Annotated in this window: 43 protein-coding genes and 5 tRNA genes (1 of these 48 running past the window's edge); 36 read left to right on the plus strand and 12 right to left on the minus strand. The window is 66.0% G+C overall.

The window, feature by feature from the left end:
* Positions 1–2,290, plus strand: the 3' portion of a protein-coding gene (locus OC373_RS11120; protein WP_261997700.1) for a DUF1631 domain-containing protein. It extends 32 nt beyond the left edge of the window; only the last 2,290 of its 2,322 coding nucleotides appear in the window; its start codon lies beyond the left edge, outside the window; the stop codon is at positions 2,288–2,290.
* Positions 2,291–2,362: 72 nt separating this feature from the next.
* Positions 2,363–3,445: an NAD(P) transhydrogenase subunit alpha gene (locus OC373_RS11125; RefSeq protein ID WP_261997701.1), complete on the plus strand. Its 1,083-nt coding sequence runs from the start codon at positions 2,363–2,365 to the stop codon at positions 3,443–3,445.
* A gap of 72 nt (positions 3,446–3,517) precedes the next feature.
* Here OC373_RS11125 and OC373_RS11130 read toward each other — a convergent pair whose 3' ends face one another.
* From OC373_RS11130 to OC373_RS11140, 3 genes are read right to left on the minus strand one after another with little or no spacing between them, the layout of a single operon-like run.
* Complete coding sequence (locus OC373_RS11130; protein ID WP_261997702.1) at positions 3,518–3,946, minus strand: DUF3106 domain-containing protein; 429 nt, start codon at positions 3,944–3,946, stop codon at positions 3,518–3,520.
* Positions 3,946–4,257, minus strand: a complete 312-nt coding sequence (locus tag OC373_RS11135) for a hypothetical protein (RefSeq protein ID WP_261997752.1) — start codon at positions 4,255–4,257, stop codon at positions 3,946–3,948. The genes OC373_RS11130 and OC373_RS11135 overlap by 1 nt, the downstream gene beginning before the upstream one ends.
* A 20-nt stretch (positions 4,258–4,277) precedes the next feature.
* Positions 4,278–4,853, minus strand: coding sequence for an RNA polymerase sigma factor (locus OC373_RS11140; RefSeq protein WP_261997703.1), 576 nt, complete (start codon positions 4,851–4,853; stop codon positions 4,278–4,280).
* A gap of 130 nt (positions 4,854–4,983) precedes the next feature.
* Here OC373_RS11140 and OC373_RS11145 point away from each other — a divergent pair, with 130 nt between their 5' ends.
* Both OC373_RS11145 and OC373_RS11150 read left to right on the plus strand, forming a co-directional pair.
* Positions 4,984–5,292: an NAD(P) transhydrogenase subunit alpha gene (locus OC373_RS11145; RefSeq protein ID WP_019182396.1), complete on the plus strand. Its 309-nt coding sequence runs from the start codon at positions 4,984–4,986 to the stop codon at positions 5,290–5,292.
* Entirely contained in the window at positions 5,289–6,740 is a 1,452-nt protein-coding gene (locus OC373_RS11150) for an NAD(P)(+) transhydrogenase (Re/Si-specific) subunit beta (RefSeq protein ID WP_070426674.1), read from the plus strand. Before OC373_RS11145 ends, OC373_RS11150 begins: the two co-directional genes overlap by 4 nt.
* 148 nt (positions 6,741–6,888) lie before the next feature.
* Here the strand turns inward: OC373_RS11150 and OC373_RS11155 are convergent, their stop codons facing one another.
* A complete protein-coding gene (locus OC373_RS11155) occupies positions 6,889–7,308 on the minus strand; it encodes a hypothetical protein (RefSeq protein WP_070426675.1) in 420 nt (139 codons plus the stop codon).
* 118 nt (positions 7,309–7,426) lie between these two features.
* Between OC373_RS11155 and sufT the strand changes: the two genes are divergently transcribed.
* The 3 genes from sufT (at position 7,427) to OC373_RS11170 (ending at position 11,455) form a co-directional block, all read left to right on the plus strand.
* Positions 7,427–7,978 carry a putative Fe-S cluster assembly protein SufT gene (sufT, locus tag OC373_RS11160; protein ID WP_019182393.1) on the plus strand — a complete coding sequence of 184 codons (552 nt, stop codon included), beginning with the start codon at positions 7,427–7,429 and terminating at the stop codon, positions 7,976–7,978.
* A 57-nt stretch (positions 7,979–8,035) separates the two neighbouring features.
* Positions 8,036–9,133 carry a branched-chain amino acid aminotransferase gene (locus tag OC373_RS11165; protein ID WP_019182392.1) on the plus strand — a complete coding sequence of 366 codons (1,098 nt, stop codon included), beginning with the start codon at positions 8,036–8,038 and terminating at the stop codon, positions 9,131–9,133.
* A 576-nt stretch (positions 9,134–9,709) separates the two neighbouring features.
* Positions 9,710–11,455 (plus strand): S8 family peptidase, encoded by a 1,746-nt coding sequence (locus tag OC373_RS11170; RefSeq protein ID WP_261997704.1) that lies wholly within the window; start codon positions 9,710–9,712, stop codon positions 11,453–11,455.
* Positions 11,456–11,531: 76 nt separating this feature from the next.
* Here OC373_RS11170 and OC373_RS11175 read toward each other — a convergent pair whose 3' ends face one another.
* From OC373_RS11175 to wrbA, 3 genes are all read right to left on the minus strand, one after another.
* The gene (locus tag OC373_RS11175; protein ID WP_026070231.1) at positions 11,532–12,017 is read right to left on the minus strand and encodes an asparaginase domain-containing protein; all 486 of its coding nucleotides are present in this window, start codon (positions 12,015–12,017) and stop codon (positions 11,532–11,534) included.
* A gap of 103 nt (positions 12,018–12,120) precedes the next feature.
* Positions 12,121–12,468, minus strand: a complete 348-nt coding sequence (locus tag OC373_RS11180) for a DUF2069 domain-containing protein (protein ID WP_261997705.1) — start codon at positions 12,466–12,468, stop codon at positions 12,121–12,123.
* Positions 12,465–13,055: an NAD(P)H:quinone oxidoreductase gene (gene wrbA, locus OC373_RS11185; protein WP_019186096.1), complete on the minus strand. Its 591-nt coding sequence runs from the start codon at positions 13,053–13,055 to the stop codon at positions 12,465–12,467. The genes OC373_RS11180 and wrbA overlap by 4 nt, the downstream gene beginning before the upstream one ends.
* A 132-nt stretch (positions 13,056–13,187) precedes the next feature.
* Here wrbA and OC373_RS11190 point away from each other — a divergent pair, with 132 nt between their 5' ends.
* Entirely contained in the window at positions 13,188–14,462 is a 1,275-nt protein-coding gene (locus tag OC373_RS11190) for a YihY family inner membrane protein (RefSeq protein ID WP_019186097.1), read from the plus strand.
* On the plus strand, positions 14,459–15,022 hold the full coding sequence (locus OC373_RS11195; protein ID WP_261997706.1) for a TlpA disulfide reductase family protein: 564 nt from the start codon (positions 14,459–14,461) through the stop codon (positions 15,020–15,022). The genes OC373_RS11190 and OC373_RS11195 overlap by 4 nt, the downstream gene beginning before the upstream one ends.
* Before the next feature lie 86 nt (positions 15,023–15,108).
* Here OC373_RS11195 and ppk2 read toward each other — a convergent pair whose 3' ends face one another.
* The 4 genes from ppk2 to hemA are packed head-to-tail and all read right to left on the minus strand — an operon-like array spanning position 15,109 to position 20,035.
* On the minus strand, positions 15,109–15,888 hold the full coding sequence (gene ppk2, locus OC373_RS11200; protein WP_070426678.1) for a polyphosphate kinase 2: 780 nt from the start codon (positions 15,886–15,888) through the stop codon (positions 15,109–15,111).
* Positions 15,889–15,938: 50 nt separating this feature from the next.
* The gene (locus OC373_RS11205) at positions 15,939–17,648 is read right to left on the minus strand and encodes a tetratricopeptide repeat protein (protein WP_261997707.1); all 1,710 of its coding nucleotides are present in this window, start codon (positions 17,646–17,648) and stop codon (positions 15,939–15,941) included.
* A 25-nt stretch (positions 17,649–17,673) separates the two neighbouring features.
* On the minus strand, positions 17,674–18,759 hold the full coding sequence (gene prfA / locus OC373_RS11210; RefSeq protein WP_019186101.1) for a peptide chain release factor 1: 1,086 nt from the start codon (positions 18,757–18,759) through the stop codon (positions 17,674–17,676).
* The gene (hemA, locus tag OC373_RS11215) at positions 18,737–20,035 is read right to left on the minus strand and encodes a glutamyl-tRNA reductase (protein WP_019186102.1); all 1,299 of its coding nucleotides are present in this window, start codon (positions 20,033–20,035) and stop codon (positions 18,737–18,739) included. Before hemA ends, prfA begins: the two co-directional genes overlap by 23 nt.
* Positions 20,036–20,100: 65 nt before the next feature.
* Between hemA and OC373_RS11220 the strand changes: the two genes are divergently transcribed.
* The 8 genes from OC373_RS11220 (at position 20,101) to ychF (ending at position 27,018) form a co-directional block, all read left to right on the plus strand.
* Positions 20,101–21,789 (plus strand): tetratricopeptide repeat protein, encoded by a 1,689-nt coding sequence (locus OC373_RS11220; protein ID WP_261997708.1) that lies wholly within the window; start codon positions 20,101–20,103, stop codon positions 21,787–21,789.
* A complete protein-coding gene (lolB, locus tag OC373_RS11225; RefSeq protein ID WP_070426682.1) occupies positions 21,786–22,445 on the plus strand; it encodes a lipoprotein insertase outer membrane protein LolB in 660 nt (219 codons plus the stop codon). The genes OC373_RS11220 and lolB overlap by 4 nt, the downstream gene beginning before the upstream one ends.
* Positions 22,442–23,311: a 4-(cytidine 5'-diphospho)-2-C-methyl-D-erythritol kinase gene (gene ispE / locus OC373_RS11230; protein ID WP_261997709.1), complete on the plus strand. Its 870-nt coding sequence runs from the start codon at positions 22,442–22,444 to the stop codon at positions 23,309–23,311. The genes lolB and ispE overlap by 4 nt, the downstream gene beginning before the upstream one ends.
* A 9-nt stretch (positions 23,312–23,320) precedes the next feature.
* Positions 23,321–23,397 (plus strand) — tRNA-Gln (locus tag OC373_RS11235).
* Positions 23,398–23,533: 136 nt separating this feature from the next.
* Positions 23,534–24,493: a ribose-phosphate diphosphokinase gene (locus OC373_RS11240; RefSeq protein ID WP_026070235.1), complete on the plus strand. Its 960-nt coding sequence runs from the start codon at positions 23,534–23,536 to the stop codon at positions 24,491–24,493.
* A gap of 106 nt (positions 24,494–24,599) precedes the next feature.
* A complete protein-coding gene (locus OC373_RS11245; protein ID WP_070426684.1) occupies positions 24,600–25,214 on the plus strand; it encodes a 50S ribosomal protein L25/general stress protein Ctc in 615 nt (204 codons plus the stop codon).
* A gap of 80 nt (positions 25,215–25,294) precedes the next feature.
* The gene (gene pth, locus OC373_RS11250) at positions 25,295–25,873 is read left to right on the plus strand and encodes an aminoacyl-tRNA hydrolase (protein WP_019186108.1); all 579 of its coding nucleotides are present in this window, start codon (positions 25,295–25,297) and stop codon (positions 25,871–25,873) included.
* 53 nt (positions 25,874–25,926) lie between these two features.
* Positions 25,927–27,018, plus strand: coding sequence for a redox-regulated ATPase YchF (gene ychF / locus OC373_RS11255; RefSeq protein ID WP_019186109.1), 1,092 nt, complete (start codon positions 25,927–25,929; stop codon positions 27,016–27,018).
* Positions 27,019–27,507: 489 nt separating this feature from the next.
* Here ychF and OC373_RS11260 read toward each other — a convergent pair whose 3' ends face one another.
* Positions 27,508–30,255, minus strand: coding sequence for a TonB-dependent receptor (locus OC373_RS11260; RefSeq protein WP_261997710.1), 2,748 nt, complete (start codon positions 30,253–30,255; stop codon positions 27,508–27,510).
* Between the two features lie 228 nt (positions 30,256–30,483).
* On the opposite strand from OC373_RS11260, the gene OC373_RS11265 reads away from it, so the two are divergent.
* From OC373_RS11265 to tuf (OC373_RS11355), 19 genes are all read left to right on the plus strand, one after another.
* Positions 30,484–31,440, plus strand: a complete 957-nt coding sequence (locus OC373_RS11265) for a cyanophycinase (RefSeq protein WP_261997753.1) — start codon at positions 30,484–30,486, stop codon at positions 31,438–31,440.
* 109 nt (positions 31,441–31,549) lie between these two features.
* On the plus strand, positions 31,550–32,560 hold the full coding sequence (locus OC373_RS11270; protein ID WP_261997711.1) for an isoaspartyl peptidase/L-asparaginase: 1,011 nt from the start codon (positions 31,550–31,552) through the stop codon (positions 32,558–32,560).
* Between the two features lie 138 nt (positions 32,561–32,698).
* Positions 32,699–32,784 (plus strand) — tRNA-Tyr (locus tag OC373_RS11275).
* 28 nt (positions 32,785–32,812) lie between these two features.
* A tRNA-Gly gene (locus tag OC373_RS11280) sits at positions 32,813–32,886 on the plus strand.
* Between the two features lie 47 nt (positions 32,887–32,933).
* Positions 32,934–33,009 (plus strand) — tRNA-Thr (locus OC373_RS11285).
* A gap of 41 nt (positions 33,010–33,050) precedes the next feature.
* The gene (gene tuf / locus OC373_RS11290; RefSeq protein WP_019186113.1) at positions 33,051–34,241 is read left to right on the plus strand and encodes an elongation factor Tu; all 1,191 of its coding nucleotides are present in this window, start codon (positions 33,051–33,053) and stop codon (positions 34,239–34,241) included.
* Positions 34,242–34,343: 102 nt separating this feature from the next.
* A tRNA-Trp gene (locus OC373_RS11295) sits at positions 34,344–34,419 on the plus strand.
* 44 nt (positions 34,420–34,463) lie between these two features.
* The gene (gene secE, locus OC373_RS11300; RefSeq protein WP_019186114.1) at positions 34,464–34,871 is read left to right on the plus strand and encodes a preprotein translocase subunit SecE; all 408 of its coding nucleotides are present in this window, start codon (positions 34,464–34,466) and stop codon (positions 34,869–34,871) included.
* Positions 34,872–34,881: 10 nt separating this feature from the next.
* Positions 34,882–35,442, plus strand: coding sequence for a transcription termination/antitermination protein NusG (gene nusG, locus OC373_RS11305; protein WP_019186115.1), 561 nt, complete (start codon positions 34,882–34,884; stop codon positions 35,440–35,442).
* A gap of 243 nt (positions 35,443–35,685) precedes the next feature.
* Complete coding sequence (gene rplK / locus OC373_RS11310; RefSeq protein WP_019186116.1) at positions 35,686–36,114, plus strand: 50S ribosomal protein L11; 429 nt, start codon at positions 35,686–35,688, stop codon at positions 36,112–36,114.
* A 4-nt stretch (positions 36,115–36,118) separates the two neighbouring features.
* Entirely contained in the window at positions 36,119–36,817 is a 699-nt protein-coding gene (rplA, locus tag OC373_RS11315; protein WP_019186117.1) for a 50S ribosomal protein L1, read from the plus strand.
* Between the two features lie 387 nt (positions 36,818–37,204).
* A complete protein-coding gene (rplJ, locus tag OC373_RS11320) occupies positions 37,205–37,738 on the plus strand; it encodes a 50S ribosomal protein L10 (protein WP_019186118.1) in 534 nt (177 codons plus the stop codon).
* Between the two features lie 62 nt (positions 37,739–37,800).
* On the plus strand, positions 37,801–38,169 hold the full coding sequence (gene rplL / locus OC373_RS11325; protein WP_019186119.1) for a 50S ribosomal protein L7/L12: 369 nt from the start codon (positions 37,801–37,803) through the stop codon (positions 38,167–38,169).
* Between the two features lie 296 nt (positions 38,170–38,465).
* Positions 38,466–42,620 (plus strand): DNA-directed RNA polymerase subunit beta, encoded by a 4,155-nt coding sequence (gene rpoB, locus OC373_RS11330; protein ID WP_019186120.1) that lies wholly within the window; start codon positions 38,466–38,468, stop codon positions 42,618–42,620.
* Between the two features lie 89 nt (positions 42,621–42,709).
* Complete coding sequence (gene rpoC / locus OC373_RS11335) at positions 42,710–46,957, plus strand: DNA-directed RNA polymerase subunit beta' (protein ID WP_070426688.1); 4,248 nt, start codon at positions 42,710–42,712, stop codon at positions 46,955–46,957.
* A gap of 346 nt (positions 46,958–47,303) precedes the next feature.
* Positions 47,304–47,678 carry a 30S ribosomal protein S12 gene (gene rpsL / locus OC373_RS11340; protein ID WP_017356008.1) on the plus strand — a complete coding sequence of 125 codons (375 nt, stop codon included), beginning with the start codon at positions 47,304–47,306 and terminating at the stop codon, positions 47,676–47,678.
* Positions 47,679–47,690: 12 nt separating this feature from the next.
* The gene (gene rpsG, locus OC373_RS11345) at positions 47,691–48,158 is read left to right on the plus strand and encodes a 30S ribosomal protein S7 (protein WP_019186122.1); all 468 of its coding nucleotides are present in this window, start codon (positions 47,691–47,693) and stop codon (positions 48,156–48,158) included.
* Positions 48,159–48,294: 136 nt separating this feature from the next.
* Entirely contained in the window at positions 48,295–50,436 is a 2,142-nt protein-coding gene (fusA, locus tag OC373_RS11350; protein ID WP_019186123.1) for an elongation factor G, read from the plus strand.
* A gap of 53 nt (positions 50,437–50,489) precedes the next feature.
* Positions 50,490–51,680: an elongation factor Tu gene (gene tuf / locus OC373_RS11355; protein WP_019186113.1), complete on the plus strand. Its 1,191-nt coding sequence runs from the start codon at positions 50,490–50,492 to the stop codon at positions 51,678–51,680.

Consider the following 51,680-nt stretch of genomic DNA (forward strand, 5'->3'; position numbering starts at 1 on the left):
GGGCCGTGACCCGGCCTTGTTGAAGATGGCCCGCGAGGCCGTGCTGCCAGGGCTGGTCGAGTCGTTCTCGACGGTGCTGGCGCGCTTTGACGATGTGTTGTTCGATCGTGCCGGTGACGCCGGCGCCTCGCAGTTGCTGTTCCTGGATGGCATGCGCGAGCTGCGCCGCCGCCGGGACGACATCGTGGCCGGCTTCAGCACCCACCTGGCCCAGGCCTGGGAAGCGCTGGAGCGGGGTGAACCGCTGTCGGCCGAGGCCACCCTGGCCGGGCAGGTCGAGGACGGGCTGAGCCTGGTGCCCGAGCATGTCCTGGAATCCCGCTTGGCGGTGCGCAACTTCGCCACCGTGCTGCTGCGTGACTTCAAGCCGGTGCTGTCGCGGCTGGACCGCCGCCTCGGCCTGATCGCCGGCGCGCTGGAGCTGCAGGCCGATACCAACCCGATCAGTCCCGAGCATCTGGGCGTTGCCATCCATGAGGCCTTCGCCGACTGTGAACTGGCCCCGGAAGTGCGCCTGGTGTTGATCAAGCTGTGCGAGCGCGATCTGCATCAGCCGATCGGCAAGCGTTACGAGTACCTGGATGAACAACTGGCCGCTGCGGGCGTGATGCCGCAGATGGCCGCGCGCCGGCCGGCGCCGCGTGCACCCTCGCCGCCGCCGCGCGACGAGCGCGATGCATTTGATGGGTTCCAGGCCGAGGCCGGGATGGGATCGGCGGGCGAAGAAAGCCAGGCACCGGCCTGGGCGCGTCGCTTCGCCGACCGCTGGGCCGAGAGCCGGGGCCGCCTCCAGGGCGGCGGACAGGCCGGGTACGAAGGGCCGGGTGAGGGCGGTGACAGCCTCGGCGGCAACCAGGGCATGCTGCTTGATGCCCTGCACGAACTGCTGCAGCAGACCCGCCATGTGCGCGAGGACGCCACCTCGGCGGCCAGCGTCGCGGTGGGCCAGCAGCGCCCGTTGAGCCAGCGCGAGATGATGTCGGTGCTGTCGCTGCTGCAGGCCACGCCGAGCGCGACCCTGCGTGCGGCGATCGGCGAAGACGGCGAATCGCTGGCGCAGCGCCTGAAAAGTGAAGTGCTGTCCGGTGCGACCCGGCTGGGGGTCGACCCCGCGCAGGCCCGGCTGGACCCGCAGGACGAGGACGCGATCGATCTGGTCGGCATGCTGTTCGATGTAATGCTCGACGAGCGCGACCTGGAAGGCCGCTCGCGCGAGCTGATCGGCCGTCTGGTGGTGCCCTTCGTCAAGGTCGCCATGCTCGATCGCCGCATGTTCGTGCAGAAGACCCACCCGGCGCGCAAGCTGCTCAACTCGCTGGCCGAAGCCTGCGAGGGCAATACCGGCGAGAGCCAGGCCGAGCGCGTGCTGATGGGCAAGGTCGAAGAAATCATCGAGCGGCTGGTGGCCGAGTTCAATGAGAACCTGGCGATCTTCCTGACCCTTGAAGAAGAATTCCGCGAGTTCCTGACCCAGCATCGTCGCCGGATCGAGATCGCCGAGCGCCGGGCCGCCGAGACCCAGCGCGGCCAGGAAAAGCTGGAGATGGCGCGCCAGCGCGCCACTACCGAACTGGACCGCCGTATTGGTGATACCACGTTGCCGCAGGCCATCGGCGAGTTCCTGCGCCAGCCCTGGCAGCACCACCTGACCCTGACCGTGCTGCGCGAAGGCGAAGACGGGGCGTCGGTCGGTGAGGCGCTGAGCCTGGCCGATGGCATGCTGCAGGAAGTGGCCGAGGCCCGCCGCCATATCGTCGGCAAGCCGTGGCTGCAGGCCTGGCATCCCGCGCTGCGCAAGGTGTTCGCCAGCGTGGGGGTGCACGCCGATGCAGCCACCAGTGCCATCGACGCGCTGCACGACACCCTGCAGGGCATCGCCGAATCGCGCCCGGAGCTTGAGCGCGCGCTGCCCGAACTGCCGCAGGTCGCGCTGCCCTCGCCACCGGCCCAGGAATCGCCATCGGTGGAGCTGGGCAGCAGGGTGGATGTCAGCGATTTCGACAATGCCGATGCCGACCGCTTCCGCGGCCTGGAGATCGGCAGCTGGCTGGATTTCGTCGACAAGGACGGCAAGGTCCAGGCCGGCAAGCTGTCCTGGGTGAGCCCGATTTCCCAGCGCCTGCTGTTCGTCAACCGGCGCGGGGTGCGTTTCTGCGTCGCCTCGCCGGAAGAACTTGCCGTGATGGTGCGCTTGGGTCGCCTGCGGGCGCATATCGACGATGGCGCCTTCGACAGTGCCATGCAGGGCGTGATCGATCGGCTGGATACCAGGAACGCCACCGTGCATTGAGCCCGGAGGGCTACCTTGGCCTGACGATCAGGTTACGATCAGCCCACAATCCGCTGATCGTCGGGGACAGGCATGGCTGTCGAGGTGTTGGTGGTAAAGGAGCACGCGCCGGGGGAACGGCGCGTGGCGATGACGCCGGAAACGGCGCGCAAGCTGATCGCGCTCGGCGCAGGCGTGTCATTCGAACCGGGTGCCGGGTTGGCGGCCGGCTTCCCCGATGCGCTGTATCAGGAGGTGGGCGCGCAGCCCGCCGATGACACCCGCCTGGCCCAGGCCGACCTCGTGCTGTGCGTGCAGCCACCCGCCAATGACCGCCTTGCCCGGTTGAAACCGGGCGCCAGCCTGATCGGGATGCTGCATCCGCAGGCCGATGCCGAGCGCGCCGGGCTGATCCAGTCGCGCGGCCTGCAGGCGTTTCCGCTGGAGCGCTTGCCGCGTACCACGCGGGCCCAGTCCATGGACGTGCTCAGTTCGCAGGCCGGCATGGCGGGCTACAAAGCCACCCTGATCGCGGCGCAGCGCGCGCCGCGCTTCTTCCCGATGCTGACCACCGCTGCGGGCACGATCCGCCCCTCGAAGGTACTGGTGGTCGGCGCCGGCGTGGCCGGCCTGCAGGCCATCGCGACCGCCCGCCGTCTCGGCGCGCAGGTGGAAGGTTTCGATGTGCGTCCGGAAACCCGCGAGCAGATCGAATCGCTGGGCGGCAAATTCCTTGACCTGGGTGTGAGCGCGGTCGGCGAAGGTGGTTACGCGCGGCCGCTGACCGATGAGGAACGTGCCGAGCAGCAGCGCCGCCTGGGCGAGCACCTGCGCACGGTGGACGTGGTGATCTGTACCGCCGCCGTGCCCGGCCGGCCCGCGCCGAAAATCGTCAGCACCGCGATGGCGCGTGGCATGAAACCAGGCAGCGTGATCGTCGATCTGGCCGCGGAAACCGGCGGCAACTGCGAAGCCACCCAACCGGGCGAGGTGGTGGACCTGGACGGCGTGCTCATCGACGGCCCGCTCAACCTGGCCAGCCAGGGCGCGGTGCATGCCAGCGAGATGTACGCCCGCAACGTCTACAACTTCGTCGCGCTGTTCCTGAAAGACGGCGCCGTCACCTTCGACTGGGACGACGAACTGCTCGCGAAAACCCGCTGGGTCGCCGCCTGAAAAAACGGGGACGGGGGTAGTTGATAACTACCCCGTCCCCGTTGTTGGTCGTTGCTTCAGTGCTTCGGCGCTTCAGCGCTTGGACGGCGGCGCAGCAGGGGCGGGGTTGGCCTTCAGCCACGCCTTGCGTTCGTCCGGCGTCATCCGCGCCCAGCGGTCGCGCAGCTCCTGCCGTTGCGCCGGGCTCATGCTGCGCATCTGACCGAACAATGCGCGCGCCTGCTCGCGCTGCTCCGGCGTCATGTTCTCGAAACGGTGGCGGCCGCGGTGCGCCTGCGCGCGCTGCTCCGGGGTCATGGTCAGCCAGCGCTGGCCGTGCTGCAGCATGCGCTCGCGCTGCGGGGCAGGCGCGTCGTTCCAGCGGTCACGCACGGGCGCGATCAACGCCTCGCGCTGCTGCGGGCTGAGCGCGTCCCAGTCCGGCAGCGGGGCGGTCTGCGCCCAGCCCGACGCACTCAAGGTCAGCCATACCAGCCCCAGGGACAGTCGCAGTTTCATCATCACTCCATTGCCAGGTCGGTGCCGCCCAGCCACAAATACAGATCGGGATTCTCGTCGAGGACATCGCTGCTGTCATCGGTGGCGCTCGCCATCACCGGTGCCGGCGGGGCGCTCGATTCGCCCAGGAGGAAACTGTAGCCCAAGGCGAGGGCGACCACCGCCGAACAGGCCGTCGCCATCCACCACGACGGCGCATGCCGCTTGGCCGGTGAGGCCGCATGGCGCGCGTTGCGCAGCCGCGCCAGCGTGGTCGGCGAGAGCGTATCCAGCGCCTGCGCATGCAGCTGCCGCAGGGCGGCATCGTCAGGCATCGAAGGGGGCAGGGGGCGGTTCACAGGGCGATCTCCAGAGACTGCTGCAGCGCCTGGCGGGCGCGCGAAAGATGGGTTTTGACCGCGCCTTCGCTGCAGCCCATGGCCTTGGCCGTGGTGGCGCCATCCAGGTCCTGCAGCACGCGCAGGGTGAAGGCCTCACGCTGGCGCGCGGGCAGCTCCCGCAGCGCCTGCACCAGCTGCGCGTACTGGTCGCGCTGCTCATGGGCCTGGGCCGGACCGGGGGCGCTGTCGGCCCAGTCGATATCGTGGTCGCCGCCGGCCTCGTCGCTGCTGCGCCAGAACTTCAGGCGGAAGCCACGGCGGCGCTGCAGGTCGACCACGCGGCGGCGCAGGATGCTCCAGAACAACGGCGCCCATTCGGCGGCGGGTTTGTCGCGATAGCCGAGCATCTTCAACATGCTGTCCTGCACCGCATCCAGCGCGTCCTCGCGCTGGCGCAGGCCCGCTTCGGCGAAGCGGAACGCGCGCGGGCCGATGCCGGCCAGGAAGGCGTCCAGCGACACCGGCAGCGCCACCTCGGGCGTGGCGGGCAGGTCGGCATCCGTCGACGGTAGGGGAGAGCTCACCAGCACAGGGTAGCGTTCCGGCAGGGGGATACCGTGAGAACGCCCCGGGGCGGGCCCGGTTGACCGGCCTGCCCGATTGGTTCAGCGCATGGTTATGATGCAGGGGACGGGATGACCGCCTGGGAGAGTGACTGCAATGAGCGACGGGTTCGTGGCGTTGTATATCTTCATGCTGGCCGCCATTGCCGGCCACGTGATCATTTCGCGGGTGCCGGTGATCCTGCATACCCCCCTGATGTCCGGGTCCAACTTCATCCACGGCATCGTGCTGATCGGCGCGATGGTGGTGCTGGGGCACGCGCAGACGCCGCTGGAGAAGATCATCGGGTTCATCGCGGTGGTCCTGGGCGCCGGCAACGCAGCCGGCGGCTACGTGGTGACCGAACGCATGCTGGACATGTTCAAGCCCAGCGCCAAGCGCGACGCCGGGGAGAAGGCGCCTTGAACGTGACCACCGCGCAGCTGCTGCAATGGCTGGTCCAGGTGAGCTACCTGGTCGCCGCGACCCTGTTCCTGCTTGGCCTGCAGCGCATGGCCTCGCCGATGACCGCGCGCAGCGGCATCCGCTGGGCCGGGCTGGGCATGCTGATCGCCACGGTAGCCACGTTCTTCCTGCCCGAGCTGCACAACATTCCGCTGATCCTGGCGGCGGTGGCGATCGGCACCGGCGTGGCCTGGTGGTCGGCCAAGCGCGTGGCGATCACCGACATGCCGCAGATGGTGGCCCTCTACAACGGCATGGGCGGCGGTTCGGCGGCAGCGATCGGTGCGGTTGAACTGCTGCGTTTCTCCTTCCTGGCCAACCGCGATACCACCCATTGGAGCGAGCAGGCGCTGGCCGACCTGGCCGCGCGCCAGCCGTCGGCGACGGTGCTGGCGCTGGCCGTGATCGGCTCGGCGATCGGTGCGGTGTCGCTGTCCGGCTCGATCATCGCCTGGGCCAAGCTCGACGGGCGGTTGGACCGCCGCGTCACCTTCCCGGGGCAGCAGGTGTTCAACCTGCTGGTCGCGCTGGCGATGGTGGTGCTGGGCATCTGGGCGGCGGTCACGCTGAGCCCGGTGGCGATCATCAGCTTCTTCGTGGTCGCACTCGCACTGGGCGTGCTGATGACGCTGCCGATCGGCGGCGCCGACATGCCGGTGGTTATCTCGCTGTACAACGCGTTTACCGGCCTGGCGGTGGCGTTCGAAGGCTATGTGCTCGGCAACGAGGCGCTCATCATCGCCGGCATGATGGTCGGCGCGGCCGGCATCCTGCTGACGCGGTTGATGGCCAAGGCGATGAACCGGCCGATCAGCGGCGTGCTGTTCTCCAATTTCGGGGGCGGCGGCGTGGCGCAGGAAATCAGCGGCGCGCAGAAGCCGATCGAGGCCAGCGATGTCGCCGCGATGCTGGCCTTCGCCGAGCGCGTGGTGATCGTGCCCGGCTACGGCATGGCCGTGGCCCAGGCCCAGCACAAGGTGTGGGAACTGGCGCAGCGCCTGATCGATCGCGGCATCAAGGTGAAGTTCGCGATCCACCCGGTCGCCGGGCGCATGCCGGGGCACATGAACGTGCTGCTGGCCGAAGCGGGCGTGCCCTACGACCTGATCGCCGACATGGACGACATCAACCCCGAGTTCCCGAACACCGACGTGGTGCTGGTGATCGGCGCCAACGACGTGGTCAACCCGGTCGCGCGCACGGATCCGGCCAGCCCGATCTACGGCATGCCGATCCTGGACGTGGTCAACGCCCGCAACGTGGTGGTGATCAAGCGCGGCAAGGGCACCGGCTTTGCCGGCATCGAGAATGCGCTGTTCTATGCCGACAACGCCCGGATGCTGTACGGCGATGGCGCCGGTGCGGCGAGCGCGCTGGTCAGCGAACTGAAGGCCCTCGACGGCGGGTAAACGTCATCGCATGCGCGCTGACGCCCCACGTTCTGCTGCGCAAAACGCGGGCCCGGTCTCATCAGCACCCAGACCCCCGCGCCTTCGGCGCCGCCCCCTGACTCAGGGGGCTCTCTTTCAGCTGCATTCCGACAGCGTGCAGGGTGCCTTACTTGGCCACCCACCAACCCACGACCAGCGCCACGCCCAGCCACAGCCATTCCACCGCGCCGTTGGCCAGGCCGCTCAGGGTCCACGCCAGATAGGGCCCCATGCGCAACGCTGATTCCCACGGGGTGAGCCCCATCGAGCCGCCCAGGTAGGCCGAAGCGATCCCCCAGTTGGCCGCCAGCGCCACCAGCACGGTGGCCAGCACGGTCAGCACCACCCGGGGGGCACCGGCGCGCAGGGTGCCCAGGCGCAGCATGAACGCGATCTCCAGCGCGGCTACAACCGCCATCCAGCTGGCCTGGCGGCCGGTGAGCAGGGCGATGAACAACCAGGCCAGCGTGGCCGTGACAACACCAAGCAGAAACAGCGGGGGCCAGAGCCAGTGGCGGCTCCGGACAGGCACGGACGTGGGCGACATGCAATCTTCCTGTAAGTCCCCACAGGATACCGGCTTGCGGGGTGACCGGCGCGTGGGCGGCCACTGGGCTAAAATGGTCGCCTTGCGGGAATTGGCCGCGACCCCCATATCGATCCACATGTATTCCCGTAGCAGTGAACCTGTCCACTTCGAACGCGACTGCGAGGCCGTCATGGTCCCGCAGGGCGAAACGGTCACGCTGCCCGCTGGCAGCTATGGCTATATCACCCAGGCCCTGGGTGGCAGCTATACCGTCTTTGTCGAAGGCAATCTGTTCCGCATCGCCGGCAAGGATGGCGATGCCATCGGCAAGGAAGCGCCCCCGGCGCTGGAACTGCCCGCCGATGCCTCCGACGAGGAGGTCGAAAAACTGGTGTGGCAGCAGCTGCGCACCTGCTTCGATCCGGAGATCCCCTTCAACATCGTCGATCTGGGGCTGGTCTATGAAGTGGACCTCAAGCACCTGGACGACGGCCAGCGCGAGGTCGACATCAAGATGACCCTCACTGCGCCCGGCTGCGGCATGGGCGAGATCCTCGTCGATGACGTGCGCAGCAAGCTGGAAATGATCCCGACGGTGGCCGAGGCCGACGTCGAGCTGGTGTTCGACCCGCCGTGGGGCCGTCACATGATGTCCGAGGCCGCCCGGCTCGAAACCGGCATGCTGTAACCGCCCATCGCCAGCCGGCGTCACGGCGTTCCCCGTAACCAGAACAGGAAATATCCGGTGTCCCAGTCTTCCGTGAGCTTCAACACCACCCGTTCCGCCCAGCCGCGCAGCAGCGAGGAGCGTGAGCGCATCCTGGCCGCCCCCGGTTTTGGTCTGCACTTCACCGATCACATGGTGGAAGTGCGTTGGGACAAGGACACCGGCTGGCACGATGCCGTGGTGCGCCCGTACGGTCCGCTGCAGCTGGACCCGGCCGCCGCGGTGCTCCATTACGGCCAGGAAATCTTCGAAGGCATCAAGGCCTACCGCCACGCCGACGGCTCGATCTGGACCTTCCGCCCGGAGGCCAACGGCCGCCGTCTGCAGCGTTCGGCCCAGCGCCTGGCGCTGCCGGAACTGCCGGTGGAGATCTTCGTCGAATCGCTCAAGCAGCTGATCGCCGTGGACGCGTCGTGGGTGCCCTCGGCCGACGAATCCAGCCTGTACTTCCGTCCCTTCATGATCGGCGATGAAGCCTTCCTCGGCGTGCGCGGCGCGCACAAGGCCGGCTACTACGTCATCGCCAGCCCGGCCGGCCCGTACTTCGCCAAGGGCGTGGCGCCGGTCGCGATCTGGCTGTCCACCGAGTACGCGCGCGCAGGCAAGGGCGGCACCGGCGCGGCCAAGTGCGGTGGCAACTACGCCGCCTCGCTGCTGCCGCAGCAGAAGGCGCAGGCACAGGGCTGCTCGCAGGTCCTGTTCCTGGACCCGGTCGAAGGCAAGTACCTGGAAGAACTGGGCGGCATGAACGTGTTCCTGGTCTACAAGGACGGCACCCTGGTGACCCCGGCGCTGTCGGGCAGCATCCTGGAAGGCATCACCCGTGAAAGCATCCTGCAGCTGGCCCGCGACCGCGGCATGAAGGTCGAAGAGCGCAAGGTCACCCTGGAGGAGTGGAAGGATGGCGTGACCTCCGGCGAGATCGTGGAAGCGTTCGCCTGCGGTACCGCTGCGGTGGTCACCCCGATCGGCCAGCTCAAGGGCGAAGGCTTCTCGGTGGGTGACATCAACGCCCCGGCCGGCGAAGTGACGATGTCGCTGCGCAAGGAACTGACCGACATCCAGTACGGCCGCCTGCCGGACCGTCACGGCTGGCTGGTCCGCCTGGACGCCTGAGTCCTCGGGGTCTGAGCGCAAGCATCGAAAACCCGCCTGGCGACAGGCGGGTTTTTTGTTGCCCGTTCGCCACCGCGCCGGTGGTGCTCCCCCCAAGAGAGGCCGCGCAGCGTTCGACATCGGTAGTGCCGGCCGCTGGCCGGCTATGCAGCATTCCGCGGAGCCGGCCGGCGGCCGGCACTACGGGCTGGTCGGGGCCGGCCAGCGGCCGGCACTACTGTCCTGCGGTGGCAGTGGCGTAAGTGATTGATGCGCAAGTGTTGTCCCGGATTTGTCGGCCGCGACAGCCATTTCAGACAATCCGTGGCGCAATCGGCCCACCCGAAAGGCCGATTGCGCCTTCACTTTCACAAACCCTCGACCCGGAAAGTCTCAGATCCGACATTTCATGTCACTGAAGTGCAGCTGAAACATTGTTGATCGACCAGTCAGCCACTAGCGTCGCGATGGGCGGTTTGATTCAGGGGAACCGATCCACTCACCGGGCCGATCCGCGCCATCGATTGCAGCAGCGCCCGGATCGGACCTGGATTCTCAGCCGCGACGACGGCATTCACTGTCTGAAAGGGAAATCCGATGTCTCATGTCTCGCAACACCGTTTGCGTCAGCGTGCATTGGTTGTATTGGGCGCGTCCGTTCTGTCGACCCTGCTGCTGGCCACCCCGGCCTTCGCTGGCGATGTGCAGTTGAGCGGCCTGTCCTCGGCGCCGACCCATCAGCGCTTCATCGTGAAGTACAAGGACGGCAGCACCGAGGTCGCCACCCCGACTGCACTGGCCAGCTCGCTCAAGGCCGCCGCGGCGGCGGTACCGGCCGCCCAGGGCCGCGCGCTGGGGCTGCAGAAGCTGCGCCAGCTGGCGATCGGCCCGACCGTGGTCAAGGCCGACCGGCCGCTGGACCGTGCCGAAGCCGAGCTCCTGATGCGCCGCCTGGCCGCCGATCCGAGCGTGGAATACGTCGAGGTCGATCAGCTGATGCAGGCCACCCTGGTGCCCAATGACACCCGGTTCTCCGAACAGTGGGGCTTTGGCACCAGCAATGCCTCGATCAACGTACGCCCGGCCTGGGACAAGGCCACCGGCGCCGGCGTGGTGGTGGCGGTGATCGACACCGGCATCACCAACCACCCCGATCTGAACGCCAACCTCCTGCCCGGCTACGACTTCATCAGCGACGCGGCGATGGCACGCGACGGCGGTGGCCGCGACAACAACCCCAACGACGAAGGCGACTGGTACGCCGCCAACGAATGCGGCTCGGGCATTCCGGCCTCCAATTCGAGCTGGCACGGGACCCACGTGGCCGGCACCGTCGCGGCGGTGACCAACAACAGCACCGGCGTGGCGGGCACGGCCTTCAATGCCAAGGTCGTGCCGGTGCGCGTGCTCGGCAAGTGCGGCGGCTACACCTCCGACATCGCCGACGCCATCGTCTGGGCCTCTGGCGGCACCGTCAGCGGCGTCCCGGCCAACGCCAACCCGGCCGAAGTGATCAACATGTCCCTCGGCGGCGGTGGCAGCTGCTCCACCACCTACCAGACCGCGATCAACGGCGCCGTCTCGCGCGGCACCACGGTGGTCGTGGCGGCCGGCAACAGCAACACCAACGTCTCTTCCTCGGTACCGGCCAACTGCGCCAACGTCATCGCGGTGGCCGCGACCACCTCGGCCGGCGCCCGCGCCAGCTTCTCCAACTACGGAACCGGCATCGACATCTCCGCGCCGGGGCAGGGCATCCTCTCCACCCTCAACAGCGGCACCACGGTACCGGGCAGTGCGTCCTACGCCTCCTACAACGGCACCTCGATGGCGGCACCGCACGTGGCCGGCGTGGTCGCGCTGATCCAGTCCGTCGCGCCCACCACGCTGAGCCCGGCCGCCATCGAAAGCCTGCTCAAGAGCACCGCACGGCCGTTGCCGGGCGCCTGCTCCGGCGGTTGCGGCGCGGGGATCGTGGACGCCGATGCGGCGGTGACCGCCGCGCTCAACGGCACCGGCCCGGGCCCGGGTACCGGCACCGTGCTGCAGAACAATGTGCCGGTCACGGGCCTGGGCGCTGCCAGCGGTGCCTCGCTGGCCTACACCGTGGCCGTGCCCTCGGGCAGCAGCCAGTTGAAGGTCACCATCGCCGGCGGCAGTGGCGATGCCGATCTGTATGTCCGCAACGGCAGCGCGCCGACCGATACCGTCTACACCTGCCGCCCGTACCTGAGCGGCAACAACGAGACCTGCGCGATCCCGTCGCCGGCGGCCGGCACCTGGCATGTGCGGGTGAAGGCCTACTCGACCTTCTCCGGGGTCACCCTGACCGCGCAGTACTGATCGCTTTCCCATCGCACCAACGCAGAACGCCCCGGCATGCCGGGGCGTTCGTTCGATCAACACGCTGCGCCAAGGATTACGCCGCTTCGAACCGGTTCGCGGCGACGTTCTTGCGCACCTGCTCCGGATTCCAGATCCGGCCGTTCATCGCGATGTACACACCGCTCGGCAGCGACTGCACCGCACCGATCGCGCAGCCGATGTTGAACTCCGCATCCGAACCGCGGAACCGTGCCGGGCTCAGCGCGCCGGTCATGACGATGGTCTTGTCGGTGATCGACTTCAGCACCTGGCCCGTCTGCACCATCGAGTCGGTGCCGTGGGTCACCAGCACATGCCGGGTCGGCTGCGCTGCGATCGTCGCCCGGATCAGCTCGCGGTCCTCGTCGGTGATGTGCAGCGAATCCTTGCGCAGGATCGGAATCACGTTGAAACGGAAGGTCACGCCCAGCTCGCGCAGGATCATCCCGATCTGCGGATCACCGATCTGATAGTCCGACTTGTCGTCGAAGTAGATCTTGTCGATCGTGCCACCGGTGGTGATGATCAGTAGTTCTTCCATTGCAAGCATCCTGGGTACCAGACAGAAGGGCACGGAACCGCCGCGCCGACCGGTAGATGATACGGCTGACGCCCGCCCGATGCAGGCTTGCGACGCCACACGGTCAGCCGGTTGTGGTCTTCCGCCCGAAGCGCCGCCGCAGCCCCGGCGTGCTCGCCACCCCGATCACCGCCAGCGCCAGCGCCAGCTCGAGCCACCCCCACAACGCGACCTCCGGGTGGCTCCAGGCGCTCATCACCCCGTGGCTGAACCAGAACAGCGCCAGCACCCCGGCCCAGAACATCGCCTTGCCCCGCCGCACCAGCACGCCCAGCGCCAGCAGCAGCGGCGGCAGGGTGAAGACCAGCTGGCTGGCCAGCCAATGCTTGTCCTGCGCGAACCAGACCGCGAACAGCACCGCCAACGCGACCAGCAGCAGGGCCAGCACGATCTCCTGCGCTCGGGTGCTCACGCCAGCCGCCGTGCGATATCGGCCACCCGCCGCCCCAGCGCCCGCGCCAGGATGCTTTCATCCTCGCTGGGCACTGGGTTGTCGTCCGCCCCGGCCACATGGCTGGCGCCATACGGCGTGCCCCCGGTCGTGGTGTGGCTCAGTGCCGGCTCGGTGAAGGGGATGCCCACGATCAGGCAGCCGTGGTGCAGCAGCGGTACCTGCATCGACAGCAGGGTCGACTCCTGACCACCGTGCAGCGAGGCCGTGGAGGTGAACACCCCGGCTGGTTTGCCGGCCAGGGTGCCGTTGACCCATTCCGCACCCAGTCCGTCCAGGAAGTGCTTCACCGGCGCGGCCATGTTGCCGAACCGGGTCGGGCTGCCCAGCAGCAGCCCCGTGCACTCGGCCAGATCGGCCACGCTCACATACGGCGCACCGTCTTCGGGCACCGGGGGCAGGGCCGTCTGTGTCACCGCGGCCACCGGCGGCACCGTGCGCAGCCGCGCGCTCATGCCCGGCACCTCGCCGATGCCGCGCGCAATCTGGCGGGCAAGCCGTGCCACTGAACCGCCACGGCTGTAATACAGCACCAGGATCTCCGCCATTTCGCTTTCATCTCGTTGCGTCCGATGGAGGCAGTATGGCAACGCAGCCCGCTCAGGGCGAGGTCCGTGGCGGGCCGGCCGCGGTGAGCAGGCGTGCATGCCGCACACCCGTCATCGGGTACCCTTGCGCCGATGGAACCTCTCGATACGATCAACCTGTGGATCGAACGCGTCCGGGACCGCGCGCGCACGATCAGCTTCGGCCGCTTCCTGTGGCGCCGTTTCCTTGATGACCGTCTGTTCCAGGCGGCCGCCTCGCTGGCCTACACCACGGTGTTCGCGCTGGTGCCGCTGGCCATCGTGGTGTTCGGGGTGCTCTCCGCGTTCCCGGTGTTCGACCGCTGGAGCGACACCCTCAGCGACTACGTGTTCTCCAACTTCGTGCCCAACGCCGCGCGCGCCGCCGAAGGCTACCTGCGCCAGTTCTCGGCCAGCGCCGGGCAGCTCACTGCCGCCGGCTTCATCGCGCTGGTGGTGTCGCTGCTGATCACCCTCAACAGCGTGGAGGAAACCTTCAACCAGATCTGGCGGGTGAGTTCGACCCGGCCGAAGCTGACCCGCTTCCTGGTCTACTGGACCGTGCTCACCCTCGGCGCCATGCTGGCGGCGGCGTCGCTGGCGGTCTCGGCGCGGGTGTTCGCGTTGCCGCTGTTTGGCACCAGCGAAGGCCGCTGGCTGGCCAACGTGTCACTGACCGTCGCCCCGATCCTGATCGAATTCCTCTGCATCATGCTGGTCTACCGCGTGGTGCCGCACCACACGGTCAAATGGCGGCATGCCATTCCCGGCGCGATCCTGGCCGCGATCATGCTCGAGCTGGTGAAGTGGGGCATGGGCGCCTACCTGGGCAGCTTCCAGTCCTACCAGAAGCTCTACGGCACGGTCGCCTTCGTGCCGATCCTGCTGCTGTGGATCTACCTGTGCTGGGTCTCGGTGCTGCTCGGCGCCTCGCTGGCCTCCTCGATCGCCGCGTTCCGCTACCAGCCGGCCGACCTGCGCCTGCCAGTGGGCTACGAGATCTACGGCCTGCTGCGGCTGATCGGCCGCTTCCACCAGGCGCGCGCCGATGGCCGCAGCCTGGATGACGACGAGATCCTGCGGCTGGAGCCGATGCTGACCGATTCGCTGCTGCATACCCTGCTGTGCGATCTGGAAGCGATCCGCGTAGTCCGCCGCGACGAGCAGGGCGAGTGGCTGCTGGCGCGCGACCTGGACAAACTCACCCTGGCCGACCTGTACGAGACCACGCAGATGCGGATCCCGATCAAGGAAGCCTACCTGCCGTATCGCGACGACAGCCTGGGCACGGCCTCGGTGGCCGCACTGGACACGCTGCGCCTGCCGCTGCGCGAACTGCTCAAACGCCGCGTCAGCGATATCTATTCGACCCCCGGAGACAAACCATGACCGCCAAGCCCCTGCTGCTGGCCCTGGGCCTGCTGACGCTGGCCGCCTGCAACAAGCCCGCTGCACAGAGCGAGGCCACTGCGCCCGCCGCCCCGGCCCCGATCGATGAACCGGCTGTGCCGCCGTCCGACGCGGTGCCAGCCACCGAGCGCAGGACCGTCGAACAGCCCACGCTCAAGGCCAAGGCGCTGGATGGCACCGACTACGATCTGGCCGCGCACCGTGGCAAGTGGGTGGTGGTGAACTTCTGGGCGACCTGGTGCGCGCCGTGCCGCAAGGAAATGCCCGAGCTCTCGGCGCTGCACGCGATGCGCAATGAGATTGAAGTGGTCGGGCTGGCCTTCGAGGACATCGAGCCGGCCGAGATGAAGGCCTTCCTGGAGAAGCGGCCGGTCACCTACCCGATCGTGATCGTGGACACCTACAACCCGCCGGAAGACTTCGCGATCCCGCGCGGCCTGCCGATGACCTACCTGATCGCACCGGACGGCAAGGTCGCCAAGGAATTCCTCGGCCCGGTCACCGCGCATGACATCGAGGCGCGGATCAAGGAAGGCTGAGCCTGACGGGCGTGCCGGTGGATGGTCGGCACGCCTTTGCCCCGTTGCGCGCGGTAGACCCAAAAGCATCCACGCATGGCGTGGATCTACGTGGTGACGAAGGGTTCGATTGGCTTAAGCACCTCGAAGTGCTCCTTGTGCAGCTTGCCCTTCAACGGTGGCAGCGCCAGCACCGGTTCGTCCACGCGGGTATCGGGCAGGCGGTCGAGCAGGTTGCGGATCAGACCCAGCCGCCCGCGCTTCTGGTCATTGAAGTCCACCAGCGTCCACGGCGCATCGTCGTTGTGGGTGGCGCGCAGCATCGCTTCGCGGCTCTCGGTGTAGGCGCTGTACTTGCTGCGCGATTCCAGGTCCACCGGTGAGAGCTTCCAGCCCTTGAGCGGATCGAGGTGGCGTTCGGCGAAACGCTTTTCCTGCTGCGCCTGGTCCACGCTGAGCCAGTATTTGAACAGCACGATGCCGTCATCGATCAGCAGCTTTTCGAACACCGGCGCCTGCGCCAGGAAGCTGCGGTACTGCGCCTCGGTGCAATAGCCCATCACGTGCTCGACCCCGGCACGGTTGTACCAGCTGCGGTCCATCAGCACGATCTCACCGGCCGCCGGCAGGTGCGAGACGTAGCGTTGGAAATACCATTGCGTGCTCTCGCGGTCGGTCGGCTTGGGCAGCGCGACCACCTTGCACTGGCGCGGATTGAGATGCTCGGCGATGGCCTGGATCGCGCCGCCCTTGCCGGCGGTGTCGCGGCCTTCGAACAGCACCAGCACGCGCTGCCCGGTGTGCTGCACCCAGCGCGCCATTGCCGCCAGTTCCAGTTGCATCGGTTCCAGCAGGGCCTGGTAGTCCTTGCGCTTGAGCTTGCCCATCAGCGTGCCTCGGTCATCCACAGGAGGCCCGAGCCTAGCGCAGCCGATGCTCAGGCGATGTGTGGGCCCTGCCAACCACGCTCGCGTGCGAGCGCCTCGACCACCGCACTGAAATCGCGCGCGAAGTCGGCCATGTCGAACAGCCCGCTGTCCTCACGACGCTGGGCCAGCGTGGCGCGCGCGGCCTGCAGCGCGGCCGGGTCATTGCCCAGGCGCACTGCGGTGGCCACGAACGCGGCATCATCGGCGACGTTGAAATCGTGCATGCCCAGGTGATGATTCAGGCTGCCGGCCACGCGCGAGGCGAACGTCGTGCCGGGGCAGGTCAGTACCGGGCAGCCGGCCCACAGCGCATCCGAAGCGGTGGTGTGGGCGTTGTAGGGATGGGTGTCCAGGAACAGGTCGGCGTGCTGATAGCGCGCCAGGTAGTGCGGGTGGGGCAGGCGCGGCATGAACACCAGCCGCGCCGGATCCAGCTGCGCCTGGCGTGCCGCGCTGCGCAGCCGCGCGTCGGCATTGCCCGGGCCGGAGAGCAGCCACAGCACGCTGCCCGGTATGCCCTGCAGCACCGCCAACAGCCGCTGCATGCTGCGCGGGTTGAGCTTGTAGCTGTTGTTGAAGCAGCACAGCACCATGCCCTGCGCCGGCAGGCCGCAGTCCTCGCGCGACGGTGCCGGTTCCAGCACGCGGGTGTTGTCCGAGGGCTGGAACGCGCGCGGCAGGCGCCGCACGTTCTCACTGAAGGCCGGCGCCAGCGCGTCGGGCAGCACGAAGGCATCGGCCAGCACATGATCGATCCACGGCGCGCCGGAGGTGCCCGGGTAGGCGAGCCAGTTGACCTGCACGGGCGCCGGCCGCATCGCCAGCACCTGCGGCGTTCCGCCACCGCCCCAGCCGCGCAGATCGAACAGCACATCGATGCCCGCCTCGCGGATGCGTCGGGCGATGTGCTGATGCGGCTGCGCGCTGACATCGTGCAACGTGTTTGCCGCCTGCTGCAGGCGCTGGCGGATGGGGCTGCCGTCGTCCCCGGTGAGCGCGAACAGATGCAGCTCCAGCATGCCCTGCGCGCGCAGCTGTTCGAACAGCGCCACGGTCAACAGGCCGGTGGGATGTGCGCCGAAGCCGTTGGAAAGAAAGCCGACCCGCAACCTGCCCGCGTGGCGCACCCCGGAAGGCGGCAACCGCGCGATTCCCTCGGCCAGCGCCGCCGCACGCTGCCGCGCACAGGCAAGCTGCTCGGCGGCGCTGCTGTCTTCGCTGAGGAAGGCGAACGGCTCGACCACGGCCTGGCCCTGGGCGACGGCCTGGCGCACCCGCGCCGACAGCCGATCCAGGTCGCGCCAGTCGCACAGGCGGCGTTGCCAGTTGAGCAGCTGCGCGGTGATGTAGGGCTCGCTGGGCAGCAGACGGTGCGCATGGCGATACGCATCGGCGGCCGCTTCGGGCTGACCGGCGTCTTCCAGTGCGTGGCCAAGCCACAGCGTGATCCCGGGGTGCTGCGGCGCGCGATCGGCGGCCTGGCGCAGCAGGGTGGCCGCCTCATTATGGCGACCCTGCATCCAACGTGCGCGACCGAGCCGGGCCAGTGCCTCGGGATGGTCGCCGCGCAGCTGCAGCGCGCGCGCTGCAGCCTGCTCGCCGGCACGCACGTCGCCGGCCTCCAGCTCGGCGTCGGCCAGCATCACCCAGGCAATGAAATCCGTCGGTTGGCGCTGGACGGCCTGACGCAGCTGCAGACGCTGCGGATCGGCACTCATCGTGGCCGCTCCGCGGCGGGCATGCTCAGCTGCCTTCCGCGAGCCGGGCCAGCTCGTCGGCCTGGTGTTCGTGGGTCAGGCGGCTGACCAGTGCATCCAGATCGCCGGTCAGGATGTTGGGCAGGTCGTACAGGGTCAGCCCTTCCACGCGGTGGTCGGTGATCCGGCCCTGCGGAAAGCTGTAGGTCCGGATGCGCTGGCTGCGGTCGCCACTGCCGACCTGCAGCCGGCGGCTTTCGGCCTGGGCGGCGGCCTGCTTGCTGCGTTCGGTGTCCAGCAGCTGCGCTTTCAGGCGCTTCATCGCCTTGTCGCGGTTGGCGTGCTGGCTGCGCTCGGTCTGGCATTCCACCACCACGCCGGTCGGCAGGTGGGTGATACGGATCGCCGATTCGGTCTTGTTGACGTGCTGGCCGCCGGCGCCGGAGGAGCGGTAGGTGTCCACGCGCAGGTCGGCCGGGTTGATCACCACGTCCTCCACGTCGTCTGCCTCCGGGATGATCGCCACGGTCGCCGCGGAGGTATGGATGCGCCCCTGCGACTCGGTCGCCGGCACGCGCTGCACGCGGTGCGTGCCCGATTCGAACTTCAGCCGCGAGAATGCCCCCCGGCCGACCACGCGCGCCACGACTTCCTTGTAGCCGCCATGTTCGCCGGGGTTGTCCGATTCGATCTCGACCTTCCAGCCCTGGCGCTCGGCGTAGCGGGCGTACATGCGGAACAGATCGCCGGCGAAGATCGCCGCCTCGTCACCGCCGGTACCGGCGCGCACTTCCAGGAACAGGTTGCCGTCGTCGCGCGGATCGCGCGGGACCAGCAGCAGGGCCAGTTCCTCGTCCAGCTGCTGCAGGCGCTGCTGGGCGGCCGTGATTTCCTCGTCGGCCAGCTCGCGCAGGTCCGGGTCTTCGCGCATCGCTTCGGCGGCGGCGAGATCGGCCTTGGCACGGGCTTCGTCGGCCAGCGCGTTGGCGACCGGCTCCAGCTGCGAAAACTCGCGCGAGAGCGTGCGGAAGCGGTCGTTGTCGCCGACCACGGCCGGGTCGGACAACAGGCGTTCCAGTTCTTCGCGGCGCTCGGCCAGCGCTTCCAGCTTACGGCGCAGGGTCGGCGTCATCATTCCTCGCTACATCGGTACGCACGGCAGGGTGCTGGTAACCCGGCTTGGCCGGGAACAGGCGCTCGGCGGCGCGGGTGAGTTCAGTATCGCCGCTGAGCGCGGCCGCGCGCAGGGCGGCGGTCGGCGGGTGCAGCAGGCGGTTGGTCAGGCCGTGCGCGAGCAGTTCGAGCACTTCCTCGGGTGATTTGCCATGGGCCAGCTGCTGGCGGGCTTTCTCCAGCATCTCCACGCGGGTCGCTTCGCCGTAGGCGCGCAGCTGCCGCAGCGGGGCCTGGTGCACGCTGGCCTGCAGGGTTTCCACGAACCGGGCGACCTGCAGCTCGATGATCGCTTCGGCCTCGGCCGCGGCTTCCCGGCGGCTGCGGCGGTTGTCTTCGACCGCCCGCTCCAGATCGTCCACGGTGTACAGGAAGGCATCGGCCAGTTCACCCACGCCGGCCTCGATATCGCGGGGCACGGCCAGATCGAACAGCAGCATCGGCTTGTGCTTGCGCGTCTTCAACGCGGCAGCGACGTGCGCACGGGTGATCACCGGCTCGCGCGCGGCGGTGGCCGAGAACACCACGTCGGCCTCGCCCAGGTGGCGGTCCAGTTCGCTCAATGGCAGGGCGACGCCGCCATGCCGGCTGGCCAGCTCCTGCGCATGGGCGAGGGTACGGTTGGCGATCAGCAGCCGGCGCACGCGCCCTTCGCTGAGATGGCGTGCGGCCAGTTCGATGGTCTCGCCGGCGCCGACCAGCAGCACGGTGGAATCTTCCAGCCGTGCGAACGAGTTCTGCGCCAACCGCACCGCGGTGGAGGCCACCGAGACCGGGTTGGCACCGACGCGGGTATCGGTGCGGGCGCGCTTGGCCACCGAGAAGGTCTGCTGGAACAGCCGGTCCAGGCGCTGGCCGAGCAGGCCGTGGTCGCGGGCGAGCGCCCAGGCGTCCTTCACCTGGCCCAGGATCTGCGGCTCGCCCAGCACCATGGAATCCAGCCCGGTGGCCACCCGGAACAGATGGCGCACCGCATCGGCGTCGGCGTGCTGATAAAGGTACCCATGCAAGGTGCCGGCGTGCGACTCCAGCCACTGCGCCAGTGCATCACCGGATTCGGCCACCGCATACAGCTCGGTGCGGTTGCAGGTGGAGAGCAGGACCGCCTCGGCCACCTGCGGGGTATCGCGCAGCGACGCCAATGCCTGGGGCAGGGCGTCGCCGCCAAAGGACGCGCGTTCGCGCAGTTCCACCGGCGCGGTCTGGTGATTCAGTCCGAGCACCCACAGGGTCATTGTTCAGTTGCTTGCGATAAGCTGCTGGCCATTCAAGTCGTCATTTTAAGGCTCAGATGCCCCCGATGCCCGCATTGATTCGCATCTCCAGCGTTCTGCTGCTGTCTTTGTTCACCGCCAACGCCCTGGCCGCCCCCCCGGCAGCCCCGGCCAAAGGCAAGAACAGCACGGCCGAGGCGGTCCCCCTGGCCCCGGTCATGGCGGGCGAATTCGCCCTGCAGGCAGGCAAACTGGGCGACGCCGCGCGCTGGTACCTGGAGGCGGCCGAGGCCAGTGAAGGCGATGCCGGCCTGGCCGAGCGCGCCTCCCGGATCGCCATGCTGGCCAACGATGACAAGCGCGCCGCCCGCGCGCTGGCCCTGTGGGAGCAGCGTGCGCCGCGCTCACTGGCCATGCGCAGCAGCACCGCCGCGCTGGACATGCGCCAGAACAAGGTGAAGGCCGCCCGCACCGAACTGCAGGCCCTGCTCAAGGATCCCGACCCGACTGCCTGGAAGTTCGCGATCGGCGCCCTGATCAGCGGCGGCAGCGATCCCAGGGTGCCGGCCCAGGTGCTGGGCGAGCTGGTCGATGCCAATGCGATCCCCGACCGCCTGGAGGTCTGGCAGGAGTTCGGCCGGCTGGCGATGCGCATGGAGCAGCCCGAGCTGGCCCGGCGCATGGTCGACGAGGTGGTCAAGCGCTTCCCCGATGAACCACGCGTGGCCCTGCTGCATGCCAGCCAGCTCAACCAGGCCGGCAAGACCGATGAGGCCCTGGCCCTGCTGAAGGGCGTGGAGCCCAGGACCACCCAGGACCCGGAGCTGCGCAATGCGGTCGCGATCTCCTACGACCTGATGGGCCAGCCCGCCGCCGCCGAGCGCGTGCTGGCAGTCGGCCCGCAGGATGTGCAGACCTACGGCATGCGTGCGTCGCTGCTGGCCAAGCAGAAGGACGACCCGGGCCTGCTGGCCCTGTATACCGACATCTCCCGGCAGGCGACCAAGCCGGACCCGGCCCAACGCCTGCTGCTGGGCAAGATCGCCGAGTACCTCAAGCGCTACGAGGAAGCGGTCAACTGGTACCACAGCGTGCCCGGTGGCCCGGAGCGCGATGAGTCGCGGCTGCGGGCGGCCAATGCGCAGAACGAGCTGGGCCGCACCGACAAGGCGCTGGCCGAAGTGCACGCGATCCAGACCGATGCCACCGTCGATGACGATGCCCGCCGCGATGCCTATCTGCTCGAGGCCGAGCTGCGCCAGCGCGGCAACGACGATGCCGGTGAACTGGACGCGCTGGCCCGTGGCCTGGCCGCGTATCCGGACGAGAACGCGCTGCTGTATGCCCGCGCCCTGGCCTGGGAGCGTCGCGACGACATCCCGCGCGCCGAGGCCGACCTGCGCAAGGTGCTGGTCACCGATCCGGAGAACATCGCCGCGCTCAACGCGCTCGGCTATACCTTGGCCGACCGCACGCAGCGTTATCAGGAAGCCTTGGAACTGATTGACCGCGCGCGCGTGGCCGAGCCGGACAACGCCGCCATCGTCGACAGTTACGGCTGGGTGCTGTATCGCCTGGGCCGCAACGAAGAAGCACTGGTGCAGCTGCGCCGCGCCTGGACGCTGGCCAAGGATGCGGAGATCGCCGCGCATGTGGGCGAAGTGCTGTGGGTGTTGAACAAGAAGGACGAGGCGCGCCATTTCTTTGAAGAGGCGCGCAAACTCGACCCGGACAACCGCGCCCTGCAGCGCGTGATCGAGAAATACGGCGTATGAATCTGCTGTCCCTGAAAGCCGCGTTTGCCGCGGCCGCGGCGTTGTCGCTCTCCGCCTGTGTATCGCTGGACGAGCGCAAGGCGCCCTCCGCCCCGACCGTGGTCACCACTGTTTCGCCCGCTGCGCAGCAGGCCGAGGCCGAGCGCGTCGCCGCCGTGCGCGCCTCGCCGGCCTGGTCGTTCCAGGGCCGGGTGGCGATCAGCAAGGGCAAGAACGGTGGCAACGGCCGCATCGACTGGCAGCAGCAGGCCCAGGGGTACGTGGTCGAACTCAGTGCCCCGGTCACCCGGCAGAGCTGGAAGCTGACCGGCGACAGCCAGCACCAGGGCGGGCGCCTGGAAGGTCTGGAGGGCGGCACGCGCGAAGGCGAAGACGCCCAGCAGGTTCTGCTGGAGGCCACCGGCTGGGATATCCCGGTCAACCAGCTGCCCGAGTGGGTGCGCGGCCTGGTGGCCGACGCCGCGCCGGCGGGGCTGATCGAGCGCGACGGCGAAGGTCGTCCGCGCCGTGTGCGGCAGCTCGGGTGGGAGATCCAGTATCTGGACTGGTACCCGGCCGACGCCGGTCGTCCGGTGCTGCCGCGGCGCATCGAAGCGGTCAATGGCGACGCCAAGGTCCGTCTGGTGGTCGACAGCTGGGTGCTGGCCAGCCCATGAGTACGTTGGATGCGCGCGAGGGTTGGTCGAACTGGCCAGCCCCGGCCAAGCTGAACCTGTTCCTGCACATCACCGGCCGCCGCCCGGACGGTTACCACGCGCTGCAGACCGTGTTCCGCCTGCTCGACTGGGGTGACCGGATCCGGCTGCGGGTCCGCGAAGACGGCCGGATCCGCCGCGAAGGCACCTCGGTGGCGGGGGTGGCCGAAGCCGATGATCTCGCCGTGCGGGCGGCGCTGTTGTTGCAACGTGTCGCGAACGTCGCCCAAGGTGCTGATATCGGCATCGAAAAGCATGTTCCTGCCGGCGGTGGTTTCGGGGGAGGGTCGTCCGATGCCGCCACCGTCCTGGTCGCCTTGAACCGTCTCTGGAACGCCGGCCTGGACGTGGATGCGCTGGCCGCGCTGGGTCTCCAGCTGGGCGCGGACGTGCCGGTCTTCGTGCGCGGGCACAACGCCTGGGCCGAAGGCGTGGGCGAACTGCTCACCCCCATCGCGCTGCCGCCGGCCTGGTTCGTGCTGGTCCACCCGGGCGTTCACGTGCCGACTCCCGCACTTTTCGCATCACCGGATTTGACGCGGGATGCCCCAGTGGCGAAAATAGCGGACTTCGCTTCCGGGTCTTTGCTCGGGAATGCGTTCGAGCCGGTCCTGCGCCGCCGCGAGCCTGCCGTAGAGGCAGCGCTTGCAGCGTTGAGCAGTATCGGCCGGGCACGACTCACCGGGTCGGGAAGCGGTTGTTTCGTCGAATTCGCCACGCGCGCTGCTGCAGAGCAGGGCCTGGCGCAATTGCCGAAGGAACTGCAGGCATGGGTGGCTGCGGGCATGGAGCGCTCGCCACTGCTTGATGTACTCGAGCGTTACTGATTTTGATGCAGGGGCGTCGCCAAGAGGCCCAAGGCACCAGGTTTTGATCCTGGCATTCGGAGGTTCGAATCCTCCCGCCCCTGCCACTAGCGGATATCTGCCGCGACTCCATGCGCATGTCTGCGCGGGCGCGGTGCATACGCCGCGGTGTTGTCACCGCAGACACCTCCGGGTGCCAGCGGCCCAGTTCTCCGCCAATCGCTCCCGCCCGAGACCGTCATGATGCAAGAACACCCCAACCTGCTGGTATTTTCCGGCAACGCCAACAAGCGCCTTGCGCAGAGCATCTGCAAGGAACTGGGGGTGCGGCCTGGCAAGGCGTTGGTGTCGCGCTTCTCCGATGGTGAAGTGCAGGTCGAGATCGAGGAAAACGTCCGCAAGCAGGACGTGTTCGTGATCCAGCCGACCTGCGCGCCCAGCGCAGAGAACCTGATGGAACTGCTGGTCCTGATCGATGCGCTCAAGCGCGCCTCGGTCAACAGTGTCACCGCCGTGGTGCCGTATTTCGGCTACTCGCGCCAGGATCGCCGCATGCGTTCCTCGCGCGTGCCGATCACCGCCAAGGTGGCGGCAAAGATGTTCAGCGCTGTCGGGGCTGACCGGGTACTGACGGTGGATCTGCATGCCGACCAGATCCAGGGCTTCTTCGACATGCCGGTGGACAATGTGTACGCCTCGCCGCTGCTGCTCGCCGATATCTGGCGCGCCTACGGCACGGAGAACCTGATCGTGGTGTCCCCGGACGTCGGTGGTGTGGTGCGTGCGCGCGCCGTCGCCAAGCGCCTGGATGATGCTGATCTGGCGATCATCGACAAGCGCCGGCCGCGCGCCAACGTCTCCACCGTGATGAACATCATCGGTGACGTCGAAGGCAAGACCTGCGTGATGGTCGATGACATCGTCGATACCGCCGGCACCCTGTGCGCGGCTGCCGCGGCGCTGAAGGCGCGTGGCGCCCTCAAGGTTGCCGCGTACTGCACCCACGCCGTGCTCTCGGGCCCGGCAGTGGACAACATCAACAACTCCCAGCTCGATGAGCTGGTGGTGACCGACACCATCCCGCTGCGTGAAGAGGCGCGGGTGTGCAGCAAGATCCGCCAGCTCAGCGTGGCGGAAATGCTGGCCGAGACGATGCGCCGCATCGCCTTCGGTGAGTCGGTCAGCTCGCTGTACGTGGATTGATTTTTTCCGCCCGCCGGCAACGGTGGGTGGTTTCCCGGGGGCATCTGGTCGCGGATGTCTCCTCACCGCTTCGCCGCAGGGCGAGGCATCAACTGGTAGTAAAACAATGTCCAAGACTCATGAAATCAAGGTCACCGCTCGTGACGTGCAGGGCAAGGGTGCGAGCCGCCGCCTGCGTCACGCCGGCGTGATCCCGGCCGTCGTGTACGGCGGCGACGTCGCTCCGATCAACATCAACCTGGACCACAACCAGATCTGGCTGGCGCAGCAGAACGAGTGGTTCTACTCGTCCATCCTGGACCTGAACCTGGACGGCCAGGTCACCAAGGTGCTGCTGCGTGACATGCAGCGCCACCCGTTCAAGCAGCTGATCATCCACCTGGATTTCCTGCGCGTGAACGAGAACGAAGCACTGACCGCCAGCGTGCCGCTGCACTTCATCAATGAAGACACCTCGGCTGCCGGCAAGGCTGCCGACGTCGTGGTCACCCACGAACTGAAGGAAGTGACCATCACCTGCCTGCCGAAGGACCTGCCGGAATCGATCGACGTCGACCTGGCCGACCTGAAGGCCGGTGACGTGATCTACCTGTCGGACATCAAGCTGCCGAAGGGCGTCGAGATCCCGGCCCTGGCCCAGGGCAAGGACCATGACGACGCGATCGTCACCGCCAAGCTCGGCAAGGAAGAAGCTGCCGACGAAGCGCCGGCTGCAGAGTAAGTGATTGCGGCGCCTGTCCTTCGGGGCAGGCGCCGTTTCTGTATGTACCGGCACAGGGCGGGTACCGACGAAGAAGAGTGATGACAGGATTGCGATTGATCGTTGGCCTGGGCAACCCCGGACCCGAGCACGCCCAGACCCGGCACAATGCCGGGTTTCGTTTCATTGACGCCCTGGTGGAACAGGCCGGCGCGCGCTGGAGCGTGGACAGCAAGTTGTTCGGCGAGACCGCCAAGGTCGACATCGCCGGCCAGCCGGTGTGGCTGCTCAAGCCCGCCACCTTCATGAACCTCAGTGGCAAATCGGTCACCGCCGCGCAGCGCTTCTGGAAGATCGAACCGGAACAAACCCTGCTGGCGCACGACGAGCTGGACCTGCCGCCCGGCGTGGCGCGGCTCAAGTTCGATGGCGGCCACGGCGGCCAGAATGGCCTGCGCGACACCATCCGCCTGCTCGGCCATGGCAGATTCCATCGCCTGCGCATCGGCATCGGCCATCCCGGCCACAAGGACCGCGTGGTCCCGTGGGTACTGGGCCGTGCCGGCAAAGACGATGATGTGCTGATCGGTCGTGCCATCGAAGATGCGATCGACGTGCTGCCGCTGGCGGTATCCGGCGATTACAGTGAGGCGATGAAGCGCCTCCACACCCCGAAATAACCACGGTGTACCGACCATCGGTCGGTACCTACCACCCCCAGAGGTTGTCAAAGATGGGTATCAAATGCGGCATCGTCGGTCTGCCCAATGTCGGCAAATCGACCCTGTTCAATGCGCTGACCAAGGCGGGCATCGCGGCGGCCAACTTCCCGTTCTGCACGATCGAACCGAACGTCGGCATCGTGCCGGTGCCCGATCCCCGTCTGAACGAGCTGGCCGCGATCATCAACCCGCAGAAGGTCATCCCGACCGCAGTGGAGTTCGTGGACATCGCCGGCCTCGTCGCCGGCGCGGCCAGCGGTGAAGGCCTGGGCAACAAGTTCCTGGCCCACATCCGCGAAGTCGATGCGATCACCCATGTGGTGCGCTGCTTCGAGAACGCCGACGTCATCCACGTCAACAACAAGGTCGACCCGCTTTCGGACATCGACACCATCGATACCGAACTGGCCCTGGCCGATCTGGACAGCGTCGAGAAGGCACTGAACCGCGCCGAGCGCGCCGCCAAGGGCGGCGACAAGGATGCGGCCGCCCGCAAGCCGGTGCTGGCCAAGCTGCAGGCCGCACTGGCCGATGGCAAGGCAGGCCGCACCGCCGGCCTGGACGAGGAAGAGAAGGCGCTGGTCCGTGACCTGTTCCTGCTGACCCTCAAGCCGGTGATGTACATCGCCAACGTGCTGGAAGACGGCTTCGAGAACAACCCGCACCTGGATGCCGTGCGCGCCCGTGCCGCCGAAGAAGGTGCGCAGGTGGTGCCGGTGTCGGCGGCGATCGAAGAAGAGCTGTCGCAACTGGATGACGAAGACCGCGATACCTTCCTGGCCGATCTCGGCCTGACCGAGCCGGGTCTGAACCGCGTGATCAACGCGGCCTACAGCCTGCTCGGCCTGCAGACCTACTTCACTGCCGGTGTGAAGGAAGTCCGCGCATGGACCGTACGCAAGGGCGCCACCGCCCCGCAGGCCGCTGCCGTGATCCACACCGACTTCGAGAAGGGCTTCATCCGCGCCGAAACCATCGCGTATGACGACTTCATCAAGTACAAGGGCGAAGCCGGTGCCAAGGAAGCCGGTCGCCTGCGCCTGGAAGGCAAGGAATACCGCGTCCAGGAAGGCGACATCCTGCACTTCCGCTTCAACGTCTGAGTCGCTCGCACGTTGATGCCCGCAACGCCCCGCCCCGCGCGGGGCGTTTGCGTTTCCGGCGCGCGTGATCCGCGCCTCTGGACGGGCTGGACAAAAAATGACCAGGCTTTGAAACGCTTGCCTGGTATGCCTCCGGCTCACTTGTCCACAACAAACTCCCACGCCTCTCCACGTACCGTGTGGAAAACCCCTGGGCGCTAGTGCCAGCCGCTGGCCGGCACCCCGTCAGACCCGCCCGCAAGCGATGTGGACAATTTCTGACCACCACTGAAAACCGTTGCAGTGCATCGCTCACCCGGGGTTTTCCACAGCAAACCCCCATCGCTTTCCACGGTGTGTGTGGAAAACCGCGATCCGCGGCTGGATAAAATATCGCCACGCCCTGAAGGCGTTGCGCGGCATGGCTCGCATGCACTTGTCCACACCAAACCCCCATGGGTTTCCACGGGGTGTGTGGAGAACACGAAGGGCGTCCCGCAGAAACCGGGCTTACAGCGCCGTACCACCAAACTTGTGCGTGTACTGCAGGTTGATCGTGCGGCCCACCGTGTCGAACCAGGAGACGTCGTAGTACGGGTACGGCGTATAGGTCGCGTCCTTCGGCGGCATCTTGTTGGCGATGTTGACCACCGACAGCGACAGGCGCGAATGATCATCGAAGCGGTACTGCAGCGACACGTTGTAACGGTACGTGGCACCGATCCAGGGGCTGTCGCCGCTGTCCGGATCGAAGCTCTGGTCGTAGCTGTCGTAAGTCGGCAGCCTGCCCAGGCGCGAGCCGTACAGCGTGGCCGACCACGCCGCGTTCTCCCAGGTCACGCTCGCACTGGTCTTGGTGCGCGGGATATCGAAACCGCTGTTGACCGCGAACTGGTCTTCGACCACATCGCCCGCGAACTGCTGGAAATCGTGCGTCTTCACCCAGGTGTGGTTGCCGCTGAAGATGAAGTCGCCGATCCCGGTGCCCAGGCGGTAGCGCAGGCCCACATCGATGCCGCGCGTGGTTTCGCGCGCGATGTTGATCGGGCTCACATGCACGCCGTAGAGGCGGCCATCGCTGGTGCGGGTGACCCGGCTGATCGCATCCACGCAGGTCGGCGACGCCGCGTCCGCGTCGCCCAGGCGGCAGGCCGCCTCGTCGCGCAGGATGGTGCTCACATCCATGTCCTGCACCTGGTTGCGCATGTCGATGTCGAACCAGTCCACCGACAAGTCCAGCCCCACCGCCGGCGACCACACAACGCCGGCACTCCACGAGGTGCTGGTTTCCGGATCCAGCCTGCGGTTGCCCTCGCGGGTGCGGATCAGGTTCTTTTCGTAGTCCGAGCAGTCATCGCCACCGTCCACCGCGCAGGTGTAATAGTCGTTGGCACTGGTTTCGTCGTTGCCCGGGCCGGCATACACGTAATGCAGGTCCGGCGCGCGGAAGGCGGTGCCGTAGGAGCCGCGCACCAGCAGGGTCTCGATCGGGCGCCATTCCAGGCCACCGCTCCAGGTCGCCTTGCCGATGGTGTTGCCCGAGTAGCGGTACTGGTCGAAGCGGCCGGCCACGCTGAGGTTGAACGTGTCGTGCAGCGGCAGGCGCAGCTCGGTCGCGGTCGCCCAGCGGTTGCGGCTGCCGTGGCCGTCCGAGTCCTTCCAGCTGTAGTAGTAGTACTGCGTCGCCAGCGGGTCCGGATTCAGCGCGTAGGACTGGTTGCCGAACTCGGCCGTCGCCGCGAAGCCGGCCTTGCCGCCCGGCAGCTCGAACAGCTCGCCGTTGGTCAGGGTCAGCGCGGCGGTATCGGTGCGCGACTTCGGCGTATAGGTGGTGCGCGCGGCGATCGAGTCGTACTCGCTGCGGCTCAGCGGCCGGTACAGGCGCGCCGGGTCGGCGTTGAACACCGGGAACACGTTGTCATCGTCATCGGTGTACTCGCCCAGCTGCTCGCCCAGGAACAGGGCATTGGCCCTGGCGGCGATGATCTGCGGCCAGCGGATGCGGGACTGGTACTGCGAGTGGCTCAACGAGGCCTCGTATTCCCAGTCCGCGCCGAGCGCGCCCTTGAAGCCCGTGGTCACGCTGAAGGTCTTCTGCGTGCTGCGCACCATGCCGTTGTTGAGCCCGCCCATTTCTTCCGGGGAGAACTGGCGCTGCCAGAACTCCACCTGGTCGGTGGCCTGGTTGTAGAAGTAGCCGTCCTCGTTGCCATCGGCAGCCATGCGGCCCCACTGGGTCACATCGCGCATCAGCGCCAGGTCGTGGTAGCCCATCTGCACATCGGCGAACCATTCGGCGCCATTGTCGAAGGCATAGCGCAGCGAGGCGTAGCCGTTGGCGCCGCGGCGCTTGCTGAGGATCGTGCCGTAGCCGATCGACCGGTCGCTGCCGCAGTAGAAGCCGTAGCGCGCACGCTCGGCGTACCGGGTGCTGCCGTTGTTCTGGCCGGCCAGCGCATCGCAGGTGGCCTGGCCCGGATCAAGGTAGTCGTCGTTGTAGTCGGTGCGCAGGTAGGCGCGGCGCGCGGCGCGGGCGCTCTCGGTGGGCGCGTCGAGGGTGGAATCCTGCTGGCTGCGCTCATACGCCCACAACGGCGTCTGCGACTGCAGTTCCAGGCTGTAGACCGCGCTGAAACGGCCCGCATCGAAACCGCTGGCGATGCTCATGTCGAAGGACTCACCGCCACCTTCGCTGGTGGTGCCCATGCGCATGTCCACCGTGGTGCCATCGACCTGCTTCTTCAGGATGAAGTTGACCACCCCGGCGATCGCGTCCGAGCCGTAGATCGCCGAGGCGCTGCCGGTCAGCACTTCGATGCGCTCGATCATCCCGATCGGGATGTTGGAGACATCGGTGAAGTTGCTGCGGCCCTGGAACGGCATCGGGAAATCGGCGATGCGGCGGCCGTTGACCAGCACCAGCGTGTGGTTGGGGCCGAGGCCGCGCAGGTCGACCTGCTGCGCGCCGGGCGAGAAATCAGCGCCGCTGGAGGACTGCTGGCTCTGGGTCTCACCGCCGTTCTGGGTCATCGACCGCAGCACGTCGGGCACGCTGGTGAAGCCGCTGGCCTGGATCTGCTCGGCGGTGATGACGGTCACGGGCGCCGGCCCTTCTACCTGCGCGCGTGGAATGCGCGAGCCGGTGACCTGCACCGTATCCAGTTGCTGCACCCCGGGGGCGGGCGTCTGGGCACCCGCGGTCGCGGCCACACCCATCAACGCCAGCTGGATCGACCACGCCATCGCCTGTTTACGCATGAGAATTCTCGAGAAGAAAGTGTCGGCCTCGAGGGAGGCCTGTCCCCCATTCACATTTCGCGAATGGACGGCGCGCATTTAACGCCTTTTTTACGGGGTTGACCACTGCCAGTTTCTCTGGCAAAGAGTGGAAGCGCTTACACCCTCGTTTCATTCAGGGAGGTCAACGTGCACAAGGGTTTCCGGCCGCTCCACGCCTTCCTGTCGCTGCTGCTGGCAGCGCTCTCGATGCCCGGCCACGCGCAGGGGGTGCGCAGCCTGCAGGAGCCGGGCTATCGCTATTACGAGATAGGTGCGGTGGGCGCGCGCCGGGCAGCCCGCACCGAGCCGGCGATGATGCTGATGGGCGGCGGCGAGTGGGTGCCCGCCGCCTTCCAATGGTGGCTGGGGCGCGCCGGCCATGGCCGGGTGGTGATCCTGCGCGCCTCCGGCGCCGATGAGTTGCAGAACCGCCTGTACCGGGACGTCGGCGGGGCGGTCTCGGTCCAGACCCTGGTGTTCAACAGCCGGCGTGCAGCCGATGACCCCGCGGTGCTGGGCGTGATCGCCGCCGCCGATGCGATCTTCATCGCCGGCGGCGACCAGTCGCGCTATATCCGTTTCTGGAAAGGCACGGCGGTGAACGAGGCACTCAACGCACATGTACGTGCTGGCCGGCCGATCGCCGGCACCAGCGCCGGGCTCGCCATACTGGGCGGCTACAGCTATGGCGCGCTGGATGGTGGCAGCGTCACCTCCCGTCGTGCCCTGCGCGACCCCATGGGCAGCGCGGTGACCCTGGACAGTGATTTCCTGGCCATGCCGTACCTGGCCAACGTGGTCACCGATACCCATTTCGGCAAGCGCGACCGGCTCGGGCGCCTGATCGTGTTCGTGGCCCGGGCGGCACAGCGCAGCGGGCAGCAGGACATGGTCGGCCTGGGCGTGGATGAGGACACCGCGCTGTGCGTGGAGGCGGACGGCACCGGCCAGGTGTTCAGTCGGGACGGCGGCTACGCCTGGCTGGTGATGCCGCAGCGCGCCGCCGATCGCCTGCGCGGCGGCAGCCCGCTGGAGTTCCGCGCCATTCCGGTGACCGGGGTGGGGGAGGGCAGCCGCCTGCATCTGGATGGCTTCCGGGTGGACGATGCCGCCTTCCGGATGACGGCCGATATCCGGGAAGGCCGCCTGCAGTTGCACCCGTAGATCCACGCACGCCAGGGGCTGTGCGGGCGCTGTCGCGTGCGGGTCACGCGCGCGGGTGATCCGTGGCGCATGCCATGATGCAGGCACCTCCGATCCGAGTGCGTTGCCCATGTCCCGTCCACGCGCATTGCTGCTGTCCCTGTGTCTGCTGAGCCCGTTTGTCCATGCCGCCGAACCGGTGCTGGTCATCCATGGCGGCGCCGGCGTGGAGCGCACGGATCTCTCGCCGGCCGAGGAAAAGGCGGCGCGCGCGGCCCTGCAGCACGCCCTGGTGAAGGGGCATGCCGCCCTGGCCGCCGGGAAGCCGGCACTGGAGGCCGTGACCGCGGCGATCACCGTGCTCGAGGACGACCCCACCTTCAATGCAGGAAGGGGCGCGGTGTTCACCCACGATGGCCGCAACGAACTGGATGCCTCGCTGATGGATGGCGCCACCCTCAAGGCCGGCGCGGTGGCCGGCGTGCAGCGCGTGCGCAACCCGATCCTGCTGGCCGAGGCCGTGATGCAGCATTCCCCGCACGTGATGATGGTCGGGCAGGGCGCCGAAGCCTTCGCCACGGGCCAGGGCATTACCCTGGTGGACCCGTCGTACTTCCGCACCGACAAGCGCTGGCAGCAGCTGCAGAAGGCCCTCAAGGAAGAAGCCAGCGGCCAGGCCCATGCGGATCTGGAAACGGCGCGCCACTTCGGCACGGTGGGTGCGGTCGCACTCGACAAGGACGGCAGGCTCGCTGCAGGAACCTCCACCGGTGGCATGACGAACAAGCGCTACGGGCGTGTCGGCGATTCGCCGATCATCGGTGCCGGCACCTATGCCGATGCCGGTTGTGCGGTATCGGGCACGGGCTGGGGCGAGTACTACATCCGCACTGCGGCCGCGCACGATATCTGCGCGCGCATGCGCTACCTCAAGCAGGGCCCGGAGGAGGCGGGACGCGCGGTGATCAACGAGCGCATTCCCGCGCTCGGGGGCGATGGCGGTGCGATCGTGCTCGCGGCCGACGGCCGCGTGGCGACACCGTTCAACACGCAGGGCATGTATCGCGGCTGGATCGGCGCCGATGGCGTGCCGCATGTGGCGATCTTCGCCAGCGAAACCCTGCCGTTACCGGGCCAATAGCCTGTCCCGGCAAGGCAATTCGAAATTCGTGTGAAAAAATTCAAAAAGGTTGTTGACAGAACCCCCGTTTATCCCCAAAATTCACGGCTCTTCCACCCCACACCGAAAACGCTTCGGCGCCACGGGACAGGGTGGTAAGGAGGGATACCCAAGCGGCCAACGGGGGCAGACTGTAAATCTGCTGGCTTACGCCTTCGGTGGTTCGAATCCACCTCCCTCCACCAGTTTCATGTTGTGGCAAGAGCTTCCGATGCGGGAGTAGTTCAATGGTAGAACCTCAGCCTTCCAAGCTGATGGTGCGGGTTCGATCCCCGTCTCCCGCTCCATTGAATGAATTTGAATATATTCAAATTCGTGCCATAATACAAAACTCGCTCACGTAGCTCAGTCGGTAGAGCACCTCCTTGGTAAGGAGGAGGTCGAAGGTTCGATTCCTTTCGTGAGCACCATCTAAGTGCTACCAATTCAGACGATTTCGAGATAAGCAGCCATGGCCAAGGGTAAGTTCGAGCGCACCAAGCCGCACGTCAATGTCGGCACCATCGGTCACGTTGACCACGGCAAGACCACGCTGACCGCCGCACTGACCAAGATCGGTGCCGAGCGCTTTGGCGGTGAGTTCAAGGACTACTCCGCGATCGACGCCGCGCCGGAAGAAAAGGCACGTGGCATCACGATCTCGACCGCGCACGTCGAATACGAATCCACCGTTCGTCACTACGCCCACGTCGATTGCCCGGGCCATGCTGACTACGTCAAGAACATGATCACCGGTGCTGCCCAGATGGACGGCGCGATCCTGGTCTGCTCCGCTGCTGACGGCCCGATGCCGCAGACCCGCGAGCACATCCTGCTGTCGCGTCAGGTCGGCGTGCCGTACATCGTCGTCTTCCTGAACAAGGCAGACATGGTCGATGACGCCGAGCTGCTGGAACTGGTCGAAATGGAAGTCCGCGAGCTGCTGAGCAAGTACGACTTCCCGGGCGACGACACCCCGATCATCTCGGGTTCGGCCCGCCTGGCGCTGGAAGGCGACCAGAGCGAGATCGGCGTGCCGGCCGTGATCAAGCTGGTCGAAGCTCTCGACAGCTGGATCCCGACCCCGGAGCGTGACGTCGACAAGCCCTTCCTGATGCCGGTGGAAGACGTGTTCTCGATCTCGGGCCGCGGCACCGTGGTGACCGGTCGTATCGAGCGCGGCGTGATCAAGGTCGGCGAAGAAATCGAAATCGTCGGTATCCGTCCGGTCCAGAAGACCACCGTGACCGGCGTGGAAATGTTCCGCAAGCTGCTGGACCAGGGTCAGGCAGGTGACAACGCCGGTCTGCTGCTGCGCGGCACCAAGCGTGACGACGTCGAGCGTGGCCAGGTTCTGGCCAAGCCGGGTTCGATCAAGCCGCACACCAAGTTCGACGCCGAAGTCTACGTCCTGTCCAAGGACGAAGGCGGCCGCCACACCCCGTTCTTCAAGGGCTACCGTCCGCAGTTCTACTTCCGTACCACCGACATCACCGGCGCTTGCGAACTGCCGGAAGGTGTGGAAATGGTGATGCCGGGCGACAACGTGAAGATGGTTGTCACCCTGATCAACCCGGTGGCCATGGACGAAGGCCTGCGCTTCGCCATCCGTGAAGGCGGTCGTACCGTCGGCGCCGGCGTGGTCTCCAAGATCCTCGAGTAACAGCGTTATACCGGCGGTTGCATTGCGCTGCCGGTCTCGCGAGTGGCGGGCCGGGAACCTCGGTCCGCCTTCGCCGTCTTAGGGAAGGCAAGTTTTTTCAGTACGCCAGTAGCTCAATTGGCAGAGCAGCGGTCTCCAAAACCGCAGGTTGGGGGTTCGAGTCCCTCCTGGCGTGCCACTTCTCCCTTCCAGCGGCTATGCCGCCACAGCAGCCAGAGCCGGATGAACAGCAAGATCGAGCATTCCAAAGACAACGCCTCCACTGGAGGTGACATCGTCAAGTACGCCGCCGCAGCGATCCTCGTGCTGGCGGGTCTTTTTGCTTGGTATTGGTTCGGTGCTCCTGAGCACGCCTCACAGAGTGCATGGGCCGGTCCGCTTCGCGGCCTGGCCGTTGTCGTTGGCCTGGTGGCCGGCCTCGGCGTGTTCCTGCTGACCGGCAAGGGTCGCGACACGCGGGAATTCCTTTCCGAATCGCGTTTCGAACTGCGCAAGGTGGTCTGGCCGACGCGCCAGGAAGCCATTCGCATGACCTGGGTGGTGATCGTCGTGGTGATCATCCTCAGCCTGCTGCTGGGCGGATTTGACTTCGTGATTCAGAAATTGACCCAGTGGTTCCTGGGTCGATAAGGAGAAACCAGTGAAGCGTTGGTACGTCGTTCACGCCTATTCGGGCTTCGAAAAGTCGGTGGCGCAGGCTCTGCGCGATCGCATCGTGCGTGACGAGATGCAGGAGCGCTTCGGTGACGTCCTGGTCCCGACCGAGGAAGTGGTTGAAATGCGCGCCGGCCAGAAGCGCCGTTCCGAGCGCAAGTTCTTCCCGGGTTACGTGCTGGTCCAGATCGAGACCCACGAAGAAAACGGCATTCCGCGCATCGACAACGAAAGCTGGCACCTTGTGAAGGATACGTCCAAGGTGATGGGCTTCATCGGCGGCACCGCCGACCGTCCGTTGCCGATCCGTGACGAGGAGGCTGCCGCCATCCTGGACCGCGTTCAGGAAGGTGTCGAAAAGCCGCGTCCGAAGGTGCTGTTCGAGCCGGGCCAGATGGTCCGCGTCACCGAAGGCCCGTTCAACGATTTCAACGGCGTGGTCGAGGAAGTCAACTACGAGAAGAGCCGTCTGCGCGTCTCGGTGCTGATCTTCGGTCGTGCCACCCCGGTCGAGCTCGAGTTCGGCCAGGTCGAAAAGGCCGTCTGAGCCTGAGGGCAGTGGGTTCCGGGCGGCCGCCCGGAGCCTGAACAGCCCGGTACCCTCTGCCATGCGGCAGGGGAAGAAAAAACCTGATATAGTGCGCGGCTTCCTGCCAGGAAGCTGGCAAAAAGCAAGGGCCGCCGCAAGGTGGCCTTCTGCGTGAATTCAAAACGCGATGCCGGGACGCGTGATTCCCGGTCCGATGGGGAGCCTGTTGTCGCAAGGCGCTAGCACCCGGAGAGCATACTCATGGCAAAGAAAGTTGTCGGTTATATCAAGCTGCAGGTGAAGGCCGGTCAGGCCAACCCCTCGCCGCCGGTCGGTCCTGCGCTGGGTCAGCGTGGCCTGAACATCATGGAATTCTGCAAGGCCTTCAATGCCGCCACGCAGAAGCTGGAGCCGGGTCTGCCGGTGCCGGTCATCATCACGGCCTACTCGGACCGTACCTTCACCTTCATCACCAAGAGCACCCCGGCTGCCGTGCTGCTCAAGAAGGCTGCAGGCATCTCGTCGGGCTCCAAGCGTCCGAACACCGAGAAGGTGGGCAAGGTGACCCGCAAGCAGCTCGAAGAGATCGCCAAGACCAAGGAAGCAGACCTGACGGCTGCCGATCTGGATGCCGCGGTGCGCACCATCGCCGGTTCTGCCCGTTCCATGGGCCTCGTGGTAGAGGGTTAAGAAGATGGCACAGACCAAGCGTGAGAAGGCCATCAAGGCCGCCGTCGTCCCGGGCAAGGCATATGCCTTCGAGGACGCCATCAAGATCCTGAAGACCGCTACCAAGGCCAAGTTCGTCGAGTCCTTCGACGTTGCTGTGCGCCTGGGCGTGGACGCCAAGAAGTCCGACCAGCAGGTGCGCGGTTCCACCGTGCTGCCGGCCGGTACCGGCAAGAGCGTGCGCGTTGCCGTCTTCGCTCCGGCCGGTGCCAAGGCTGACGAAGCCCTGGCCGCTGGCGCCGAAGCCGTTGGTATGGACGATCTGGCCGAGAAGATGCAGGCCGGCGATCTGAACTACGACGTCGTCATCGCGACCCCGGATGCCATGCGCGTCGTGGGTAAGCTGGGCACCGTGCTCGGCCCGCGCGGCCTGATGCCGAACCCGAAGGTCGGCACCGTCTCGGCCAACCCGGGCGAAGCCGTCAAGAATGCCAAGTCGGGTCAGGTGCGTTACCGCACCGACAAGGCCGGCATCATCCATTGCACCATCGGCAAGGCCGACTTCGCCGAAGACGCGCTGAAGTCGAACCTGCAGGCGCTGCTGATGGACCTGATCAAGGCCAAGCCGGCCACCTCGAAGGGCACCTACCTGCAGAAGGTTTCGGTCAGCTCGACGATGGGCCCGGGCGTCACTGTCGACCAGTCGTCGCTGTCGCTGAAGTAATCGTTTCAAGCGGGTACCGGGCTCCGGTCCGGTATCCGCGATATTTGAAGGCAATCCGAGTGGGGTCCGCCCCGCGGAGATAGCCGTCAAAGACCGCAGGCGCGGTCAGTACATACCGGCGACGGGCAGGGATGCTCGCATTGGCAGGGAGTCGCCGCCGGCGCAGTACCGAACGCTTAATCGATTCCCCCGGGAATCACCCTGCGTAGATGGTGCCCTTCTGGAGTTTTTCTGGTTTACGCACGTCTGGGTTCTCCCAGGTTGGCCATCCAGGTCTAGAACGGCCCACCCTTGGAACATCACCTGATGTTCCCGGCGTCCAGGACGGATGCCGCCCAGGACCGCACACGGCAGGAGCCGTAAGCGGAGTTCAATTGGAGGAGTGCAATGGCTCTCAATCTGTCCCAGAAGCAAGAAGTAGTCGCCGAGCTGGCAGACGTCGCCGCCAAGGCTCACTCCTTGATCGCAGCCGAATACGCTGGCACCACGGTCTCCCAGATGACCGCGATGCGCAAGCAGGCACGCGAAACCGGCGTTTTCTTGAAAGTTGTCAAGAACACGCTGGCGGCACGTGCAGTGGAAGGTACCGAATACGAATGCGCCAAAGACGCACTCGTCGGTCCGCTGCTGTACGCGTTCTCGCTCGAGGAGCCCGGCGCAGCCGGTCGCCTGATCAAGGATTTTGCCAAGACCAACGACAAGCTGCAGGCAAAAGTCGTGGCCATCGGCGGGGAACTGTTCCCGGCCGGTCATGTCGACGTGCTGGCCTCGCTGCCGACCCGTGATCAGGCCCTGGCCATGCTGGCCCGCGTCCTGTCCGAGCCGGCTGCCATGTTCGCCCGCGCCGTCAAGGCCGTGGCCGACAAGCAGGATGGCGGTGAAACCGCTGACGCTGCCGAGCCGGTCGCCGAAACCGCCTGAGTCGACGTTTCCGTGGTTCCGAACGGAACCTCAACCCAGAAAATTATCCAAAGGTAATCAAAATGTCCCTTACCAACGAACAGATCGTCGACGCCATCGCCGAGAAGTCCCTGATGGAAGTGATGGAGCTGGTCAAGGCCATCGAAGAGAAGTTCGGCGTCTCCGCCGCTGCTCCGGTCGCCGCAGCTGCTGCTGCTGGCCCGGCTGCCGCTGTTGAAGAGCAGACCGAATTCGACGTCATCCTGAAGTCGGCCGGCGACAAGAAGGTCGAAGTCATCAAGGCTGTCCGCGCCATCACCGGCCTGGGCCTGAAGGAAGCGAAGGATCTGGCAGAAGCCGGCGGCATGATCAAGGAAGCCGCTTCGAAGGACGACGCTGCCAAGTTCAAGAAGGACCTGGAAGCTGCTGGCGCGACTGTCGAAGTCAAGTAAGCAGTTCCTTGCCTCGCCATCGAAACACGGCGATGCAGCCAAGGCTGGGGGCGTAAGCCCCCGGCCTTTGGTCGTTTCACGCAACACCCGAAGTACGAGCCCAACACGGGCTGCGGTCATCCCCCGTCACAGCGGCGCACAAGCGCGCGGGCAGGGGAGTGGATGCAGACGAGTTGGCAGTTGGAAGTAGCGGGAGAAGGCGTGCTGGTGCCGGCAATACCAGCGACTTCCAACTGACAATTTCAGTTTCCCCTCGGGTCGTGGACGCACGATCCGCACAGCCAAGGTGATACCTCATGACGTCTTATTCGTTCACCGAAAAGAAGCGTATCCGCAAGGATTTCGGCAAGCAGCGCTCGATCCTCGAAGTGCCGTTCCTGCTTGCCATCCAGGTCGATTCCTACCGTGAATTCCTGCAGGAAAACGTCGATCCGGCCAAGCGCACGGACCACGGCCTGCATGCGGCCCTGAAGTCGGTGTTCCCGATTTCCAGCTACAGCGGCAATGCCGCCCTGGAATACGTCGGCTACAAGCTCGGCGACCCGGTGTTCGACGAGCGCGAGTGCCGCCAGCGTGGCATGAGCTACGGCGCGCCGCTGCGCGTGACCGTGCGCCTGGTGATCTACGACCGCGAGTCGTCGACCAAGGCCATCAAGTACGTGAAGGAGCAGGAAGTCTATCTCGGCGAAATCCCGCTGATGACCGACAACGGCACCTTCATCGTGAACGGTACCGAGCGCGTGATCGTCTCGCAGCTGCACCGTTCGCCGGGCGTGTTCTTCGACCACGACCGTGGCAAGACCCACAGCTCGGGCAAGCTGCTGTACAGCGCCCGCATCATCCCGTACCGCGGCTCCTGGCTGGACTTCGAGTTCGATCCGAAGGACGCCCTGTTCACCCGTATCGATCGTCGCCGCAAGCTGCCGGTGTCGATCCTGCTGCGTGCGCTGGGTTACAGCAACGAAGAGATGCTGGCCGAGTTCTTCGAGATCAACACGTTCCACATCAACCCCGATGAAGGCGTGCAGCTGGAGCTGGTCTCCGAGCGCCTGCGTGGCGAGACCCTGAACTTCGACCTGGCCGACGGTGACAAGGTCATCGTGGAAGCGGGCAAGCGCATCACCGCGCGCCACGTCAAGCAGTTGGAAGCCTCGGGCATCGCTGCCCTGGCCGTGCCGGACGAGTACATGGTCGGCCGCATCCTGTCGCACGACGTGGTCGATGCGAACACCGGCGAACTGCTGGCCCAGGCCAACGACGAAATCACCGACGAGCAGCTGCAGGCCTTCCGCAAGGCCGGCGTGGATGCCGTGGGCACCCTGTGGGTGAACGATCTGGATCGTGGCCCGTACCTGTCCAACACCCTGCGCATCGATCCGACCAAGACCCAGCTCGAAGCCCTGGTCGAGATCTACCGCATGATGCGGCCGGGCGAGCCGCCGACCAAGGACGCCGCGCAGAACCTGTTCCACAACCTGTTCTTCACCTTCGAGCGCTACGACCTGTCCACGGTCGGCCGCATGAAGTTCAACCGTCGTGTCGGCCGCAAGGAAGTCACCGGCGAAGCCGTGCTGTACGACCGCAAGTACTTCGGTGAGCGCAACGACGAAGAGTCCAAGCGCCTGGTCGCCGAGCACGCCGACACCTCCGACATCCTGGACGTGATCAAGGTCCTGACCGAGATCCGCAACGGTCGCGGCGTGGTCGATGACATCGATCACCTGGGCAACCGTCGCGTGCGTTCGGTCGGTGAAATGGCCGAGAACGTGTTCCGCGTGGGCCTGGTCCGCGTCGAGCGCGCGGTCAAGGAACGCCTGTCGATGGCCGAATCCGAAGGCCTGACCCCGCAGGAACTGATCAATGCCAAGCCGGTCGCTGCGGCCATCAAGGAGTTCTTCGGCTCCTCGCAGCTGTCCCAGTTCATGGATCAGAACAACCCGCTGTCGGAAGTGACGCACAAGCGTCGCGTCTCGGCCCTGGGCCCGGGCGGCCTGACCCGCGAACGCGCCGGCTTCGAAGTGCGCGACGTGCACCCGACCCATTACGGCCGCGTCTGCACCATCGAAACGCCGGAAGGCCCGAACATCGGCCTGATCAACTCGCTGGCCGTGTACGCCCGCACCAACCAGTACGGCTTCCTCGAGACCCCGTACCGCAAGGTTGCCGACGGCAAGGTCTCCGACGAGATCGAATTCCTGTCGGCCATCGAAGAAAACGAGTACGTCATCGCCCAGGCCAACGCCCTGACCGATGCCAAGAGCATGCTCACCGAGCAGTTCGTGCCGTGCCGCTTCCAGGGTGAGTCGCTGCTCAAGCCGCCGGCGGAAGTCCACTTCATGGACGTCTCGCCGATGCAGACCGTGTCGATCGCTGCCGCGCTCGTCCCGTTCCTGGAGCACGATGACGCCAACCGCGCACTGATGGGCGCCAACATGCAGCGTCAGGCCGTGCCGACCCTGCGTGCCCAGAAGCCGCTGGTGGGTACCGGTATCGAACGCGCCGTGGCCCGTGACTCGGGTGTGACCGTGAACGCCCGTCGTGGCGGCGAGATCGTGCAGATCGACGCCGGCCGCATCGTGGTCAAGGTCAACGAAGTGGAGATCACCGACGCGACCGACGCCGGCGTGGATATCTACAACCTGATCAAGTACACCCGCTCCAACCAGAACACCTGCATCAACCAGCGTCCGCTGGTGGAAGTGGGCAACGTGGTGGCGCGTGGCGACGTGCTGGCTGACGGTCCGTCCACCGACATCGGCGAACTGGCCCTGGGCCAGAACATGCTGATCGCCTTCATGCCGTGGAACGGCTACAACTTCGAAGACTCCATCCTGCTTTCCGAGCGCGTGGTGGAAGAGGATCGCTACACCACGATCCACATCGAAGAGCTGACCTGCGTTGCGCGTGACACCAAGCTGGGGCCGGAGGAAATCTCCGCCGACATCCCGAACGTCTCCGAGCAGGCCCTGAACCGCCTGGACGAGAGCGGCGTGGTGTACATCGGTGCCGAAGTCCGCGCCGGCGACATCATGGTCGGCAAGGTCACCCCGAAGGGCGAAAGCCAGCTGACCCCGGAAGAGAAGCTGCTGCGTGCGATCTTCGGCGAGAAGGCCTCGGACGTGAAGGACAGCTCGCTGCGCGTGCCGCCGGGCATGGACGGCACCGTCATCGACGTGCAGGTCTTCACCCGCGATGGCATCGAGAAGGACAAGCGCGCCCGTCAGATCGAAGAGTCTGAAATCAAGCGCGTCAAGAAGGACTTCGACGACCAGTTCCGCATCCTGGAAGGCGCCATCTACGCCCGTCTGCGTTCGCAGATCGTGGGCAAGGTGGTCAACGGCGGTGCCAACCTGAAGAAGGGCGACACCGTTACCGACGCCTACCTGGACGGCCTGAAGAAGGCTGACTGGTTCGTGCTGCGCATGAAGGACGAGGACGCCTCCGAAGCCATCGAACGCGCCCAGAAGCAGATCCAGGCGCACGAGAAGGAATTCGAGCGTCGCTTCGCCGACAAGCGCGGCAAGATCACCGCGGGCGACGATCTGGCCCCGGGCGTGCTGAAGATGGTCAAGGTGTTCCTGGCCGTGAAGCGTCGCATCCAGCCGGGTGACAAGATGGCAGGCCGCCACGGCAACAAGGGTGTGGTCTCCAACGTGGTGCCGGTCGAAGACATGCCGTACATGGCCTCGGGCGAAACCGTGGACATCGTGCTGAACCCGCTGGGCGTGCCGTCGCGTATGAACATCGGCCAGATTCTGGAAGTGCATCTGGGCTGGGCCGCCAAGGGCCTGGGTCGCAAGATCCAGGGCATGCTGGAAGCCCAGGCCGCGATCAACGACCTGCGCAAGTTCCTGGACGACGTCTACAACCACGACAAGACCCAGCACGCCAACCACGTCGACCTGACCCAGTTCAGCGACGAGGAGCTGCTGCGCCTGGCCACCAACCTGACCGACGGCGTGCCGATGGCAACGCCGGTGTTCGACGGTGCGACGGAAGCCGAGATCAAGCACATGCTTGCCCTGGCCGACCTGCCGCTGAGCGGCCAGACCCAGCTGTATGACGGCCGCACCGGTGAGGCATTCGATCGCCACACCACCGTGGGCTACATGCACTACCTGAAGCTGAACCACCTGGTCGACGACAAGATGCACGCCCGTTCGACCGGCCCGTACTCGCTCGTCACCCAGCAGCCGCTGGGCGGCAAGGCGCAGTTCGGTGGCCAGCGCTTCGGTGAAATGGAAGTCTGGGCGCTGGAAGCCTACGGCGCGGCCTACACCCTGCAGGAAATGCTGACGGTGAAGTCCGATGACGTGCAGGGCCGCAACCAGATGTACAAGAACATCGTCGACGGTGAGCACGAGATGGTCGCGGGCATGCCGGAATCCTTCAACGTGCTCGTGAAGGAAATCCGCTCGCTGGCCATCAACATGGAACTGGACGGCAACTGATCGCGCAGGCGCGGCTGCCCCGGCAGCCGCGCCGCCACATCTGAACCGACAGCCCCATCGACAAGATTTCCTCCTTTTGGAGAAACACCATGAAAGACTTGCTCAACCTCTTCAACCAGCAGCGTCAGACGCTGGACTTCGACGCGATCAAGATCGCGCTGGCCTCGCCGGACCTGATCCGTTCGTGGTCCTTCGGCGAAGTGAAGAAGCCGGAAACCATCAACTACCGTACGTTCAAGCCGGAACGTGACGGCCTGTTCTGCGCCGCCATCTTCGGACCGGTCAAGGACTACGAGTGCCTGTGCGGCAAGTACAAGCGCATGAAGCATCGCGGCGTGGTCTGCGAAAAGTGCGGCACCGAAGTCACCCTGGCCAAGGTGCGCCGCGAGCGCATGGGTCACATCGACCTGGCCTCGCCGGTCGCGCACATCTGGTTCCTCAAGTCGCTGCCGTCGCGCATCGGCCTGATGCTGGACATGACCCTGCGTGACATCGAGCGCGTGCTGTACTTCGAAGCCTACGTGGTGACCGAGCCGGGCCTGACCGCCCTGGAACGCCGCCAGCTGCTGACCGAAGAACAGTACCTGCAGGCCCGCCAGGAACACGGCGACGACTTCGATGCCGCCATGGGCGCCGAGGCCGTGTACGAACTGCTGCGCACCATCGACCTGCAGTCGGAAATGACCCGCCTGCGCGAAGAAATCGCCAGCACTGGTTCGGAAACCAAGCTCAAGCGACTGACCAAGCGCATCAAGCTGGTCGAGGCCTTCCTCGAGTCGGGCAACCGTCCGGAGTGGATGGTCATGACCGTGCTGCCGGTGCTGCCGCCGGACCTGCGTCCGCTGGTGCCGCTGGACGGTGGCCGCTTCGCGACCTCCGATCTGAACGATCTGTACCGCCGCGTCATCAACCGCAACAACCGCCTGCGCCGCCTGCTCGAGCTGAACGCGCCGGACATCATCGTGCGCAATGAAAAGCGCATGCTGCAGGAATCGGTCGATGCGCTGCTGGACAACGGCCGTCGCGGCCGTGCCATCACCGGCACCAACAAGCGCCCGCTCAAGTCGCTGGCCGACATGATCAAGGGCAAGCAGGGCCGCTTCCGCCAGAACCTGCTGGGCAAGCGCGTGGACTACTCGGGCCGTTCGGTCATCGTGGTCGGTCCGTACCTGCGCCTGCACCAGTGCGGCCTGCCGAAGAAGATGGCGCTTGAGCTGTTCAAGCCGTTCGTGTTCGCCAAGCTGCAGCGTCGTGGCCTGGCCACCACCATCAAGGCCGCCAAGAAGCTGGTCGAGCGCGAAGAAGCCGAAGTCTGGGACATCCTGGAAGAGGTCATCCGCGAACATCCGGTGATGCTGAACCGTGCGCCGACCCTGCATCGTCTGGGCATCCAGGCCTTCGAGCCGGTCCTGATCGAAGGCAAGGCCATCCAGCTGCACCCGCTGGTCTGCACCGCGTTCAACGCCGACTTCGACGGTGACCAGATGGCCGTCCACGTGCCGCTCTCGCTGGAAGCCCAGCTGGAAGCGCGTGCACTGATGATGTCCACCAACAACATCCTGTCGCCGGCCAACGGCGAGCCGATCATCGTGCCGTCGCAGGACGTCGTGCTGGGTCTGTACTACATGACCCGCTCGCTGGTGAACAAGAAGGGCGAGGGCATGGCCTTCGCCAACATCGCCGAAGTCAAGCGCGCCTACGACAACCGCGTGGTGGAACTGCACGCACGCGTCAAGGTCCGCATCACCGAAGTGGTGACCGACGAGGAAGGCAACAAGCAGAACAAGACCTCGATCGTGGACACCACGATCGGTCGCGCCCTGCTGGCTGAAATCCTGCCGGAAGGCCTGCCGTTCGCGCTGGCCAACACCGAGCTGACCAAGAAGAACATCAGCCGCCTGATCAACTCCAGCTACCGTCAGCTGGGCTTGAAGGACACGGTCGTGTTCGCCGATAAGCTGATGTACACCGGCTTCGCCTACGCAACCCGCGCGGGCGTGTCGATCGGCATCGACGACATGCTGATCCCGGACGAGAAGCGCGGCATCCTCACCGAGGCCGAAGCCGAAGTGCTGGAAATCCAGGAGCAGTACCAGTCGGGCCTGGTCACCGCCGGCGAGCGCTACAACAAGGTGGTCGACATCTGGTCGCGCACCAATGAACGCATCGCCAAGGCGATGATGGACACCATCGGTACCGAGAAGGTGGTCAATGCCGAAGGCGAGACCATCGACCAGAAGTCGATGAACTCGCTGTACATCATGGCCGACTCCGGTGCGCGTGGTTCGCAGGCGCAGATCCGTCAGCTGGCCGGTATGCGCGGCCTGATGGCGCGTCCGGATGGCTCGATCATCGAAACGCCCATCAAGGCGAACTTCCGTGAAGGCCTGAACGTGCAGGAGTACTTCAACTCCACCCACGGTGCCCGTAAGGGTCTGGCCGATACCGCGCTGAAGACGGCGAACTCGGGTTACCTGACCCGTCGTCTGGTCGACGTGGCGCAGGACGTGGTCATCACCGAAGTGGATTGCGGTACCACCGAAGGCCTGACCATGACCCCGATCGTGGAAGGCGGCGACGTCGTGGAGCCGTTGAAGGACCGCGTGCTGGGTCGTGTCGTGGCCGAGGACGTGTTCCTGCCGGGCAACGACGAAGATCCGATCGTGACCCGCAACACCCTGCTCGACGAGCAGTGGGTGGCCAAGCTGGAAGACGCCTCGGTGCAGTCGGTCAAGGTCCGTTCGACCATCAGCTGCGCCTCGCCGTTCGGCGTCTGCGCACACTGCTACGGTCGCGATCTGGCCCGTGGCCACATCGTCAACATCGGCGAAGCGGTCGGCGTCATCGCCGCGCAGTCGATCGGTGAGCCGGGTACCCAGCTGACCATGCGTACGTTCCACATCGGTGGTGCGGCGTCGCGAGCTGCTGCGGTCGACAACATCACCGTCAAGACCACCGGTTCGGTGAAGTTCAACAACCTGAAGTCGGTCGAGCACGCCAGCGGTTCGCTGGTGGCGGTCTCGCGTTCGGGTGAAATGTCGGTGCTCGATGCCCACGGCCGTGAGCGTGAGCGTTACAAGCTGCCGTACGGTGCGACCATCACGTCCAAGGACGGCGATGCGGTCAAGGCTGGCCAGACCGTGGCCAACTGGGACCCGCATAACCACCCGATCGTGTCGGAAGTGGCCGGTTTCATCCGCTTCATCGACTTCATCGACGGCGTCACCGTCATCGAGAAGACCGACGAACTGACCGGCCTGGCATCGCGTGAAATCACCGATCCGAAGCGTCGTGGTTCGCAGGCCAAGGATCTGCGCCCGATCGTCCGCATCGTGGACAAGAACGGCAACGATCTGACCATCCCGAACACGGATCTGCCGGCCCAGTACCTGCTGCCGCCGCGCTCGATCGTCAACCTGCAGGACGGCGCCGCCGTCGGCGTGGGTGACGTGGTCGCCAAGATCCCGCAGGAAGCGTCCAAGACCCGTGACATCACCGGTGGTCTGCCGCGCGTGGCCGATCTGTTCGAAGCGCGCAAGCCGAAGGATCCGGCGATCCTGGCCGAGCGTTCGGGCATCATCAGCTTCGGCAAGGACACCAAGGGCAAGCAGCGCCTGATCATCAAGGACACCGATGGTTCGGAACACGAAGAGCTGATCCCGAAGTACCGTCAGGTGATCGTCTTCGAAGGCGAGCACGTGACCAAGGGCGAAACCATCGTGGACGGCGAGCCGAGCCCGCAGGACATCCTGCGTCTGCTGGGTGTCGAACCGCTGGCGGCCTACCTGGTCAAGGAAATCCAGGACGTGTACCGCCTGCAGGGCGTGAAGATCAACGACAAGCACATCGAGGTGATCACCCGCCAGATGCTGCGCAAGGTCGAGATCACCGACCAGGGCACCAGCAAGTTCCTGAATGGCGAGCAGGCCGAGCGCCAGCGCGTCATCGAGGAAAATGCCCGCCTGGCCGCTCGCAACGAGCTGCCGGCCCGTTTCGATCCGGTCCTGCTGGGTATCACCAAGGCATCGCTGGCGACCGAATCGTTCATCTCGGCGGCGTCGTTCCAGGAAACCACCCGCGTGCTGACCGAAGCGGCCGTTCGCGGCACCTCGGACAACCTGCGCGGCCTGAAGGAAAACGTCATCGTCGGCCGTCTGATCCCGGCCGGTACGGGCCTGGCTTACCACGCCAACCGTCGTCGCAACGCCTCCGGGCTGACCGACTCGGAAATGCAGACCCTGTCCGGCAGCGCGCCGGCCGTGGCTGAGGTGGCCCCTGTGGCCGCCGTGGCGGTGGAATCGACCGACGCCGACCAGGCGCCGGGCAGCGACGAGTAATACGCAGGCCCGGCTCCGGCCGGGCCCGCGGCAGGGCAGGGCGCCGACTCCGGTCGGTGGCCCTCCCGGCAAATCAGCAGGCAGCGGCCACTGGTCGTCCGCCTGCCGATGAGGTAGGATGCCCGCCGGTCTTTCAACGGACCGGCTTGACAACCTGAACGGGGGGCATGGAAAAGGCTCCCCTGTAACGGCCCGGGATCAGGGCTGGCTTGGCGCGTGCGCATTTGACTGCGTTTTCGCCGGGTTGCTACAATCGTCTGTCTCAGCAGGCCGGTCTTTCGCCTGCTCGCACATTTCCGCATTCATGGCCAGTCTTTTCATTGGCCTCTCTCAGAAGAACATACTGATGGCGACGATCAATCAGCTTGTCCGCAAGCCGCGGCAGGCAACCACTTATAAGAGTGCCTCCCCGGCCCTCGATAAGTGCCCCCAGCGCCGTGGCGTCTGCACGCGCGTGTACACCACCACTCCGAAGAAGCCGAACTCGGCGCTTCGCAAGGTTGCCAAGGTTCGCCTGACCAACCAGGAAGAAGTGATTAGCTACATCGGCGGCGAAGGCCACAACCTGCAGGAGCACTCCGTGGTCCTGATCCGTGGCGGTCGCGTCAAGGATCTGCCGGGTGTGCGTTACCACACCGTGCGTGGCTCGCTGGACGCCTCCGGCGTTGCCAAGCGTCGCCAGGGCCGTTCCAAGTACGGCGCCAAGCGTCCGAAGAGCTAAGGGAAAGTACACATGTCTCGTAAAGGTAATACGCCGCAGCGCTCTGTCCTGCCGGATCCGAAGCACGGAAGTGAAACCATCGCTCGTTTCATCAACATGGTGATGCTGAGCGGCAAGAAGTCGGTCGCTGAAAAGATCGTCTACGGTGCCATGGACGTGATCGGCGAAAAGAACCCGAATTCCGTCGAGCTGGTTCAGAAGGCTCTGGAAAACGTGGCTCCGTCGGTCGAAGTCAAGTCCCGCCGCGTCGGTGGTGCCACCTACCAGGTGCCGGTCGAAGTGCGTTCCTCGCGCAAGATGGCACTGGCGATGCGTTGGCTGATCGACTCGGCGCGCAAGCGTGGTGAGAACACCATGCCGAAGAAGCTGGCTGCCGAACTGCTGGACGCCTCGGAAAATCGTGGTGGCGCCATCAAGAAGCGCGAAGAAACCCACCGCATGGCCGAAGCCAACAAGGCCTTCGCGCACTACCGCTGGTGAGTTTGACGGCCTTGCAAAACAGGCACGGCAGCACCATCTAGGTGCTGCCCCGCGGCACCTGGGGTGCCGCGCCAATCCGAAGGCCGCCGAAAGGCGGCGTTCGGCCATCCGAATTCCAAGAAATTGAGAGGCTCCCGTGGCCCGCACCACTCCCATCGAGCGTTACCGCAATTTCGGCATCATGGCCCACATCGATGCCGGCAAGACCACCACGTCCGAGCGCATCCTGTTCTACACCGGCAAGAGCCACAAGATCGGTGAAGTGCACGACGGCGCTGCCACCATGGACTGGATGGAGCAGGAGCAGGAGCGTGGCATCACGATCCAGTCCGCTGCCACCACCGCGTTCTGGAAGGGCATGGACAAGTCCCTGCCGGAGCACCGCTTCAACATCATCGACACCCCCGGGCACGTCGACTTCACCATCGAAGTGGAGCGCTCGCTGCGCGTGCTCGACGGTGCCGTCTTCGTGCTGTGCGCCGTCGGTGGCGTGCAGCCGCAGTCGGAAACCGTGTGGCGCCAGGCCAACCGTTACAAGGTGCCGCGCATCGCGTTCGTCAACAAGATGGACCGCACCGGCGCGAACTTCACCAAGGTCGTTGGCCAGCTGAAGGCCAAGCTGGGTGCTGTCGCCGTCCCGATGCAGCTGCCGATCGGCGCCGAAGACAACTTCAAGGGCGTGGTCGACCTCATCAAGATGAAGGCCATCCATTGGGATGAAGCCTCGCAGGGCATGAAGTTCGAGTACCTGGAGATCCCGGCGGACATGCAGGCGGAGGCCGAAGAGGCCCGCACCTACATGATCGAAGCTGCGGCTGAAGCCAGCGAAGAGCTGATGGAAAAGTACCTGGGCGGCGAAGAGCTGACCGAGGCCGAAATCGTCGAAGCCCTGCGCGTGCGCACCCTGGCCACCGACATCGTGCCGATGTACTGCGGCTCGGCGTTCAAGAACAAGGGCGTGCAGGCCATGCTGGACGGCGTGGTGCAGCTGCTGCCGTCGCCGATCGACGTGCCGGACGTGACCGGTACCGACGTCGACGATGAAACCGTTGCGCTGAGCCGCAAGTCCGATGACAAGGCGCCGTTCTCGGCCCTGGCCTTCAAGATCATCACCGACCCGTTCGTCGGCGCGCTGACCTTCTTCCGTGTCTACTCGGGCACGCTGAACGCCGGCGACCAGCTGCTGAACTCGGTGAAGGGCAAGAAGGAGCGCATCGGCCGCATCCTGCAGATGCACTCCAACGATCGCGAAGAAATCAAGGAAGTGCTGGCCGGTGACATCGCCGCGGCGGTGGGTCTGAAGGACACCACCACCGGCGACACCCTGTGCTCGCAGGACCATCCGATCATCCTGGAGCGCATGGTGTTCCCGGAGCCGGTGATCTCGATGGCCGTCGAACCGAAGACCAAGTCCGACCAGGAAAAGATGGGTCTGGCCCTGGGCCGTCTGGCGCAGGAAGATCCGTCGTTCCGCGTCAAGACCGACGAAGAATCCGGCCAGACCATCATCTCGGGCATGGGCGAGCTGCACCTGGACATCATCGTTGACCGCATGAAGCGCGAGTTCAACGTTGAAGCCAACGTCGGCAAGCCGCAGGTGGCCTACCGCGAAACCATCCAGGCCGCGGACGTCAAGTCGGACTACAAGCACGCCAAGCAGTCCGGTGGTAAGGGTCAGTACGGTCACGTCGTGATCGAGCTGTCGCCGATCACCGCCGAAGATCGCGCCGACCCGAAGATCGGGCCGCTGATCAAGGACGACTTCCTGTTCATCAACGACATCACCGGTGGCGTGATTCCGAAGGAATTCATTCCGTCGATCGAAAAGGGTCTGCGCGAAACCATCACCAGCGGTCCGCTGGCGGGCTTCCCGGTCGTGGACGTCAAGGTCAAGCTGGTGTTCGGCTCGTACCACGACGTCGACTCCTCGGAAATGGCGTTCAAGCTGGCCGCCTCGATGGCCTTCAAGCAGGGCTTCTCCAAGGCCAAGCCGGTCCTGCTGGAGCCGATCATGAAGGTCGAGATCGTGACCCCGAGCGATTACCAGGGTGACGTGATGGGCGACGTGAGCCGTCGTCGCGGCATGCTGCAGGGTTCGAGCGTGACCGGTGACGGTTCGGCTGAAATCATCAATGCGATGATTCCGCTGGGTGAAATGTTCGGCTACGCGACCTCGCTGCGTTCGCAGACCCAGGGTCGTGCAACGTTCACGATGGAATTCGACCATTACGAGCCGGCTCCGTCGAACATCGCCGAAGCCGTGGTCAAGAAGTCCTGAGCATAAGCTCAGGACTCCACCTCATTCTTTTCTGATATCCAAGGTATACAACAATGGCAAAGGGTAAGTTCGAGCGCACCAAGCCGCACGTCAACGTCGGCACCATCGGTCACGTCGATCACGGCAAGACCACGCTGACCGCTGCACTGACCAAGATCGGTGCCGAGCGCTTCGGTGGCGAATTCAAGGATTACTCCGCGATCGACGCCGCGCCGGAAGAAAAGGCACGTGGCATCACGATCTCGACCGCGCACGTCGAATACGAATCCACCGTTCGTCACTACGCCCACGTCGATTGCCCGGGCCATGCTGACTACGTCAAGAACATGATCACCGGTGCTGCCCAGATGGACGGCGCGATCCTGGTCTGCTCCGCTGCTGACGGCCCGATGCCGCAGACCCGCGAGCACATCCTGCTGTCGCGTCAGGTCGGCGTGCCGTACATCGTCGTCTTCCTGAACAAGGCAGACATGGTCGATGACGCCGAGCTGCTGGAACTGGTCGAAATGGAAGTCCGCGAGCTGCTGAGCAAGTACGACTTCCCGGGCGACGACACCCCGATCATCTCGGGTTCGGCCCGCCTGGCGCTGGAAGGCGACCAGAGCGAGATCGGCGTGCCGGCCGTGATCAAGTTGGTCGAAGCTCTCGACAGCTGGATCCCGACCCCGGAGCGTGACGTCGACAAGCCCTTCCTGATGCCGGTGGAAGACGTGTTCTCGATCTCGGGCCGCGGCACCGTGGTGACCGGTCGTATCGAGCGCGGCGTGATCAAGGTCGGCGAAGAAATCGAAATCGTCGGTATCCGTCCGGTCCAGAAGACCACCGTGACCGGCGTGGAAATGTTCCGCAAGCTGCTGGACCAGGGTCAGGCAGGTGACAACGCCGGTCTGCTGCTGCGCGGCACCAAGCGTGACGACGTCGAGCGTGGCCAGGTCCTGGCCAAGCCGGGTTCGATCAAGCCGCACACCAAGTTCGACGCCGAAGTCTACGTCCTGTCCAAGGACGAAGGCGGCCGCCACACCCCGTTCTTCAAGGGCTACCGTCCGCAGTTCTACTTCCGTACCACCGACATCACCGGCGCTTGCGAACTGCCGGAAGGTGTGGAAATGGTGATGCCGGGCGACAACGTGAAGATGGTTGTCACCCTGATCAACCCGGTGGCCATGGACGAAGGCCTGCGCTTCGCCATCCGTGAAGGCGGTCGTACCGTCGGCGCCGGCGTGGTCTCCAAGATCCTCGAGTAA

Origin of the sequence: Stenotrophomonas sp. Ste96, assembly GCF_024519495.1 — a bacterium.
In the GTDB taxonomy this organism is placed as follows: domain Bacteria; phylum Pseudomonadota; class Gammaproteobacteria; order Xanthomonadales; family Xanthomonadaceae; genus Stenotrophomonas; species Stenotrophomonas bentonitica_A.

Excerpts from the sequence above, each read along its gene's own strand:
- OC373_RS11125 (WP_261997701.1), top strand. The coding sequence starts at position 2,363 with ATGGCTGTCGAGGTGTTGGTGGTAAAGGAGCACGCGCCGGGGGAACGG.
- OC373_RS11130 (WP_261997702.1), bottom strand. The coding sequence starts at position 3,946 with ATGATGAAACTGCGACTGTCCCTGGGGCTGGTATGGCTGACCTTGAGT.
- OC373_RS11135 (WP_261997752.1), bottom strand. The coding sequence starts at position 4,257 with ATGCCTGACGATGCCGCCCTGCGGCAGCTGCATGCGCAGGCGCTGGAT.
- OC373_RS11145 (WP_019182396.1), top strand. The coding sequence starts at position 4,984 with ATGAGCGACGGGTTCGTGGCGTTGTATATCTTCATGCTGGCCGCCATT.
- OC373_RS11155 (WP_070426675.1), bottom strand. The coding sequence starts at position 7,308 with ATGTCGCCCACGTCCGTGCCTGTCCGGAGCCGCCACTGGCTCTGGCCC.
- sufT (WP_019182393.1), top strand. The coding sequence starts at position 7,427 with ATGTATTCCCGTAGCAGTGAACCTGTCCACTTCGAACGCGACTGCGAG.
- OC373_RS11170 (WP_261997704.1), top strand. The coding sequence starts at position 9,710 with ATGTCTCATGTCTCGCAACACCGTTTGCGTCAGCGTGCATTGGTTGTA.
- OC373_RS11175 (WP_026070231.1), bottom strand. The coding sequence starts at position 12,017 with ATGGAAGAACTACTGATCATCACCACCGGTGGCACGATCGACAAGATC.
- wrbA (WP_019186096.1), bottom strand. The coding sequence starts at position 13,055 with ATGGCGGAGATCCTGGTGCTGTATTACAGCCGTGGCGGTTCAGTGGCA.
- OC373_RS11190 (WP_019186097.1), top strand. The coding sequence starts at position 13,188 with ATGGAACCTCTCGATACGATCAACCTGTGGATCGAACGCGTCCGGGAC.
- OC373_RS11195 (WP_261997706.1), top strand. The coding sequence starts at position 14,459 with ATGACCGCCAAGCCCCTGCTGCTGGCCCTGGGCCTGCTGACGCTGGCC.
- ppk2 (WP_070426678.1), bottom strand. The coding sequence starts at position 15,888 with ATGGGCAAGCTCAAGCGCAAGGACTACCAGGCCCTGCTGGAACCGATG.
- OC373_RS11205 (WP_261997707.1), bottom strand. The coding sequence starts at position 17,648 with ATGAGTGCCGATCCGCAGCGTCTGCAGCTGCGTCAGGCCGTCCAGCGC.
- prfA (WP_019186101.1), bottom strand. The coding sequence starts at position 18,759 with ATGACGCCGACCCTGCGCCGTAAGCTGGAAGCGCTGGCCGAGCGCCGC.
- hemA (WP_019186102.1), bottom strand. The coding sequence starts at position 20,035 with ATGACCCTGTGGGTGCTCGGACTGAATCACCAGACCGCGCCGGTGGAA.
- OC373_RS11220 (WP_261997708.1), top strand. The coding sequence starts at position 20,101 with ATGCCCGCATTGATTCGCATCTCCAGCGTTCTGCTGCTGTCTTTGTTC.
- lolB (WP_070426682.1), top strand. The coding sequence starts at position 21,786 with ATGAATCTGCTGTCCCTGAAAGCCGCGTTTGCCGCGGCCGCGGCGTTG.
- ispE (WP_261997709.1), top strand. The coding sequence starts at position 22,442 with ATGAGTACGTTGGATGCGCGCGAGGGTTGGTCGAACTGGCCAGCCCCG.
- OC373_RS11240 (WP_026070235.1), top strand. The coding sequence starts at position 23,534 with ATGCAAGAACACCCCAACCTGCTGGTATTTTCCGGCAACGCCAACAAG.
- OC373_RS11245 (WP_070426684.1), top strand. The coding sequence starts at position 24,600 with ATGTCCAAGACTCATGAAATCAAGGTCACCGCTCGTGACGTGCAGGGC.
- pth (WP_019186108.1), top strand. The coding sequence starts at position 25,295 with ATGACAGGATTGCGATTGATCGTTGGCCTGGGCAACCCCGGACCCGAG.
- ychF (WP_019186109.1), top strand. The coding sequence starts at position 25,927 with ATGGGTATCAAATGCGGCATCGTCGGTCTGCCCAATGTCGGCAAATCG.
- OC373_RS11260 (WP_261997710.1), bottom strand. The coding sequence starts at position 30,255 with ATGCGTAAACAGGCGATGGCGTGGTCGATCCAGCTGGCGTTGATGGGT.
- OC373_RS11265 (WP_261997753.1), top strand. The coding sequence starts at position 30,484 with ATGCCCGGCCACGCGCAGGGGGTGCGCAGCCTGCAGGAGCCGGGCTAT.
- OC373_RS11270 (WP_261997711.1), top strand. The coding sequence starts at position 31,550 with ATGTCCCGTCCACGCGCATTGCTGCTGTCCCTGTGTCTGCTGAGCCCG.
- tuf (WP_019186113.1), top strand. The coding sequence starts at position 33,051 with ATGGCCAAGGGTAAGTTCGAGCGCACCAAGCCGCACGTCAATGTCGGC.
- secE (WP_019186114.1), top strand. The coding sequence starts at position 34,464 with ATGAACAGCAAGATCGAGCATTCCAAAGACAACGCCTCCACTGGAGGT.
- rplK (WP_019186116.1), top strand. The coding sequence starts at position 35,686 with ATGGCAAAGAAAGTTGTCGGTTATATCAAGCTGCAGGTGAAGGCCGGT.
- rplA (WP_019186117.1), top strand. The coding sequence starts at position 36,119 with ATGGCACAGACCAAGCGTGAGAAGGCCATCAAGGCCGCCGTCGTCCCG.
- rplJ (WP_019186118.1), top strand. The coding sequence starts at position 37,205 with ATGGCTCTCAATCTGTCCCAGAAGCAAGAAGTAGTCGCCGAGCTGGCA.
- rplL (WP_019186119.1), top strand. The coding sequence starts at position 37,801 with ATGTCCCTTACCAACGAACAGATCGTCGACGCCATCGCCGAGAAGTCC.
- rpoB (WP_019186120.1), top strand. The coding sequence starts at position 38,466 with ATGACGTCTTATTCGTTCACCGAAAAGAAGCGTATCCGCAAGGATTTC.
- rpoC (WP_070426688.1), top strand. The coding sequence starts at position 42,710 with ATGAAAGACTTGCTCAACCTCTTCAACCAGCAGCGTCAGACGCTGGAC.
- rpsL (WP_017356008.1), top strand. The coding sequence starts at position 47,304 with ATGGCGACGATCAATCAGCTTGTCCGCAAGCCGCGGCAGGCAACCACT.
- rpsG (WP_019186122.1), top strand. The coding sequence starts at position 47,691 with ATGTCTCGTAAAGGTAATACGCCGCAGCGCTCTGTCCTGCCGGATCCG.
- tuf (WP_019186113.1), top strand. The coding sequence starts at position 50,490 with ATGGCAAAGGGTAAGTTCGAGCGCACCAAGCCGCACGTCAACGTCGGC.